Genomic DNA, 55,912 nt, shown 5'->3' with positions numbered 1-55,912 from the left:
TCGACCAGGGCGTTGACCAGCGTGGTCTTGCCGACGCCGCTGTGGCCGACGAAAGCGGTGATACGGCCCTTGAGGCGCTCGCGGATCTGGTCGACGCCGCCGGTGAGGAAGTCGTCCCGGTTGGTGACGACGTACGACAGGCCCAGCGGCCCGTACGTCTCCAGCAACGGCTCGGCCGGGGCCAGGTCGGACTTGGTCAGCACGAGGAGCGGGTCGAGCCCGGCGTCGTACGCGGCCACCAGGCAGCGGTCGATCATGCGCGGGCGGGGCTCGGGGTCGGCGAGGGCGGTGACGATGGCGAGCTGGTCGGCGTTGGCGACGACGACGCGCTCGTACGGGTCGTCGTCGTCGGCGGTGCGGCGCAGGACGGAGTCGCGCTTCTCGACCCGGACGATCCGCGCGAGGGTGTCCTTGTCCCCGGACAGGTCGCCCACGACGGCGACCCGGTCGCCGACCACCGCGCTCTTGCGGCCCAACTCGCGGGCCTTCATGGCGACGACCTGCCGGTCGTCGATGAGGACGTGGAGCCGGCCGCGGTCGACGGTGAGGACCATGCCCTCGGCGGCGTCCTCGTGCTTGGGGCGGATGTTGGTGCGCGGACGGTTGCCCTTGGGGTTCGGGCGGGACCGGATGTCGTCCTCGTCTGGGTTCTTGCCGTAGCGACGCATGACCGCAGGCCCTCAGGCCCGCGCGGGGGAGAGCGGGGAGAGCATGGCGCTCCACATCTCGGGGAAGTCGGGGAGGGTCTTCGCGGTGGTGGCGACGTTCTCCACCTCGATGCCGTCCACGGCCAGGCCGAGGACCGCGCCTGCGGTGGCGAGGCGGTGGTCGTCGTACGTATGGAAGACGCCGGAGCGCAGCGGGCGCGGGCGGATCCGCAGGCCGTCCTCGGTCTCGGTGACGTCGCCGCCGAGCTCGTTGATCTCCTTGGTGAGGGCGGCGAGCCGGTCGGTCTCGTGCAGGCGCAGATGTCCGACGCCGCGCAGGACGGACTCGGAGTCGGCCAGTGCGGCGACGGCTGCGATGCCGGGGGTGAGCTCGCCGACGTCGGACAGGTCGGCGTCGATACCGTGGATGCGGCCGGTGCCGGTGAAGGTGAGGCCCTTCTCGGTCAGCTCGCAGGAGCCGCCCATGCGGGTGAACAGCTCGCGCAGCGCGTCACCGGGTTGGGTGGTGCGCTCGGGCCAGTCGGGGATGGTGACCCGGCCGCCGGTGATCAGCGCGGCGGCCAGGAAGGGCTGGGCGTTGGACAGGTCGGGCTCGACGGTCAGGTCGCTGCCCAGCAGCGCGCTGGGGTCGACCCGCCAGACATTCGGCTCGCCGCCGTACTCCGGGGTGTCGACCTTGGCGCCGGAGGCCCGCAGCATCTCGACCGTCATCTTGATGTGGGGCAGGGAGGGCAGGCTGGGGCCCACGTGGCGGACCTCGGCGCCCTGGTTGAAGCGCGGCCCCGACAGCAGCAGCGCGCTCACGAACTGCGAGGACGACGACGCGTCGATCGACACCCGCCCGCCGTCCAGCGCCCCGCCGCCGTGCACGGTCAGCGGCAGCGCGCCGCGCCCCTCGTCGTCGATCCGGGCGCCCAGCACGCGCAGCGCGTCGATCACACCGTGCAGCGGCCGCTCGTACGAACGCGGGTCGCCGTCGAAGCGGATCGGGCCGTCGGCCAGCGCGGCCACCGGGGGCAGGAAGCGCATCACGGTGCCGGCGTTGCCGACGTCGACCGTGGCGGGGCCGTGCAGCCCGGCTGGGATGACCCGCCAGGCCTCGCCGCCGTACGGGTTCACGGTCTCGTCGATCTGGACACCCATGGCGCGTAGCGCCTCGGCCATCAGCACGGTGTCCCGGCTGCGCAGCGGACGGCGCAGCCAGCCGGGCTCGGAGGCGAGCGCGGCCAGTACGAGGGCGCGGTTGGTGACCGACTTCGACCCGGGCACGGTGACGGTCGCGTCGACGGGGCCGGACGCGATCGGGGCGGGCCACAAGGCGGTGTGCGCGGTGTTACCGGTCATGGGACCCAAGCCTAGTGGCTGCCGTCGAGGGAGATTCTTGATCGTATCGGGCGAAACCTGAGGGAAACAGACCTCTGTTAGGCCGCTCGCGTCGGCTTACAGGCCCAGCAACCAGCGGCCGCCGCCGAAGAGACCGATGAGCCCGATGGCGTAGAAGAGCAGCATCCACAGGGCTGCCGGAGTGTGCGTGAGCCGCGCGAGCTGGTCGGCGTCCGAATCCGGCGCTCCGCCGTGACGGCGCTTGCGCTGCAGCTCCAAGAGCGGGCGTACGCCGCCGAGCAGCAGGAACCAGACGACCAGATACGCGAAGGCCGCCTGCACGGCGGGGCCGGTCAGCCACGACACCAGCAGAAAGGCCGCGCCCGTGAGGATGACAGTCAGCGCGCCGTACGCGTTGCGGATCATCACCAGCATCGCGATCAGCAGCGCAGTGGCGCCCCACAGGAGCGCCGTGATGTGACCGGCGGCCAGGAGCACCGCGCCCAGGATGCCGAGCAGCGACGGCGCGCTGTAGCCGGCGGCGGCGGTCAGTACCATGCCGAGGCCGGTCGGCCTGCCGCGCGAGACGGTCAGGCCCGAGGTGTCCGAGTGCAGCCGGATGCCGTCGAGGCGGCGGCCGCTCAGCAGGGCGACCAGGCCGTGGCCGCCCTCGTGCGCGATGGTGATCGCGTTGCGGGTCAGCCGCCATATGCCGTGCGGCAATATGGCGGCGAGGGCGACGAGGGCGGTACCTGCGACCAGCCATGAGGAGGGGTCGGGCTGGGTGCCGACGAGTTCGTTCCAGACGTTGTTCACATCGGTGAGCTGCACGCAGGGCACCATACGACAGCGAGCTGTCAGCGTGCCGTGGCAATCTGGCACTTATGTGCGGTCGATATGCAGCGAGCCGGAGGCCGGAGGATCTCGTCGGCCTGTTCGAGGTACGGCAATGGGATCCGGAGGAGGCACTCGCCCCCAACTGGAACGTGGCGCCCACGGACACGACGTACGCGGTGCTTGAGCGCCCCGACAAGGAGACCGGCGAGGTCGTCCGGCAGCTCCGCGCGATGCGCTGGGGGCTGGTGCCGGGGTGGGCCAAGTCACCTGACGTCGGCGTGAAGATGATCAACGCCCGGGCCGAGACCGTGCACGAGAAGGCGTCCTTCCGGCGCCCCTTCGTCTCGCGGCGCTGCCTGCTTCCGGCGGACGGCTACTACGAGTGGGTCACGGCGCCGGAGGAACGGCAGCTCGAGGAGCAGGGCAAGAAGAAGCGCCCCAGGAAGCAGCCGTATTTCGTGACCCCCGTCGACGGCTCAGTCATGGCCATGGCGGGTCTGTACGAGTTCTGGCGCGACCGCACGCTCCCGGACGACCACGAGCGGGCCTGGTGGGTCACCTGCACCGTCATCACCACCGCCGCCGACACCGCGCCCTTCGCCGAGCCCGCCCCCGACGACCGCCCCCGCTCCCTCGCCGACATCCACCCCCGCATGCCGCTCATGCTGACGCCGGACCGCTGGGACGACTGGCTTTCGCCTTCCCGTACGGACGCCCTCCTCACCCCGCCCCCGGCGGGACTGCTTCGGGCCTACCCCGTCCGTACCGACGTCAGCAACGTCCGCAACGACGGCCCCGAGCTGGTGGAGCCGCTCCCGGCGCCGGAGGAGCAGACGCTGTTCTGAGCCCTCCCCCCGGGGGTTGTGCCAGCCCGTTCCTCCCCCAGGCTTCGTCCGGGGGACCCCAGCGGAACGTTGCCCCACAACCCAAGTGGGAGACTCGCACCGTGAGCGAGATCGAGATCGTCGGAACCGCGGCGGGCGACGCCCGCATCACCTGGCACCGGGCCGCAGGCAAGAGGGCGCCGCGCGCGGTGCTGGCGGTGAGCCATGGGGCGGGAGGCGGGATCGAGGCAAGGGACCTGCGGGCGCTGGCGGCGGAGCTGCCCCCGCTAGGGATCGCCGTGGCGTTGGTGGAGCAGCCGTGGCGGGTGGCGGGGAAGCGGTTGGCGCCGGCGCCGAAGGTGCTGGACGCGGGGTGGCGGGAGGTGTGGCCGGCGCTGGCGAAGCCGGGGGCGCCGGTGGTGGCCGGGGGCCGTAGCGCGGGGGCGCGGGTGGCGTGCCGGACGGCGGAGGAGCTGGGCGCTCACGCGGTGCTGGCGCTGGCCTTCCCGCTGCACCCCCCGGGCAAGCCGGAGAAGTCCCGGGCCGACGAACTGCTCGCGCCCGTCGCCGCCGGGGTGCCGACTCTGGTCGTACAGGGCGGCCGCGACCCCTTCGGGCGCCCGGCGGAGTTCCCTGCGGGGCCGGAGTTGCTGGAGGTGCCGTACGCGGACCACGGTTTCGCGGTGCCGAAGTCGGCGGACATCACGCAGGAGCAGGCCCTCACGCTGCTGACCGACACCGTGGCGGGGTGGCTGAGCCTGGGGGAATGAGCGGCGGGCCGGGCGTGTTGTCCGGGACGTCGATAGGTATACGTCTACGCATGAGTGAGGAAGGCAGAGCCGCATGGTTTCATCCGCATGCCAGCCCCGCGCCGAAGCGGCATATTTGTCATGGCCGCAGTGGCCGGTAGGGGGCGCTGCGGCGGACGCGCCCGGCACGCCGGTCTCAGGCGGGATATCCTCCGAAACGAGCGGGACCGGTTTTGGCCCCGTGACCGTTTTCGAGGAGGTGGGTCCGGTCACCGGCACCGAAGACAGCACGGCCGATGGTCCCCGGGAGTCGGAGGCCGAGCGCAGCGCGCGCTTCGAGCGTGACGCCCTGGAGTTCCTCGACCAGATGTTCTCGGCCGCGCTGCGCATGACCCGCAATCCGGCCGACGCCGAAGACCTCGTGCAGGAGACGTACGCGAAGGCGTACGCGTCCTTCCACCAGTTCCGTGAGGGTACGAACCTCAAGGCCTGGCTGTATCGCATCCTCACCAACAGCTTCATCAACACCTACCGCAAGAAGCAGCGCGAACCCCAGCGCAGCGGTACGGAGGAGATCGAGGACTGGCAGCTGGCGCGCGCCGAGTCGCACATGTCGACCGGCCTGCGCTCGGCGGAATCCCAGGCGCTCGACCACCTGCCGGACTCCGATGTGAAGACGGCGCTGCAGACGATCCCGGAGGAGTTCCGGATCGCCGTGTATCTCGCGGACGTCGAGGGGTTTGCCTACAAGGAGATCGCCGACATCATGGGAACCCCCATCGGAACGGTGATGTCCCGTCTGCACCGGGGGCGGCGACAGCTGCGCTCGCTGCTTGAGGATTATGCGCGGGAACGCGGGCTCGTCCCGGCGGGCGCGGGAGATGAGAAGGGCTCGGGCACATGAGCTGCGGAAACCCGCATGAGACGGACTGCTCCGAAGTACTCGACCATCTGTACGAGTATCTCGACGACGAGATGTCCGAGGACGCCTGCAAGAAGTTCAAGCAGCACTTCGACGAATGCCATCCCTGCCTGGAGAAGTACGGGCTGGAGGCAGCGGTGAAGAAGCTGGTCAAGCGGTGCTGCGGCCATGACGACGTGCCGTCTGACCTGCGTGCGAAGGTGCTCACCCGGATCGAGCTGATCCGGGCGGCCGGGATGGCCCCGGTGCCGGAGCCGGCCGTGGAAGCCGGCGAGGCTTCCGGAGCCACTACCGGAACGCACGCTCCGTAAGGCGCTGACCAGGCCCGTTGTTACCGTCCGGGCCGGAACCGGACGGTAAGGAGCGGAAGCCCCCGCAGGCATGGTTGGATGCCGCTGAGCGGCAGCATGTCGCTAAGCCGCCAAACCGACAAGCCCGGCAGTGTGTGGCAGCACACGGCCATGGCAAGAAGGATGGCAAAGGAAGCGCACCAACCGGACAGCGGCAGGCGGGACATTGAGGATCTTCAGCAAAGTGCGGCACCGGCCCTCCGCCACCTGGCGGCAGGCGACCGACCGTGCCTTCACGCTGATCGGCGACGGGCGGTACGAGGACGCCGGCGCGTTGCTCACCCGAGCCGCCGACCTGGAGCCCTGGCTCTCGGAGTCCTGGTACAACCTGGCCCTGCTGCACAAGTTCCGGCACGACTGGGAGCAGGCCCGTACCGCGGGCCTGCGCGCCGTCGCCCTCCTGGACCGCGCCCCCGGCGCCCCCGACTGGTGGAACGTCGGCATCGCCGCCACCGCCCTGCAGGACTGGCCGCTGGCCCGCCGCGCCTGGCAGGCGTACGGCCTCCGGACGCCCGACGCGGTCGGTGAGGGCGAGCTGGAGATGGAGTTGGGCAGCGCCGCCGTCCGGCTCTCCCCGGAGGGTGAGGCCGAGGTTGTCTGGGGCCGCCGGCTCGACCCGGCCCGGATCGAGGTGCTGAGCATCCCGCTGCCGTCCTCCGGCCGCCGCTGGGGTGAGGTCGTCCTGCACGACGGCGTCCCGCACGGCGAGCGCGCAACCGCCGACGGCGCCTCGTACCCCGTCTTCGACGAGATCGAGCTCTGGGCGCCCTCCCCGGTGCCCACCTGGCTCGTACTCCTGGAAGCCGCCACCGAGGCCGATCGCGACGCCCTGGAGCGGCTCGCCGCCGACGCCGGGTTCGCCGCCGAGGACTGGTCCTCCTCCGTACGGCTGCTGTGTCGTACGTGCTCCGAGGGCCGGATGCAGACCGATGACGGTTCCGGCTCCGACTCGGCCCGCGACCCCCACGACCACAGCGAGCCCGGCCACCCCGGCCACCTCAGCCACCGCAGCGCCGGCAGCCTCTGGGTCCCGGAGCGCGAATGCGGCATCGCCGCGCCGGACGGACTGGTGCGCGGGCTGCTGGACGGCTGGGTCGCCGACAGCCCCGACACGCGGGACTGGCGCGACCTCGAAGAGGTCTGCTGACCGGTCCGCCGGCCGTCCCGTCGCACGTACCCTTAATGGCTCAAGGACGAAGCCCCAGGAAGGCGTACGGCACACCATGTCGCAGCAGGACACCGAGCAGCAGTACGAGCAGCCGACTGAGGCGCCGGGATACATCGACGACGTCACGGACGCGGAGGCCCGCGAGGAGGCCCACCGCGCCCGGGGCACCGTCCGGCCCATCACCGTCGTCGGCAACCCCGTGCTGCACCACGCGTGCCGGACCGTCACCGAGTTCGACGCCGACCTCGCGCAGCTCATCGACGACATGTTCGCCAGCCAGCGCGCCGCCGAGGGTGTCGGCCTCGCCGCCAACCAGATCGGCGTCGACCTGCGCGTCCTCGTCTACGACTGCCCCGACGACAACGGCGTCCGCCACACCGGGCACATCGTCAACCCCGTCCTTGACGAACTTCCCCCCGAGCGGCGTGTGCTCGACGACAGCAACGAGGGCTGCCTGTCCGTTCCCGGCGCGTACGCGGAACTGCCGCGGCCCGACTACGCCAGCGTCCAGGGCCAGGACATGCACGGCAACCCGATCGCCGTCCAGGGCACCGGCTTCTTCGCCCGCTGCCTCCAGCACGAGACCGACCACCTCAACGGCTACCTCTACATCGACCGGCTCTCCAAGCGCGACCGTAAGGACGCGCTGCGGCAGATGGAGGAGCTGACCCCGGCCTACGAAACCGTCCCCAACGACTGAGCCCGCCGGGGCCCGTGATGGGGTGGGGTCCGTGATCGGACTCAGCCCCCCGGAGATATCCGCCCTGGTCGCCGCCGCCCTCCTGGTGGGCTTCTCCAAAACCGCCATCAGCGGCGTCAGCGCCATCAGCGTCGCCCTCTTCGCCTCCGTACTCCCCGCACGCGAGTCGACCGGCGCGCTGCTGCCGCTGCTGCTGGTCGGCGACGTGTTGGCCGTACGCGCCTACCGTCGGCACACCGACTGGCCCGTCCTGCTCCGGCTGCTGCCTTCGGTGGCGGTGGGCGTGCTGGTCGGGGTGGGATCCGGCGAGCCCGCCACGAGCCACTCGTAGCGCTTCCGTAGCGCCTGCGGGGCGGCCGGATCCCCGCCGATGAAGGCGTGCAGGGCCGGGTCGGACAGCACCGCGGCCATCTCCTCCGCGTGCGCCACGCGCAAGGGGAGGAGATCCAGCCGTCGACTGCGCAAGCTAGAGGTCGAACTCACCGTCGATGGCACCGAGTTGGAACGCCTTCCACTCAGCGGCCGTATACCGCAGCACCGGACCCTCCGGCTCCGCCGAATTCCGCATGGCGACGGCGCCGCCCTCCAGGAAGGCCAACTCCACCTGGCCCTCGGCGGGGTCACCGCCGGCGCTCACCCACGTGACGCCGGAGATGTCCCTCGCGTACAGCGCTTCCTTCTCCGCTTCCTTGCGCGCGGCGCGCTGCTCCTCTGTTTCCTGCGTCTGGTCCGTCACGCCGTGATCCTCCCCGTCCAGTGACACGTAACGCCAGCGTAGACGGATCAGAAGTCGTCGTCGAAGGAGACCGAGCCTTCGACGGCGACCTGGTATGCGGAGGGGCGGCGCTCGAAGAAGTTCGTCAGTTCCTGGACGTTCTGGAGCTCCATGAAGGAGAAGGGGTTCTCGGAGCCGTAACGGGCGGGGAGGCCGAGGCGGACGAGGCGCTGGTCGGCGACGCACTGCAGGTACTCGCGCATGGACTCGGTGTTCATGCCGGGGAGGCCCTTGCCGCAGAGGTCGTGGGCGAACTGGAGCTCGGCCTTGACGGCTTCCTCGAGCATGGCGGTGACCTCCTTGGCCATGTCGTCGTCGAAGAGGTCGGGCTCCTCTTGCCGGACGGTGTCGATCACCTGGAATGCGAAGGCCATGTGGGCACTTTCATCACGGAAGACCCAGTTGGTGCCGGTGGCGAGGCCGTGCAGCAGGCCGCGGGAGCGGAACCAGTAGACGTAGGCGAAGGCACCGTAGAAGAAGAGGCCCTCGATGCAGGCGGCGAAGCAGATGAGGTTGAGGAGGAAGCGGCGGCGGTCGGCCTTGGTCTGGAGGGAGTCCAGCTTTTCGACCTCGTTGATCCACTTGAAGCAGAACTGGGCCTTCTCGCGGATGGAGGGGATGTTCTCGACCGCGTCGAAGGCGCCGGCACGCTCGTCGGGGTCAGGGAGGTAGGTGTCCAGAAGCGTCAGGTAGAACTGGACGTGGACGGCTTCCTCGAAGAGCTGGCGGGAGAGGTAGAGCCGCGCCTCGGGGGAGTTGATGTGCTTGTAGAGGGTCAGGACCAGGTTATTGGCGACGATCGAGTCGCCGGTCGCGAAGAAGGCGACCAGGCGGCCGATCATGTGCTGCTCGCCGGCGGAGAGCTTGGCGAGGTCGGTGACGTCGGAGTGGAGGTCGACCTCCTCCACCGTCCAGGTGTTCTTGATGGCGTCGCGGTAGCGCTCGTAGAAGTCGGGGTAGCGCATCGGACGCAGGGTCAGCTCGAAGCCCGGGTCGAGCAGGTTCTTGGTCTGGGTGGACATTACTGACAGGCCTCGCAGGACTCGGGGTTTTCGAGGGAGCAGGCGATCGCGTCGTCGTCGGGCGTCGCCTGTACTGGGGGTCCCCCCGCCGAAGGTAGGGGGAGGATGGGTGCCGCCGCGCGGGCCGACTGCGCGATGCGGGTCGCCGGGCGGGAGCGCAGGTAGTACGTCGTCTTCAGGCCCCGCTTCCAGGCGTACGCGTACATCGAGCTGAGCTTGCCGATGGTCGGGGTTTCCAGGAAGAGGTTCAGGGACTGGCTCTGGTCGAGGTAGGGCGTACGGGCTGCCGCCATGTCGATGAGGGCGCGCTGAGGGAGCTCCCAGGCGGTGCGGTACAGCGCGCGGACGTCCGCCGGGATCCAGTTGAAGCCGTCCACCGAGCCGCTCGCCTCGCGCAGTGCTTCGCGCGACTGGGCGTCCCAGACGCCGAGTTTCTTCAGGTCCTCCACCAAGTAGGCGTTGACCTGGAGGAATTCGCCGGAGAGCGTCTCGCGCTTGAAGAGGTTGGAGACCTGGGGCTCGATGCACTCGTACACGCCCGCGATGGAGGCGATGGTCGCGGTCGGGGCGATGGCGAGGAGGAGAGAGTTGCGCATGCCGACCTTGGCGATACGGGCACGGAGCGCCTGCCAGCGCTCAGGCCAGGTGGGCGTCACGCCGTAGTGGTCGGGGTGCAGGACGCCGCGTGCCGCGCGGGTCTTCTCCCAGGCGGGGAAAGGGCCGATGGGGGTCCCCCCTGCACCGGAGCTTGTCGAAGGTGCTTGGGGGCGTTCGGCGAGGCCTGCGGAGGCCTCGTACGCGGCGAGCATGATGCGCTCGGAGATACGGGTCGAGAGGACCTTCGCCTCGGGCGAGTCGAAGGGCAGGCGCAGCTTGAAGAAGACGTCCTGGAGGCCCATCGCGCCCAGGCCAACCGGGCGCCACTTGGCGTTGGAGCGGCCTGCCTGGTCGGTTGGGTAGAAGTTGATGTCGACGACGCGGTCGAGGAAGGTGACGGCCGTGCGTACCGTCTCGTCAAGGCGCTCCCAGTCGATGGAGCCATCGGCGACGAAGGAGCCGAGGTTGACCGAGCCCAGGTTGCAGACGGCCGTCTCCCGGTCGTCCGTCACCTCCAGGATCTCGGTGCACAGGTTTGAGGAGTGGACAACCGAGCCCGGCTCGGCGGTCTGATTGGCGGTGCGGTTCGAGGCGTCCTTGAAGGTCATCCAGCCCTGGCCGGTCTGGGCCAGGGTGCGCATCATCCGGCCGTACAAGTCCCGTGCGGGGATGGTCTTCTGGGCCAGGCCGGCCGCCTCGGCCTTGCGGTAGGCGGCGTCGAAATCGTCGCCCCAGAGGTCCACCAGTTCCGGAACGTCGGCGGGAGAGAAGAGCGACCAGGTGCCGTCGGTGTCGACGCGGCGCATGAACTCGTCGGGGATCCAGTGCGCGAGGTTGAGGTTGTGCGTACGGCGCGCGTCCTCGCCCGTGTTGTCGCGCAGCTCCAGGAACTCCTCGATGTCGGAGTGCCAGGTCTCCAGGTAGACGGCAGCGGCGCCTTTGCGCCGGCCGCCCTGGTTCACCGCCGCGACCGAGGCGTCGAGGGTCTTGAGGAAGGGGACGATGCCGTTGGAGTGGCCGTTGGTGCCCCGGATGAGGGAGCCGCGGGCGCGGATGCGGCTGTACGAGAGGCCGATGCCGCCGGCGTGCTTCGAGAGGCGGGCGACCTGGTGGTAGCGGTCGTAGATGGAGTCCAGCTCGTCCAGCGGGGAGTCCAGCAGGTAGCAGGACGACATCTGGGGGTGCCGGGTGCCGGAGTTGAAGAGGGTGGGGGAGCTGGGGAGGTAGTCCAGGCGGCTCATCAGGCCGTAGAGGGCGGCGACCTCGTCCAGCGAGCGCGCGGTGTGGTCCTCGGCCAGTCCGGAGGCGACGCGCAGCAGGAAGTGCTGCGGGGTCTCGATGACCTGGCGGGTGATCGGGTGGCGCAGCAGGTAGCGGCTGTGCAGCGTGCGCAGCCCGAAGTAGCCGAAGCGGTCGTCGGCCGAGGTGTCGATGAGGGCGTCGAGGCGGGCGGCGTGGACGCGTACGAACTCGGCGGTGCCGTCGGCGATCAGGCCTTCGCGGTGTCCGACGGCGACGGAGCTGGTGAAGGAGGTGACGCCTTCGCCGGCCGCCTCGTCGGCGATGGCGCGGGTCAGCAGCCGGGCGGCGAGCCGCGAGTACTGCGGGTCGTCGGAGATCAGGCCGGCGGCGGCCTCGGTGGCCAGCGCCCGCAGCTCGGCCTCCTCCGCGTGGGCGCTGCGGCCGCGCAGCGCGGCGGCGGCCACTCGACCGGGGTCGGTGTCGGGGAGGTCGGCGGTCAACTCCGTCAGGGTGCGCAGCAGGGCGGTGCCGGCTGGTGCGTGGTCCGCGGATGTGACGGGCGCGATGGTCACGTGTGATCTCTCCCTCGTACGGCGGCCGCGCGAGGGAATGGCAGGGCGCACGCGGGCATGCCGCGGCCGCGTCCACCGGCCCAATCCGCGAGGCCCGGACATGACGGCACCCGGGATCGGTTCTCGGGTGCGCTGCCGGCAGGCGGCCGGACTGTGCGGGCACGCCGAAGAGGGCCCGTTCACCGTTGCGGGGCAGCTCCGGATTCACACCGGATTCCCCTGCGGTGGCAGCGGTGTTGAGCATACATGTAGTGGTGCCTGGAGTTGGCGCCACCAGATGTTGTGTCTCGTTACAGCTCTATGTAATACGCGTGCAGCTCGATGCTGGGAACCGGGGCCCAGTCGCGCTCGGGAAGACGCTCGAAGCCGAGCCGCCGGTAGAGCCGGTGGGCGGTGTCGCCGCGTACGTTCGCCCGGCGCTTCCAACAGGAGACCGGGACGACGCCGTACCGGTGGCTCCTGGGGCAGCGGGTGCTGCTCGCGCGGGAGTTGCTGGAGGGGACGGGGGACACGGTCGACGCGATCGCGACGCGGGCGGGCTTCGGGAACGCGGCGACGTTGCGGCACCACTTCGGCCGGTGGGTCGGTACGACTCCGCAGGCCTACCGGCGCACCTTCCAGGTGCCGGTCCGGTAGGTGCTCCGATAGGCCTGCGAGCGGTCTGCTAGGCGGTCGCGGTCACCGGCAGGTCCGGTTCCACGCCCGGCTCGCCGGAGTCCGCCGTGTAGTCGGAGGGCGCTGTCTCGTCGATGCCGTCGGGGGTCTTGAGGGCCCGGAAGGCGAAGGTCAGGACGATGGCGACGACGGCGTTCAGAACGAATGCCGTGAGGCCGATGTAGCCGATCTGGCCGATGACGGGGATGGTGTCGGAGGAGCCGCCGAAGTGCTTCTGGGTGAGGCTGGCGACGCCGTACGCCTTCCAGGTGCCGTAGATCATGCCGACGGCCCAGCCGGCCAGCAGGGCCCAGCGGTGGAACCAGCGGGTGAAGAGGCCGCCGACCAGGGCGGGGAAGGTCTGGAGGATCCAGATGCCGCCCAGGAGCTGGAAGTTGATGGCGACCGTCTTGTCCATGGTGAGGACGAAGACCAGGGCGCCGACCTTGACCAGCAGCGAGACGAGCTTGCTGACCTTGGTCTCCTGCGCGGGGGTGGCGTCGGGCTTCAGGAAGTCCTTGTAGATGTTCCGGGTGAAGAGGTTCGCCGCCGCGATCGACATAATGGCCGCCGGGACCAGCGCGCCGATCCCGATGGCCGCGAAGGCGACGCCCGCGAACCACGACGGGAACATGTTCTCGAAGAGCTGGGGGATGGCCAGCTGGCCGTTGTAGCCGACGACGCCCTTTCCGACGCCGCTTGCCAGCGCCATGAAGCCGAGCATGGCCAGCAGGCCGAGCATCAGCGAGTACAGCGGCAGCACCGTGGTGTTGCGGCGGATCACGTTGCGGCTCCGCCCGGACAGCACGGCCGTCACCGAGTGCGGGTACATGAACAGCGCCAGGGCCGAGCCGAGCGCCAGCGTGCCGTAGGCCCACTGCGCCGTCTCCGGCGGTGCCAGGGCGCCGCGCGCCTTGCCCGTCGCCGGGTTGACCTGGGAGTACGCGCTGCTTGCCTTGGCGAAGATGCTGTCGAAGCCGCCGAGCCGGTACGGGATGTAGATGATCGCCACCGCGATGACGATGTAGATCAGGGCGTCCTTGACGAAGGCGATCAGCGCGGGCGCTCGCAGCCCCGAGGAGTAGGTGTAAGCGGCCAGCACGCCGAAGGCGATGAGCAGCGGCAGGTCCTTGACGAACCAGTTGTCCGAGGAGCTGCCGCCGACGCCCATGACGTCAAGCACCGCCTGGATGCCGACCAGTTGGAGCGCGATGTACGGCATCGTGGCGAGGATGCCGGTGATCGCCACCGCCAGGGAGAGCCCCTTGGAGCCGAAGCGGCCACGGACGAAGTCCGAGGTCGTCACGTATCCGTGCTTGTGGGAGACCGACCACAGCCTCGGCAGGAAGGTGAAGATCAGCGGGTAGACCAGGATCGTGTAGGGCACCGCGAAGAAGCCGGCCGCGCCCGCCGCGTAGACCGCCGCCGGGACGGCGACGAAGGTGTACGCGGTGTACAGGTCGCCGCCGAGCAGGAACCAGGTGACCCAGGAGCCGAACGAGCGGCCGCCCAGGCCCCATTCGTCGAGGTGGAGGGCGTTCTCGGCCTTGCGCCAGCGCGCGGCGAGGAAGCCCATGACCGTGACGGCCAGGAAGAAGAAGATGAAGACGCCGAGCGCGACGCCGTTCACGCCGTCCTTCATGCCGAACCCCCCTTGCGTGCGCGCTCCTCGCGGCGGACGAGCACGTACGCCGTGTAGGTCAGCGCGGACGAGATGAACACCCAGAGCATCTGGTACCAGTAGAAGAACGGAATACCGATGAACTCCGGCGTCAGCCTGGCGTACGAGCCGACCCACAGCATCGCGACGAACGGTAGGACAAGGCACAAGCCGACGATCACGCGCGTCGGCGTGACGACCGGCAAGCGGTCGGAAGTTCCTGGTGAATCGGACATTGCGGGGGCTCCGTCCCTCTGCGCCGGCTCTCATTCTGTGTAACGCGCAGGAAATCTAGGGCAGAGATCAACGGTCCGTCTACGGGCGCCGCAGCCTCGCGACGAATTTGTACCGGTCGCCGCGGTAGACGGAGCGCACCCACTCCACCGGCTCGCCCGTCGTGTCGATGGAGTGCCGGGACAGCATCAGCATCGGCAGCCCGACATCCGTTCCCAGCAGCCCGGCCTCACGCGGGGTGGCCAGCGAGGTCTCGATGGTCTCCTCCGCTTCTGCGAGGCGTACGTCGTAAACCTCCGCCAGCGCGGTGTAGAGCGAGGAATACTTGGCGAGGCTGCGGCGCAGTGCCGGGAAGCGCTTGGCCGAGAGGTGGGTGGTCTCGATGGCCATCGGCTCGCTGTTGGCCAGCCGCAGCCGCTCGATGCGCAGCACGCGGCCGCCGGGCTTCATGTCGAGCAGTTCGGCGAGCCGGTCGTCTGCGGTGATGTAGCCGATGTCGAGCAGCTGGGAGGTCGGTTCCAGACCCTGGGCGCGCATGTCCTCGGTGTACGAGGTGAGTTGGAGCGCCTGGGAAACCTTGGGCTTGGCGACGAAGGTGCCCTTGCCCTGGATACGCTCGAGTCGGCCTTCGACGACCAATTCCTGCAGCGCCTGCCGTACGGTCGTACGGGAGGTGTCGAAGTCGGCGGCCAGGGTGCGTTCGGGCGGCACGGGTGAGCCGGGCGGCATGGTCTTGGTCAGGTCGAGCAGATGGCGCTTGAGCCGGTAGTACTTGGGCACGCGCGCGGTCCGCCCGGCGGTCGTCGCCGCGTTCTCCGGGCCGTCCAGGACCTGTGCGTCGGTCTCGCCGTCGCTCTGCATGCTTCCTCCGTTACGAGTCAAACCCACATCGTGGCACGGGCCGTGCCGAACGTGCGGCGTAGGCCCAGGTGTCGGTCCGGTAACGGACTCGCCAGGGGTTCTTATACACCCTTGACACCCCTAAAGGTCTAGGCCAAGCTCTCGACCACTGGTCTACACCACTTGGTACCACGGCCCTGGGGAGGGTGTTGTGAAGCGCAAGCTGATCGCGGCGATCGGTGTCGCGACAATGGTCGCCGGCGTTGCGGCCTGCGGTTCGGGCAAGGGATCCGACAAGGCCGCGTCGCCCACGTCGATCACGGTATGGCTGACGGTCGACGCCCAGAACAACTGGCCTGATCTGGTCAAGCAGGCCGACGCGGCGCTGAAGAAGGTGCACCCCGGCGTGACGGTCAAGCACGAGTACTACGCCTGGACGGACAAGAACACCAAGTTCGACGCGGTGCTGGCCTCGGACAAGGCCCCCGACGTGATCGAGATGGGCAACACCGAGATGCTCGGCTACGAGATCAAGGGTGCCTTCGCCGAGCTCGACCCGTCGAAGTTCGACAACTCGTCCGCCTGGCTCGACGGCCTCAAGGCCTCCGGCTCCTACAACGGCAAGACCTACGGCGTCCCGTACTACGCCGGCGCCCGCGTGGCCGCCTGGCGTACGGACATCGCCGCCGCGGCCGGGGTGAAGACCGTCCCGACCACGTACACCGAGCTGACCGCCGACCTGGACAAGATCCAGAAGAAGGAAGGCGCGAAGTTCAACGCCTGGTACCAGCCCTCCCGTGACTGGTACGCGGCCATGTCCTTCGTCTACGACGCCGGCGGCGCCATCGCCACCGACAGCGGCGGCGGCACCTTCAAGGCGAGTCTGTCCAGCGCTGAGTCCGTCAAGGGCCTGACCGCATGGAAGGACGCCCTCGGCAAGTACATGCACGGCGACCTCACCAAGGACGAGTCCGACCGCTACATCGTCTTCGGCCAGGGCAAGTCCGCGATGATCTACGGCGCGAGCTGGGAGGGCGGCGCGGCCGCCGACCCGAAGGTCGACAAGACCGGCGGCAAGCTCAAGACCAACCTGGCCCAGTTCGTCTTCCCGGGCCCGTCCGGCAAGAACATGCCGGTCTTCCTCGGCGGCTCGGACCTCGCCGTCCCGGTCAAGTCGAAGGCCCAGGACCTGGCCTCCGAGTGGATCAACGACTTCTCCGGCACCTCCGGCCAGAAGATCCTGATCAGCAAGGGCAACCTGCCCAACAACAAGACCCAGCTCGCCCCTCTCAAGTCCGCCGCGGCCACCAAGGCCACCGCGACCGCCGCCGAGAGCAGCTGGTTCATCCCCGCCGCCTCCGGCTGGAGCAAGGTCGAGAAGGCGCAGATCCTCCAGGACATGCTCCAGTCCATCGCGACCGGCAAGAAGACGGTCGAGCAGGCGACCAAGGACGCCGACACCGCCATCGACGCGGTCATCAACAGCACCAACTGAGGCCGGGGCTGACGGAACCGAAGACGGATCGCTGAGGAGCACGTGATGAGTGCCGCCGAGACCACCACGCCAAAGGTGCCGCCGACGCGGCACTCATCACCGCCCCCGGGCACCGGGCCCGGAGCCGGCGCCGAGCCGGCCCCCGCGTCAAGACCGGGCAAGGGCCGCGGGGGCCGCATGGGCGGCAGCGCCGTGCCCTGGGCCCTGCTCGCTCCCACGATGCTGGTGCTGGGCCTCGTCATGGGCTACCCCCTCGTACGACTGGTCACCCTGTCCCTCCAGGTTTTCGGGCAACCCCAGTTGTGGGGCTTCAAGCCCGCCGAATGGACCGGGCTCGACAACTACACCTCGATCCTCGGGGACGGCGAGTTCTGGCAGGTCGTCTGGCGGACCGTCTGGTTCGCGGGCGGGGCGGTAGTGCTCACCATCGCGCTGGGGATGCTGATCGCGCTGCTGCTGCAGCGGGTGTCCCCGTGGGTGAAGACCCTGGTGAACATCGCGCTGGTGGCCAGCTGGGCCATGCCGGTCATCGTCGCCGTCACCGTCTTCAAGTGGATGTTCGACAGTGACTACGGCGTCCTCAACTGGCTGATCAGCAAGCTGCCCGGGGTCGACTACGACGGCCACAACTGGTTCGCCACCGGCCCGCAGGGCCTCACCGTCATCATGCTGCTGGTCGTCTGGGGCGCGGTGCCGTTCGTCGCCATCACCCTCGGCGCGGGCCTCACCCAGGTCCCCAAGGAGCTGGAGGAGGCCGCACGCCTCGACGGCGCCGGGCCGCTGGGCATCTTCCGCTACGTCACGCTGCCGATCCTCAAGCCGATCATCGTGATGCTGACGACGCTCTCGGTGATCTGGGACATGGGCGTCTTCCCGCAGGTCTACCTGATGCGCGGCGGCCACCCCGAGCCCGAGTTCCAGCTGCTCACCACCTACTCGTACACCAAGGCCTTCGTGGTCAACGACTACGGCGGCGGCTCGGCCATCGCCCTGATCACCGTGGCCCTGCTGCTGGGTGTGGTGGCCGTCTACATGCGCCAGATGCTGAAGATCGGAGAGGTCGAGTGAAGACGAGCCGACTCGGCTACAACACTCTGGGACTGCTGGTCTTCGTGACCATCGGCTTCCCCGTCTACTGGATGCTCAACACGGCCTTCAAGCCGGCCAAGGACGCCATCGACCCCACCCCGCACTTCATCCCGTGGCCGGTGTCGCTGGACAACTTCCGGCGGGCGCTCAGCATTTCCGACTTCTGGGGCCCGGTCGGCCGCAGCCTGATCGTGTCGCTGAGCACGGTCGGAATCGGTCTGGTGGTCGGCCTGCTGGCGGCGCTGGCGATCTCCCGCTTCGCCTTCCGGGGGCGGAAGATCGTGATCGTCGGCATCCTCGCGGTGCAGATGGTGCCGCTGGTCGCCATGATCATTCCGGTGTTCCTGCTGCTCAACGACCTTGGCCAGTACGACAAGCTGCCGGGTCTGATCCTCACGTACCTGACCTTCATCCTGCCCTTCACGGTCTGGACGCTGCGCGGATTCATCGTCAACATCCCCAAGGAGCTGGAGGAGGCGGCCATGGTCGACGGCTGCAGCCGCACCGGCGCCTTCGTCCGCGTGGTCTTCCCGCTGCTCGCCCCCGGGCTGGTCGCCACCTCCATCTACGGCTTCATCCAGGCCTGGAACGAGTATCTGTACGCCCTGATGCTGCTGAGCCAGCAGCATCAGACCGCCACGGTCTGGCTGAGCAACTTCACCACCCAGCACGGCACCGAGTACGCGCCGATGATGGCGGGTTCCACGATGATGGCGATCCCCGTGGTCATCCTGTTCCTGCTGGTCCAGCGCAAGATGGCCGCCGGCCTCACCGCGGGGGCGGTGAAGGGATGACCGACCTCGTGACGACCGACAGCATCGCGCGGGACGCGCTCGCGGTCCTCCAGCCCGGCTTCGAAGGCACGACCGCCCCCGAGTGGCTGCTCCGGCGGCTCGATGAGGGCCTCGGCTCCGTGGCCCTGTTCTCCCGAAACATCGAGTCGCCGGAGCAGCTGGCCAAGCTCACCGCCCAGCTGCGCGAGGTACGCCCCGACGTGCTGGTCGCCGCCGACGAGGAGGGCGGCGACGTCACGCGCCTCGAGGCCCGGGGCGGCTCGTCCTTCCCCGGCAACCTTGCCCTCGGCGCGGTCGACGACGCCGAGCTGACCCGCTCAGTCGCAGCCGAACTCGGCCGCCGGCTCGCCGCCTGCGGGGTCAACTTCAACTGGGCGCCCTCCGCCGATGTCAACTCCGACCCGGACAACCCCGTCATCGGGGTGCGCTCCTTCGGCGCCGAGGCCTGGCGCGTCGCCCGGCACACGGCCGCCTATATCGAGGGCCTGCAGTCGGCCGGCGTCGCCGCCTGCACCAAGCACTTCCCCGGCCACGGCGACACCGCCGTCGACTCCCACCACGCCCTCCCGCGCGTCGACGTGCCGCTGGCCACCCTGCGCACGCGCGAGCTGATGCCCTTCCGGGCGGCCATAGCGGTCGGCACCAAGGCCGTCATGAGCGCCCACCTCCTCGTCCCGGCGATCGACCCGGACCTCCCCGGCACGCTCAGCCGGGCCGTTCTGACCGGGCTGCTGCGCGAAGAGCTCGGCTACGACGGCCTCATCGTCACCGACGGCATCGACATGGGGGCGATCGCCGACACGTACGGCATCGAGCGCGGCACCGTCCTCGCCCTGGCCGCCGGGGCCGACGCCATCTGCGTCGGCGGGGGACCGTCCGACGAGGGGACCGTGGTCGCCCTGCGCGACGCGATCGTACGGGCCGTACGCGTCGGCGACCTCCCTGAGCAGCGGCTGGCGGAGGCCGCCGCCCGGGTCCGCGAGGTGGCCGAGTGGACCGCCACCGCCGCCGGACCCCAGCGGGCCCCGGACTTCGAGGTCGGCCTCACCGCCGCCCGCCGGGCCCTCCGGGTGACCCGCAGCGAGGGGTACGTACCGCTCACGTCGCCGCCGTACGTCGCCGCCTTCACGCCGGTCGCCAACATCGCCGTCGGGGACGTGACGCCCTGGGGCGTCGCGGCCGAGCTGGAACGGCTGTTCCCCGGCACGGTGACGGGCGCTTTCCGGGAAGAGGACGCTTTGTCGGCAAATGTGCTGCGTCTGGCGGGTGACCGTAGGATCGTCGCTGTGGTTCGCGACGTCCACCGTCATCCCTGGATGGCCGCAGCCCTCGGCGCCCTGATCGCCGCCCGGCCCGACACGGTCGTGGTGGAGATGGGGGTGCCGCAGGCCCTGCCCTCCGGCGCGCTGCACATCGCGACCCATGGCGCGGCCCGCGTGTGCGGGCAGGCGGCCGCGGAGGTCATCGCCGGCCAGGAGTGATCGCACGACCCAGCTACGGAGGCAGCACGAATGTCCGACACGAATCCGACCCTGCCCGTCCATACGCCGGGTCGGATCATGTCCGGCGAGATGGCCGAGCAGCCTGCGGTACTCCGCCGCATACTCGAAGAGGGCGCGCCCCACATCCGCGAGGTTGCCGAGCGGATCGCCGCCCGCAACCCGCGCTTCGTCCTCCTCTCCGCGCGCGGCACCTCCGACAATGCGGCGCTCTACGCGAAGTACCTGATCGAGGTGCTGCTGGGTAAGCCGGCCGGCCTCTCCTCGATGTCCACGACGACGGCGTACGGGGCCAAGCCCGACCTGACGGATGTCCTGGTCATCACCGTCAGCCAGTCCGGCGGCTCACCGGATCTGGTCGCCTCCACCTGGGCCGCCCGGGAGGCCGGCGCGATCACGCTGGCGGTGACCAACAACCCGGACTCGCCGCTCGCTGAGGTCTCCGAGTTCCACATCGACGTCCTGGCCGGCCCCGAGAAGGCGCTCCCGGCGACCAAGACGTACACGGCCGAACTGCTGTCCCTCTACCTGTTCGTGGAGGGCCTGCGCGGCGGCGACGGCAACCACGCCAAGATCCTCCCCGAGCTGGCCGAGCAGATCCTTGCCCGCCAGTCCGAGGTCAAGGCTCTCGCCGCCCGCTACCGCTTCGCCGACCGGCTCGTCCTCACCTCGCGGGGCTACGGCTACCCGACGGCCAGGGAAGCCGCCCTGAAGCTGATGGAGACCAGCTACATCCCGGCACTGGCCTTCTCCGGCGCCGACCTCCTGCACGGCCCCCTCGCCATGGTCGACAACGTCTCCCCGGTCATCGCCATCGTCACGGAAGGCAAGGGCGGCCAGGCCCTCCAGCCCGTCCTGGACCGCCTCCGAGGCCGCGGCGCCGACCTCGTCGTCATCGGCAACCGCGAGTCCGTCGAGGCTGCCTCCGCCGGCTTCGCCCTCCCCACCGAAGGCGTCGCCGAGGAGGTGCAGCCCATCCTCGAGATCCTGCCCCTCCAGATGCTCGCGTACGAAGTCACCATCGCCCGCGGCCAGGACCCCGACGTCCCCCGCGCCCTCGCCAAGGTCACCGAGACCCACTGACGCGCCCTGTGACGCCGTTGTTCCCCCCACCCCGCCCCTTCCCGAAACCAGGGGCGCTGCCCCCAGACCCGGCACACCCGGGCGCTTCGCGCCGGGTGTCACCGGCCGGCGTAAACGGCCACTGAGTGCGGGGCGGACCGGAAACCGCAGCCACGCACTCGGTGGTGTGGGCCGGGACTGTGAGGCCCCGTAAACGCACTTCGGGCCGCGGCGCCGGGACGGGACCCTCAACCCATCCGGCACCGCAGCCCGGAGCTGCCGTCGGACCGTGGCGCGCGAGGTGTGCGGTTCCTCGCGGGCCCGTAGGGCCGACCGTGAGACCGGGGCGCAGTCAGGGCAGAGAGCGCCGGGGCCTCGCTCCGTCCTCCTGTGCGGGGAGGACGGAAGTCAATTGGAGTTTTCTGTTTCAATTCTGGACTAGACCACTCGCCGCTGTCCACAAAATCCAGGGAACAACGCAGTCAGATCATAAGCTGTTCAACCGCCGCGTGGGGACTGGATGTGAGCGCTTGCCATGAGCGCGGGTACGCTCACTTGTGTGCCCTCCATGAACGATCTCGTACGCCAGCACACCGCACTCGATGATTCCGATCTCGAATGGCTGCATCTGCTGGTCTCGGAGTGGCAGTTGCTCTCCGACCTCTCCTTCGCGGACCTGGTTCTCTGGGTCCCGACCCGCGACGGCACACGCTATGTCTCGGTGGCACAGATGCGCCCGAACACCGGGCCCACCTCCTACCAGGACGACATGGTCGGCCACCTGGTTCCGCGGGGCCGCCGGCCGATGCTGGACGCCGCGCTGGACGAGGGGCGGATCGTACGGGAGGGGGACCCGGAGTGGCGCGAGGAGGTGCCGGTACGGGTCGAGTCGATCCCCGTACGGCGTGAGGGGCGGGTCCTCGGGGTGATCGCCCGCAACACCAATCTGCTGACCGTGCGGACGCCGAGCCGGCTCGAACTGACCTATCTCCAGAGCGCGTCAGACCTGGCGCAGATGATCGCTGCCGGGTCCTTCCCCTTCCCGGCCGAGCAGCTCGACATGGACGCCTCGCCGCGCGCCGGTGACGGCCTGATCCGGCTGGACGCGGACGGCGTCGTCCAGTACGCCAGCCCCAACGCGCTCTCCGCGTATCACCGCCTGGGCCTGGCCACCGACCTCGTAGGGCATCACCTGGGCGAGACGACCGCCGACCTCGCCCCGGCGCGCGGCCCGGTCCACGAGGGGCTGGTGAAACTGGCGAGCGGCTGGGCACCGCGCGAGACGGAGGTCGAGGGCAACGACGGGGTGATCCAGATGCGGGCGATCCCGCTCAGCCCGAAGGGCAACCGGATCGGCTCGCTCGTCCTGCTCCGCGATGTGACCGAACTGCGCCGCCGTGAGCGGGAGTTGATAACCAAGGACGCGACCATCCGGGAGATCCACCACCGGGTGAAGAACAACCTCCAGACGGTCGCGGCCCTGTTGCGCCTCCAGGCCCGCCGCATCGACTCCGACAGGGGGCGTGAGGCGCTGGAGGAGGCGGTCCGCCGGGTCGGCTCGATCGCGATCGTGCACGAGACGCTGTCGCAGAACCTGGACGAGCGTGTCGAGTTCGACGAGATCGCCGACCGGGTGCTGGCCATGGTCGCCGAGATCTCGCCCGGCAAGGTTGTCACCCGCCGTTCCGGCCGCTTCGGCATCCTCACCGCCGAGGTCGCCACCCCGCTGTCCATGGTCCTGACCGAACTGCTTCAGAACGCCCTGGAGCACGGCTTCGGCCCCGGCGAGCAGGGCACTGTCGAGGTGACCGCCACTCGCGCGGCCGCCCCGGACGACCAGCTGACGATCACCGTACGGGACAACGGACGCGGCCTGCCCGACGGCTTCGAGCCGCAGACCGCGGGCAACCTGGGCCTGCAGATCGTACGGACCCTGGTGGTCGGCGAGTTGGGCGGCACCTTCGACATGGTGCCTGCCGAGGGGCGCGGCACTCAGGTCGTGCTCGAACTGCCGCTGGAGGCCTAGTAGACGGCAAGCCCGAACAGCAAGAAGCCCCGGCTGCTCGGGGGAGCAACCGGGGTTCTGCGTCATACGTTGAGCTTTTTAAAGCTGGGTGCTGCGCGTATTAGGAGGTGCTGCGCGCTGCGGCTCGGGGGTAAGCGGGCGCGTCAGGCGCTGGCGTTACGGGCGCGGTTGCGGGCGGCGCGGCGCTTCATCGCGCGACGCTCGTCCTCGCTGAGTCCGCCCCAGACGCCGGCGTCCTGGCCGGTCTCCAGCGCCCACTGCAGGCACTGCTCCATGACGGGGCAGCGACGGCAGACGGCCTTGGCTTCCTCGATCTGCAGCAGCGCAGGACCGGTGTTGCCGATGGGGAAGAAGAGCTCGGGGTCTTCCTCGCGGCAAACGGCGTTGTGACGCCAGTCCATGGCTGCTCCATCTCCTTGTGTTGCCTACAGGTTGCTTGTGAATGTGAACGCTTTCACGAATCCCCCCACACTGACACGGGACATCGCCCAGTCTCCTGGTGCGGTCCCGCTGGGGTGTTGGTGTGGATTCGGGCTCTCAAGGGGGCTCCGCTGAGGAACCGTCCCGATCGCCAAGAAGAGACTCGCAAACCTGGGCTGCGGATACAACCCCTTCCGGAAACTTTTTTTTGATTCCTCGGTGTCGACTAGGTCACAGCCGTACTTCCATGGGGTGTGGGGCAGTCTAAACGTTCGAGTAAAAGGAATGTAAGTCGTTCTGCTTACACAATCACACGCAGTGCACGGCGTACGCCTGTGAAGGTTGCGCTCGTACGCAGCCCCAGGTGGTCTCCGTCCACCTGGAACGGCAGTGGTGCCTGGGAATGCAAGGTGAAGTCGGTCAGGTCGTGAAGGGACGTGGCGTGCTTGCCGTGGGGCCCACGTTCCGGGGTCGAACGCAGGAGCTGGGTGGCGTAGCGGGCCACGGCGGGGGTGGAGAGCTTCGACAGGGCGAGCACGTCGAGCCCGGTGTCGAAGGAAGCCCGGGGCGATGCGTAGACCGGGCGGTTGCCCAGGTAAGTCCATGGCGAGGTGTTGCAGATGATCGCGAGGATCAGATCGGTGACCGGGTCCGCGTCCGGGCGCTCCAGGATGATCCCGCCGCCGGCGCGGCGGTTGGGCTCGGCCAGGAACTGCCGGAGGACCTGGCGTATATAGAGGGCGTGCGTGGACTTCCTGCCGTGCTCGCGCTGCTGTTCCACCCGGCCGACCACGCCCGCGTCGAAGCCGAAGCCCGCGCAGAAGGTGAACCAGCGCGACGGCACGCCCTCGTCCTCGCTGCCCGGGGTGCCACTGACCAGGCCGAGGCCGACGGTGCGTGAGGTGCGGTCGCGCAGCGCGTCGAGAACGGCACCGGTGGCCTCCACGGCGTCGTTCGGCAGGCCCAGGGCACGCGCGAAGACATTGGTCGAGCCGCCGGGCACCACCGCGAGCTTGGGCAGCCGCTCCGGGTCGGGGCCGTGGTACAGCAGCCCGTTGACCACCTCGTTGACCGTGCCGTCGCCGCCGAGCGCGACCACCAGCTCGATCTCGCCGCCCTCTGCCGCCTGCCGGGCCAGATCCCTGGCATGGCCGCGATACGCGGTGGCGACGACCTCCAGCTTCAGATCACTGGCCAGCGCGTGCGCAAGCACGTCACGCGTCCGCGCGCTGGTAGTGGTGGCAGCAGGGTTGACCACAAGGAGAGCGCGCATGCCCGCCAGGTTACCTACCGGGCGGTACCGCTTGCTGCCGGGTATCGGCCCCGGCTCCCGGCGGCCTGGCCCGGGCGGGCTACCCTGCTGGGGTGAGTGGTGAGCAGAGTTCAGCCGGGAAGCGCCGCACGCCGCGACTGACGGCAGCCGCCGCGGTCGCCGCCGCCGAGGGCGCCGCACTGGCCGCCTGGGGCGTCGCGCTGCTGGTGCTCGGCCTGGTCGGGGACCCGGACAGCCCGCAGCAGGCGGAGGCCGGCGGGCTGACCGTCCTGGCGCTGGCGGCGATGCCCTTGGCGGCCGCGTACGGGCTGTGGCACGCGCGGCGGTGGAGCCGCGGGCCGGCGCTGATCATCCAGCTGGTGGCGCTGCCGGTCGCCTGGACGATGAGCCAGAGCGGCGGCCCGATGATCGCGGCGGGCGCCGCGCTGGGCGCCGCCGCCGTGGCCGAGCTGGTGCTGCTCGTCCACCCGGCGGCGACGGACGCGCTGGGCATCGGGCGTACGGCCCAGTAGTCCTTCTCCTTACGCCGCTCGCTCTTCTTACGACCTGATCCACTCCCTATCGTGCACCAGGTCGTTACTCTTCGACCAGCAGTTTGTCGCGCAGCTGCGCGAGCGTACGGGCCAGCAGCCGGGAGACGTGCATCTGCGAGATGCCGACCTCCTCCGCGATCTGCGACTGCGTCATGTTGCCGAAGAACCGCAGCAGCAGGATCTTCTTCTCGCGCGGCGGCAGCTGCTCCAGCAGCGGCTTGAGCGACTCCCGGTACTCCACGCCCTCCAGCGCCTCGTCCATCGCGCCGAGGGTGTCGGCGACGGCCGGCGACTCGTCGTCCGTGTCCGGGACGTCGAGCGAGAGAGTGCTGTACGCGTTCGCGGATTCGAGGCCCTCCAGGACCTCCTCCTCCGTGATCTTGAGTTGCTCGGCCAGCTCATGGACCGTCGGCGCCCGGCCGTGCCGCTGCGACAGCTCGCCGGTGGCCGTGGTCAGCGACAGCCGCAGCTCCTGGAGCCGGCGCGGCACGCGCACCGCCCAGCCCTTGTCGCGGAAGTGCCGCTTGATCTCGCCGACGACGGTCGGGGTCGCGTACGTGGAGAACTCGACCCCGCGGTCGACGTCGAAGCGGTCGACGGACTTGATCAGCCCGATCGTGGCGACCTGGGTCAGGTCGTCCAGCGGCTCCCCGCGATTGCGGAAGCGGCGCGCGAGGTGCTCGACCAGCGGCAGGTGCATCCGCACCAGCTGGTTGCGCAGTTCGGCACGCTCGGGGGAGCCCGGCGGGAGCTTGTTCAGCTCCACGAACAGCGCCCGCGCGCCGGACCGGTCGTGCGGGTCGTGCTGCTCGTGCAGCTGTTCCTTGTCCATGGGTGCCTGCTCCGCCGCGTCCGTTCCGTCTCCGTCGTTGGGGGGCACGGGATGTTGCCGCGCCGCCTGCTGGGCAGGCACGACGTGGTCGCGCACATGGGATGCGCCGCTCTCAAGATCACTCATGGCGATCCCCCGTTCCGAGCACGGTTGTACCGTTACCGGTTCCGAAGGGAGCCGGGACACGCTGACCCCAGTGGGCGTGGGCTGCCTGCATCTGTGGACCTCACGCTTGTCCCGGGCCGGCACCGCGCTTCTTGTGCAGGCTGATGCTGACGGTTTTGTCCTCGGCCACCGTGGAGTCGACCTCTCCGGCCAGTGCGGACAGCACCGTCCAGGCGAAGGTGTCGCGCTCCGGCGCGCGGCCGTCGGTGGTGGGCGCCGAAACGGTCACCCACAGCGCGTCCCCGACGAGCCGGAAGACGCAGCTCAGCACACTGCCCGGGACGGCCTGTTGCAGCAGGATCGCGCACGCCTCGTCGACGGCGATGCGCAGGTCTTCGATCTCGTCGAGGGTGAAGTCCAAACGGGCCGCGAGTCCGGCGGTGGCCGTACGCAGCACCGACAGGTAGGCCCCCGCCGCGGGCAGCCGGACCTCGACGAAGTCCTTTGACCCGGGCTCGCCTGCGATCTGGGACACCCTCACCTCCACTGGATCTCTCGTTCTGTGGTTCTGGCGGTTCTGCGGTTCGCGAGCGACGCTATCGCGATCTGCGGTCGGATGTCGCCCGGACGGAGCACGCCCGGCCTGTCACCCATGGTAAGTGTACGAGTACGCACCGTGGCTAGAGGGTGGGCGGTCTCAATTCGAAAGTGATGCCGCTTTGTTGACATCTGCCTGGTGGGCAAGCGTACGCAGCGCTTCACCGGTGAGTCGCTGGACCGTCCATTCATCCTGGGGGCGGGCTCCGATCGACCGGTAGAAGCCGATCGACGGCTCGTTCCAGTCCAGTACTGCCCATTCAAAGCGCTCGTAGCCGCGTTCGACGCAGATTGCCGCGAGCGCGGCGAGCAACGCCTTGCCGTGACCGCCGCCGCGTGCCTCCGGGCGTACGAACAGATCCTCCAGATAGATCCCGTGCGTGCCCGTCCACGTCGAGAAGTTCCGGAACCACAGCGCGAAGCCCACCGGGGCGCCCGTGCCGTCGTCCTCGGCGATCAGCGCGAACACGGCCGGCTCCGCCCCGAAGAGCGCGTCGTGCAGCTGCTCCTGCGTGGCCCGCGCGCTCTCCAGTTCCCGCTCGTACTCGGCGAGTTCGCGGATCATCGCCCGGATCTCCGGTACGTCGGCAGGCAGTGCGGCTCGGATCATGCGCCCAAGGCTAACCCCTAGGGCCTGCCCGGTGGATCTCCGCGGTGTCACGGACTCCGGCACCAGCCCCTCGCGGCGTTGTCGTCAGTCAACGACTCCCCCAGTTCTGGCGGCTGGGGGAGACCCCACCGCGTTGCGATCGCACTCGCCGGAGCCCGCTCCTTCATCCACGGAGACCCACCGGGCAGGCCCTACCCGGTAATGACCGCTGCGACGGTCGTACCGGGGGCGAAGGCGCCCTCATCGGCGAGGGTGAAGACGCCGAGCAGCATCTTGGCGACGTAGACCCGGTCCAGGGGGAGCCCGTGGCGGGCGGTGAAGTCGTCGGCGAAGGCGTTGAGGCGTGGGGTGGTGCGGGCGTAGCCGCCGCAGTGGAAGCGGTCGTCCAGGGACCAGGTGCCTGTGGGGGAGCCGAAGGCGGCGGTCTGGAGCCGGAGGACGTCGTCGGCGAGGAAGGCGCCGCCGCGCAGGACGGGGAAGCCGATGGCGCGCTGGGCGGGGGAGAGGCCGGCGGCGAGTCCGGCGAGGGTGCCGCCGGTGCCGCAGGCGAGGGTGACGATGTCGACGGCGGTGTCTGCGCCGCGCAGTTCGTGGCCGAGGCCGGCGCAGCCGCGGGCGGCGAGGGCGTTGCTGCCGCCCTCGGGGATGACGTAGGCGGGGCCGAAACGGTCCAGGAGTGCGGCGAGCACATCGGGATCGGCCTTGCGCCGGTAGGTCGCGCGGTCGAGGAAGTGCAGGCGCATGCCGTCGGCGGCGGCGGTCGCCAGGGAGGGGTTCAGCGGGCGGTGGGCCAGTTCGTCGCCGCGTACGACTCCGATGGTGCGAAGGCCGAGAAGGCGGCCCGCCGCGGCTGTGGCCCGCAGGTGGTTGGAGTAGGCGCCGCCGAAGGTGAGAAGCGGGCCGTGCCCGGCTTCGGCGGCGGCGCGGAGGTTGAGGTGGAGCTTGCGGTACTTGTTGCCGGGCAGGTCGGGGTGGATGAGGTCGTCCCGCTTCAGCAGCAGCCGTATGCCGCGCCGGGTCAGCCGCTCGTCGTCGATCTCGGCGAGAGGCGAGGGCAGGGCCGCGTCCAGGGTCTCCGTCTCCACCCGGTCATTGTCACCGCGCCTGGGCGGAGGGGGAGACGTAGACCCGGTAGCCGTGGTGCGAGTGCAGGCCGGTCAGTGGGTGCGAGGCCCAGTGCTGGGCGTAGGACGGGACGTGGGTGTTCGGCGGGACGAACACAGCGACAGCTTCTGTGCGGGCGGTGGCCACGATGTCGGCGCGGGTCGTGTTCTGGTTGTGGCCGGAGACGTCGACGGAGCTGCAGCGGGCCTGGTAGGCGACCGGGATGGCCAGGTTGCCGGTGAGCAGGCAGGGCGGCCGCACGCCGTACGCGCGCAGGTCGGCGGCCATGCGGGCGTAGTCGCGGGTGCCGTTGGAGGCGACGCGGGCGGCGTGGTTGAGGATCAGGTTCTGGCTGACCAGCTGGGCCACGACCACGAGTGCGACCGCCGCCGTGGCGTAGGGCCGCAGGCGGGGCCGCGCGGGCCGTGCCACGGCGACCAGGAACTCCGCGACGGGGATGGAGAGCAGGGCGTAGGCGGGCAGCAGGAAGCGGGGGGCCGCGTAGCCGATGAGCAGGAGATACGGCACCGCCACCGAGAGCCCGCAGAGGGCGGGGAGCGCGGCACCGACGCGCCGCCGCAGCCGGGTGCTGACGTACACGCCGGCCGCCGCCGCGAGCGGCATGGCGAACCACCAGAGCGAGGCCTCGGGATGCCGCCAGGGCCCCGTGCAGGGGCGGCAGAGGGAAGGGCCGCCGGCGAGGGTGCGGAGCTGATCGTAGATGGCGACGTGCCAGCCGAGGCCGCCCTCGATCTGGCTGGAGCGGTTCAGGCGGGCGGCGACGCCGCCGTACGACACGTACGCCTCGACGATCCACTGTGCACCGCCCAGCGCAAGCCCCCCGACGACGGCCGCGAGCAGCACCGGGCGCCGCCACCGCCGTACGAACAGGGCGCCGAGGACCATGGGAAGGGCGAGCCAGGCCGCGTCGGAGGGCCGGAACAGCGCGGCGGCGGCCAGGGAGAGGACGAGCCCGACGACGGCGCGCCGGTCGTCCCGGTCCGTGGCGGCCCGCAGGAAACAACCGGCGGCCGCCAGCCCGCACAACGCGGTCCAGAAGTTCGGCATGGCCTGGAGACCGTAGAGCTGGGTGATCCACAGCCCCGCGAAGAGCACCCCGGCGAGGGCGAGCACGGGCACCGGGCGCAGCCGTCGCCAGACCCACAGGGCGAGGAAGAGGCCCGCGCCGGACAGCACGGCGAGGTAGACGCGGAGCGCGGCCTCGGAGGAGGTCAGGAGGGCCAGGGGGGCGACCAGAACCGGTACGCCACGGGCGCGCGGCGCGCTGAAGTAGGCGGCCGGGATGTGCGGCGCCACCTGGCTGGCGTACACCGACTCGTCCCAGCCCAGGCCGAGGCCGGGCCCGACGAAGATCAGCTGCGCGCCGGTGAAGGCGGCCGCCACGACGGCGAGCCACCACACCGACTGCCACTTCCCGGCGGTTGTCGCCCGGAGGCGGGGCAGCAGGTGAGGCGCCGCCACTTCCCCTGTCGTCGACATCGTTTCCCCATCCGGCATTGAGAGCACTACACGCTGTAGGGTAGCGGGTGCCCTACAGCACCTAGGGGTATGCACCGGGAAGGTGAACCCCACGGACTGTAAGGTGCGGTTATGGCAGCCACGGAGCCCCAGGACAAGTCGGCGCGCCGCAGCCCCGGCGAACTGGAGAGCGAAATCCTCGCCACGTTGTGGGCGACCGATCGCGCGCTCACCCCGGCGGACATCCAGAGCGAGCTCGGCAGTGGCCTCGCCTACAACACCGTCCACACGATCCTCAAGCGCCTGTACGACAAGGGCATGGTCCGCCGCGACGCGGACGGCCGGCGCGGTGCCTACCGGCCGACCAAGAACGCGGCCCAGCTCACCGCCGAGGTCATGCACCAGGCGCTCGACCGGGGACCGGACCCCATCGCCGCACTGCAGCAGTTCGTGACCGGCCTCAGCCCGGCCGAGGAACAGGCGCTGCGGCTCTTCCTCACGGCCGGGGACGAACGCCTCACGGCCGGGGACGAACGCGGCCGCGCCTCATGAGGATCGACGTCTACCTTCCGCTCGCCCTGTCCCTGCTGCTCGCCGCCGTCAGCCCGGCCGTCGGCCGGCGGCTCGCGCCGGCGCCCGCCGCACGCGCGCTCGCCGTCTCCGCCGCGCTCACGGCCGCAGCCTCCGTCTGGGGCCTGATCCTTCTCGCGGCCACCCTCCTCGGCGATTCCCCGCCGGTCGTCGCCGAGGCCAGGGAGCACCGCTTCCACATCCCTGAGCCGGTGCCTTTCGCCATCGCCATCGCCGCGCTGCCCGCCCTGACAGCCGTCGTCGTCCGGCTCTGGCGGACGCTGCGCGCCGTACGCGTCACCGGGCGGGCGCTCCGGCGGCTGTCCGCCTCCCACCCCGGCGGCACCGAGCTGATCGTCGCCGCCTCCGCGCAGCCGCAGGCCTTCGCCGTCCCGCTCCGCGGCCCCGACGCGCCTGGGCGCATCCTCGTCAGCACCGGGATGCTCGCCGTGCTCGACGCGCCCGAGCGGCAGGTCCTGCTCGCCCACGAGCGCGCCCACCTGGTCCACGGTCACTCCCGGCTCGCCCTCCTCGCGGAGGTCGCCGCCGCCGTCAATCCGCTGCTCATCCCGGTACGCGACACCATCGGCTTCCTCCTGGAGCGCTGGGCCGACGAGCGCGCCGCCGAAGCCGCCGGCGACCGCCGCGTCGCCGCCCGGGCCCTGGCACGGGCCGCGCTCGCCTCGCACGGCAGCCAGGCACCGCTCTGCGCGGCGCTCGGCTTCTCCGAGCACGGGATCACCCGCCGGGTCAGCGCGCTTCAGAGGGCGCCGCTCCCCACCGTCCGGGCTGCCGTCCTCGCCGTACTCCTGCTGGGCCTGGTCCCGGCGGTCGGGGCGGCCGACGCCACGCACGACTTCCTCCGCATGATGGGCCGGTACCTGGCTCTGTGGCTGTGAGGCGGGCGGCCTACGGCTTCCGGCCCAGCAGGCACAGCAGCTTCGTCTGGTCGTCGGCTTCCGGCGGCGGAGGGACGGGCGGCGCGAACAGCCCGCTCTTGTGCAGTTCGGAGGCGTACGGCTTCACCTCGCGCAGGGCGGCGGTGGCCAGCCCGTCCGGCATCCGCTCGTCCGTGCCGATCGCCCGTGCCAGGTCCCAGCCGTGCACGGCGGCGTCGGTCGTCATCTGCGCGCAGTAGGCGGCGCCCGGAGTATCCGCGTACGACAGGTGCACGATGCGGTCGAGCGCCCCGGCCTCCCGGAAGGCGGCGCGCGCCTCCTCGGAGGCGCGGTCCCAGGCGCCCACGGGGTCGTCGCCGAGCTGATCGCCCTCAAAGGCGTCGCCGACCTGCGCGATGGTCTTGCCGTCCCGCACCAGGGGCGGGACCCAGAGCTGCTCGACGACGAGGTGGTTCACCAGGTCGCGTACGGACCACGCCGTGTCGGGTGTGGGGGCGTCCCACTGGTCGTTGCGTACGGCGTGCACACCGGCCGAGAAGAAGTCGAGGGCCAGGCCGTGCATCCGCAGGATCTCGGTCTTGTTGTTGGCGGCCATGTCTCCATACTCGCCCCGGACACGGGCCGCACGCACGAGGATGATGACCATGAGACCCCCGAATGCCGCCTCCGCCGCCCGCTCCGCCCGGCCGAGCAGCAGCGCCCGTTCGCGCTCATTTCGGGTGAGGGCGGCGGCGCGCTCGAACTCGGCCTGTGCCTCGGTGTGCCGGCCGAGGCGTTCGAGGAGGTCGCCGCGGACGCTGGGCAGGAGGTGGTAGCCGCGCAGGGCGGGTTCGCCGGCCAGCTCGTCGACGAGCTTGAGGCCTTCGTCGGGGCCGTACGCCATCGCGACGGCGACGGCGCGGTTGAGCTCCACGACCGGGGAGGCGACCTGCCGGGACAGGGCCTCGTAGAGCTGGGCGATGCGCGGCCAGTCCGTCTCGTCGGCGCCGAAGGCCCGCGCGTGGCAGGCGGCGACCGCGGCCTGGAGGACGTACGGCCCGGGCGGGCCGCCGAGCGCGTCGGCGCGGGCGAGGGCGGCGAAGCCGCGGCGGATGAGCAGCCGGTCCCAGTGGCGGCGGTCCTGGTCGACCAGCAGCACCGGCTCCCCGGAGGGCCCGGTGCGGGCGGCCAAGCGGGACGCCTGGAGCTCCAGCAGGGCGACCAGCCCGTGCACCTCCGGCTCCTGCGGCATCAGCCCGGCGAGGACCCGGCCGAGCCGCAGCGCGTCCTCGCAGAGCGCCGGCCGCATCATGTCGTCGCCTGCGGTGGCCGAATAGCCCTCGTTGAAAATCAGGTAGATGACCTCCAGTACCGACGCCAGCCGCTCACCGCGCTGCGGCCCCTGCGGCACCTCGAAGGGCACGCCCGCGTTCGCCAGGGTCTTCTTGGCCCGTACGATCCGCTGGGCGACCGTCGCCTCCGCGACCAGGAAGGCCCGCGCGATCTCGGCAGTCGTCAGACCGCCCAGCAGTCGCAGGGCCAGCGCCACCCGCGCCTCGGTCGCCAGCACCGGATGGCAGGCGGTGAACACCAGCCGCAGCAGATCGTCCTCGATGTCGCCGTCCGCCGCTGCCTCGGCCGCCGCGAAGTCCTGCTCCGACGGGTCCTCGACCTCCAGCCGGTGGCCCAGCTCCTCGAGCTTGCGCGCGTAGCGCTCCTTGCGGCGTACGAGATCGATCGCGCGGTGCTTCGCCGTGGCCATGAGCCAGGCGCCCGGATTATCCGGGACACCTGACTCCGGCCACTGTTCGAGGGCGGCGACCAGAGCGTCCTGCGCCAGCTCCTCGGCGATGCCGAGGTCTCGTACGATCCGCGCCACACCGGCGATCACTCGGGCGGACTCGATCTGCCACACCGCCTCGATCGCCCGGCGGGCGTCGTCGTCAGAGCTCACAGCCACCCATCAGAGCAGCCGCTCCGGGTGGCGGCAAGCAGGGAGCCCGTAGGGGCCGTCGGGGCCGTCGGGCTAGAGCTCGGCCTCCTCGACCTGACGGAGCTCACAGGTGAGGTCCCACTCGTCGCCGTGGACCTTCAGGAAGCGCTTGGTCCACTCGATCGCCTCCTCCTTCGACTTCGCCTGGACGATCGCGTAGCCGCCGATGAACTCCTTCGTCTCGGTGAACGGCCCGTCGGTCACGGTCAGCTCTCCGTGGTTCCAGCGCAGGCGCGTGCCCTCCGAGGTGGGCCGCAGGCCGCCGGTGTCGAGCATCACCCCGGCCTTGGTCATCTCCTCGATGAGCTTGCCCATCTCCTCCATGAGCTCCGGGCTGGGGCCGCCCTCAGGGACGTTGTCCTCGTTGATCCTGATCAGTGACATGAAGCGCATGGCCCTGTCTCCTTCTTCGCTCTGTGCCTGTCGGCGGGGGCGTTCCCCGCTTCTGGATACGCGTCGAACGGGAGCGGCGCGGATCGACACGAGGGCCGAAATTCTTTTCCCGGAGTCTGCGGATAGCATGCGAACGGCGCCGCGAACGATCAAAGCGAGACGATCAACCCAAGCAAAGGACCGTTCCGTGCGAGAGCGAGACATCGCCGTCTTCAGCGGCAGTGCCCACCCCGAGCTGGCCGCCGCCATCTGCGCTCACCTCGGCGTGCCCCTCCACCCGGTGCGCGTCGACCGCTTCGCCAACGACTGCCTCGAAGTGCAGCTCCAGGCCAACTGCCGCGAGCGCGACGTCTTCATCGTCCAGCCGCTCGTCCGCCCCGTGCAGGAGCACCTCGTCGAGCTGCTGCTGATGCTGGACGCCGCGCGCGGCGCCTCCGCCGCCCGTACGACCGTCGTCATGCCGCACTACTCCTACGCGCGCTCCGACAAGAAGGACGCCCCCCGCATCTCCATCGGAGGGCGTCTGGTCGCCGACCTCATGGCGACCGCCGGCGCGAACCGCGTGCTGGCCATGACGCTGCACTCGCCGCAGGTCCACGGCTTCTTCAGCGTCCCCGTCGACCACCTGCACGCCCTGCGGGAGCTGGCCGCGCACTTCGCACAGTACGACCTCAGCAACGCCGTCGTCGTCTCTCCCGACCTGGGCAATGCCAAGGAGGCCGCCGCCTTCGCCCGGCTCCTCGGCGTGCCGGTCGCCGCCGGGGCGAAGCAGCGGTTCGCCGACGACCGGGTCAGCATCTCCGCGGTGATCGGTGAGGTCGCCGGGCGCGATGTGATCGTGCTGGACGACGAGATCGCCAAGGGCAGCACCGTGCTGGAACTGCTGGACCGGCTCCGGGAGACCGGCGTCGCCTCCGTCCGCGTGGCCTGCACGCACGGCCTGTTCGCCGACGGCGCCCTCAAGCGGATCGGCTCCCAGCCGGACGTCCTGGAGATCGTCTGCACGGACACGGTGCCCGTGCCTGACGGCGAGCGGACGGACAAGCTGCGGGTGCTGTCGATCGCGCCCGCCCTCGCCGAGGCCATGCGGCGGATCCACAACGGAGAATCGGTGAGCGCTCTTTTCGACGCGTAGTGTCGAAAGCGAGCCGACGGCTCCGACGTCTCCCGCGAGAGGCACCCCACCCGGGGCGCCCCGAGCGCACGAGAGGTGCACACGCCATGAAGTACATGCTCCTGATCTTCGGCAACGAGAAGGCCTACGGCGAGATGGACACCTGGCCCGAGACGGACCTCGCCGCGATGCGGGACTTCATGGGCGAGTTGAACGACGACCTCATCGCCTCCGGCGAGTTCGTCCAGGGCGTGGGCCTGGCCCACCCCGGGCTCGGCCGGACGGTGCGGGCGACGGCCTCCTACCTCCTCGCCGCCCGCCGCACCTCCAGCCTCCCCGAGCGCGCCCACCTCCAGGGCCAGGCCGCTCAACTGCCGGGCTGAGCCACGAGTTCGACCTCGAAGCCGTCGCCGTTCTCCAGACACACGGCGTTATGGCCCCGCCCGGACGCCCGAGCAGAGCGCCGGCCGACGCGAGCGTCATCCGCCGCCCTGCTGAAGTAGTGACGTCTGCCGCACGCACCACAGGACGGGCCCCTCCACCGGTGCCACCGTCCCCCCCGCCGACCCCTTCATCGGCCCTGACCAGCACGCCCTGGAAGAACTCCTCGCCGGCTTCGAGCCCGAGCACGTCCGACCCTTCGGAGCCGGCGTCACCCCGTCGCCGCCCGCGTCAGGCCACTACGCGCCCTCGGAGAATGACTCGGCTGGGGCGGGTCAGCGCCTCCGGGGTCAGGGTCGGGTCCACGTCGAACGCCACCAGATCTGCCGGTGCTCCCTCAACCAGCCCTGGCAACCCGAGCCATGACCGCGCGGACCACGACGCCGCCCCGACCGCCGCTTCCGCCGGAAGGCCGGCCCGGGCCAGCCAGGCGGCCTCGCCCGCGACTGTGCCGCACGGGAGACTGTCGGTCCCGGCGAGGACGCGCTCCACCCGCTCCGGCAGAACAACGCCCCGCACATGCAGCACCAACGCTGTCCCCTCCATCCGCAGCGTGTCGGCCGCCCGGGTAGTGCAGCTCCCGCGCCACGGCCCGTACCTAGGCGGGCTGCCGCGAACTGATCAGTCCAGCAGCCCCAGATCGCCCAGCTCCTTGTGCAGGTCGGAGCGCGGATTGCCCGGACCCCCGACCGGCGCGGCCCGCGCCGGCTCTATGGCTCGCCCGCCCCGCCGGTCCCGGAACACCCACGCCCCGACCACGCCGCCGACCAGGCCGCCGAGGTGCCCGAGCCAGCTCACCCCGGGGGTGCCGGGCACGGCCACCGTGAGCATGTACGCGAAGGAGCCGGCCATGACGACGCCGATGAGCGTGTCGATGAGATGCCGGTCGAAGAGCCCGCGCACGACCACGTATCCGAAGTACCCGAAGATCAGCCCGCTGGCGCCGACCGTCTCGACACTCCCGCGCTCGAAGAGCCACACCGTCAGCCCGCTCGTCATGGCGACCAGCAGTGTCAGACCCAGAAAGCGGGCCACGCCCCGGTACGCGGCGAGGAAGCCGAAGATGAACAGCGGCCCGGAGTTGCTCTCGATGTGCGCCCAACTCCAGTGCAGCAGGGGCGCGGTGAGGAGGTCGGGCAGCGTCCCGAGGTTGCCGGAGACCAGACCGTAGTCCCGGGAAAGGCCGTACTGCTGCGCCCAGTTGGCGAGCTGTACCGCCCACACGACCGCCAGGAAGCCGAACATCACGAAGAACGCCTTCCGCGCCTCCGCGATCATCTGCTCCGCGCCTTCCGGCCCACCGCCCGCCGGTCTCCGACCCGCTTCACTCATCACGCGCGCACTCTAGACGCAGCCACCGGCGCCCCGGATTGCGGGAGTTCTAGCCACCGAGTGTATAGACTCAGAGTATACGCTGAGAGTACGTTGACGCCATGAGTGTTCCCCTGACCCTGCTGGGCCTGCTCGAGCGAGAGCCGAGCCATGGCTACGACCTCAAACGCGACTACGACGCCGTCTTCGGGCGCGGCAAACCACTCCCGTCCGGGCAGGTCTACGCCACCCTCGGCCGACTGGCCCGGGACGGAAAGGTGGTGGTGGGCGAGGCGGAGGCGGGAGCCGGCCCCGACCGCAAGCGGTACGTCATCACCGAGCAAGGAGCGACCGAGTTCGAGGCCTGGCTGACCGAACCGGTCGAGGCCGAACCGCACCTGCAGACCGTGCTGTTCGCCAAGGTCGTGCTGGCGCTGATGCTGGGGCGCGACGCGGCGCGCTACCTCGACACCCAACGGGCCGCCCATCTGCGGCGGATGCGCGAGCTGATGGAGATCAAGCGGGCCGGCGGCATGGTCGACGCGCTTCTTGCCGACCACGGCCTGTTCCACCTCGAATCGGATCTGCGGTGGATCGACCTGACCGCCGCCCGTCTCGACGCCCTCGCGGAGGCGGTGCGGTCATGAACGCCGACAACCTTCCGGCGAAGCCCAGTTCCCCGAGCCGTATCTTCGAGGCGCGTGACGTCGTCCTGTCGTTCGGCCAGACCCCCGCCCTCCAGGGCGCCGGCCTGACGGTGGAAGACGGAGAGATCCTGGCCATCATGGGTCCGAGCGGCTCGGGCAAGACGACGCTGCTGCACTGCCTGGCAGGGATCCTCACCCCCGACTCCGGTGAGATCCACTTCGCCGGCCGCCGGCTCGACACCATGAGCGAGACCGAACGCAGCGTCCTGCGCCGGGACCGCTTCGGGTTCGTCTTCCAGTTCGGTCAGCTCGTGCCCGAGCTGACCGCCGAGGAGAACATAGCCCTGCCACTGCTGCTGGGCGGCACCCGCCGGACGGCCGCGTTGAAAGCCGCCGGAGAGTGGTTCGAGCGGCTCGGCCTGGACGGCCTGCAACAGCGCCGGTCCGGGGAGCTGTCCGGAGGACAGGCCCAGCGCGTCGCGCTCGCCCGCGGCCTGGTCGCACGCCCGGAGGTGCTGTTCGCGGACGAGCCGACCGGCTCCCTCGACTCCCTCACCGGCGAGCACGTCATGGATCTGCTGGTCGCCGCCGCCCGCGAGCAGGGCACCACCGTCATCGTGGTCACCCACGAGCCCAGGGTGGCCGCGTACACCGACCGCGAGGTCATCGTCCGCGACGGAAAAGTGAGTTCGTACTCGGTCGACCGGGTGGGCTCGTGATCTCCTTCGGCCTACGCCTCACCCTGCGCGGCGGCAGAGAGGCCGTCGCCCGCCTCATCGTCACCGCCGCCGCCGTGGCCCTCGGAGTCGGCCTGTTACTGGTCACCCTGGCGGCCGTCAACGGCGTCAACACGCAGAACGCCCGCTACGCCTGGCTCAACTCCGGCACTCCCGGGGCCACGGCCGCCGGCGTCAAGCCGTCGCCGGACCCGCTGTGGGGCACGCTCGCCACCGACCGCTACGACGGCAAGAGCATCATCCGGGTCGACGTCGCCGCCACCGGCCCCACGTCACCCGTCCCGCCGGGCATCCCGCGACTGCCCGGACCAGGGCAGTACTACGCCTCACCGGCTCTCAGCACGCTGCTCCGTTCCGCGCCGGCCGCCGAACTCGGCGACCGCTACCCCGGGAGCCAGGTCGGCACGATCGGCGCGGCGGCGCTCCCGGGCCCGGACTCCCTGATCGTCATCGTCGGCCACACCGCCGACGAACTGTCGCACGCACCCGACGCGGCTCGGGTCACCAGCATCGCCACCAAATCGCCCAGCAGTTGCTCGAACTGCCAGAACGGCACCCCGGCATCCGGCATCGACCTGATCCTGTCGGTCACCTCGGCGGCGCTGCTCTTCCCCGTCCTCATCTTCATCGGCACGGCCACCCGGCTCGCCGCCGCCCGCCGCGAGCAGCGCTTCGCCGCGATGCGCCTCGTCGGTGCGACGCCCCGGCAGGTCTCGGTGGTCTCGGCCGTCGAGTCGACGGTCGCCGCCGTTGCCGGTACGGCCATCGGCTTCTGCCTGTTCCTCCTCTTCCGGGGGCCGCTGGCGGCGGCTCCCTTCACCGGCGTGCGGTTCTACCCGAGTGACCTGTCGCTGAGCGCTGCCGACATTCTGCTGGTTGCTGTCGGCGTCCCGGCGGCGGCGGCGGCCGCCGCGCGGCTGGCGCTGCGACGCGTACGGATCTCCCCGCTGGGCGTGAGCCGGCGCGTCACTCCGCGCGCGCCCCGGGCGTACCGGCTGATCCCGCTGGCCGCCGGGATCGGCGAACTCAGCTTCTTCGTCGGCAGGCATCCCGCCACCACCGACGGCCAGATCCGGGCGTATCTCAGTGGAATCTTCCTGATGATGGCCGGCCTGGTCATCGCCGGGCCGTGGCTGACCATGGTCGGCGCCCGGGTCATGGCCCGGCGCACCAACCGGCCCGCGACGCTCATCGCCGGGCGGCGGCTCTCGGACAACCCGCAGGCCGGCTTCCGCGCCATCAGCGGGCTCGTCCTCGCCCTCTTCGTCACCAGCACAGCCGTCGGGGTGATCACCACAGAGGTCGCAGAACGCGGCGTCCCGCACGGCAGCGCGGCCGCCAGGAGCACCGTGATGGCCGACTTCTCCGGTGGCTGGACCACCGTCCCGGGCGTGCCGAGGTCGTCCATCCCACCGGTCACGGACTCGGTCCTGGCCGATCTGCGCTCGATCCCCGGCGTCCAGGGCCTGCTGCTGATCCACACCAATCCCCTCGGCACCAAGATCGACCTCGGCGGCCACCAGCCCACCGTGGCCGGACTCATCTCGTGCCGTCAGCTCACCGGCGTGTCGGACTTCGGCCACTGCGCTGCCGGGACGGACGTGGCGTCGGTCCCACCGAACTTCGTCTTCGACTCGGACTCCGCGCCTGCCCAGTACCCCACGGGCTGGCCCGCCGCCCACCTCTCCTCCGCGGCACTCGACAAGGTCCCGGTCCAGACGGTCGTCGTCGGAACCAACGGGTCGCAATCGGTGATCGAGCAGGTGAGAACCGCACTCACCGTCGCCTTCCCCCACCAGCAATGGGCACCCGCCACCACCGCGGAGCGCCGGGCATCCACAAACGACGCGCAGTTGCTCAACGGCTACAAGCAACTGGCCGGTGTCGTCATCATCGCTGCAGCCTCGCCGTGAGCGTCGTCGCCGGCCTCAACGACCGCAAGCGCCCATTCAGCCTGCTCCGTCTGACCGGCGTCCAGCTCGGCACGCTCCGCCGCATCATCGCCCTGGAGACCGCCGTCCCGCTCCTCGTCAGCGCCGTGGTCGCGACCACCAGCGGCTTCCTGGCCGCCAAGCTCTTCCTCAAGTCCCAGCAGAACTACTCCCTCCAACCACCAGGAGTCGAGTACTACGTCACGGTCCTCGCCGGCCTCGCCGTCTCCCTCGGCGTCATCGCCCTGACCCTCCCCCTGCTCAAGCGGATCACCGGCCCCGAAACCGCCAGGAACGAATAACAACAGGAACGAATAAACAAACAGCCCGCGCCCGGGCCGTCAGGACTCCGTGGTCGGTGTCCTTGCGGGCCGGGCGCGGGCCGGCGGTTCTCTGCCGGGATCAGGCCTTCTTGGTCTCCCAGAAGATCTTGTCGATCTCGGCGATCAGGTCGAGGGCCTTCTGGCCGGTCGCCGGGTCGGTCGACGCCTTGGCGGCGCTGAGCGCCTTCAGGGTGTCGTTGACCAGCGTGCTGAGCTGGGGGTACTTCTCGAAGTGCGGGGCCTTGAAGTAGTCGCTCCAGAGCACCGAGACGTGGTGCTTGGCCAGCTCCGCGCGCTGCTCCTTGATGACGATGGCGCGGGCGCGGAAGTGCGGGTCCTCGTTGGCCTGGTACTTCTCCTGGACCGCCTTGACGGACTCGGCCTCGATACGGGCCTGGGCCGGGTCGTAGACGCCGCAGGGCAGGTCGCAGTGGGCGCTGACCTTAACCTTGGGCGCGAACAGGCGAGTGAACATGGCTGTCCTTCCTCGTGATCGTCTTTCCAGATGGGAGATTACCCCCTGCCGGGGTCGTTTTCTCGAGTGCCCCTGGGTGCTTAGTACAAAAGTCTGGTGTCACTCTGGGTCTGGTGGAGGAAGGGACGAGGCAGGCGTGAGGAGGCGCGGCATGCGGGAGGGCAGGGCCAGGCAGCCGTTCCAGCTGGTCGAGGTGACGGGTCCATCGATGCTGCCGACGCTGAAGAACGGCGACTGGCTGCTGATCCAGTACGTGAAGAGTCCGGATGTAGTCCGTGAGGGTGATGTCGTGGTGCTCCGGCACCCGCTCCAGCAGGATCTGCTGATCGTCAAGCGTGCCGTGGAGCGGCGCGACGGCGGCTGGTGGGTGCTGGGGGACAACACGTTCGCGGAGAGCGACAGCCGTCAGTTCGGGACGGTGCCGGACGAGTTGGTGCTGGCCCGGGGGCTGGGGCGGTTCAGGCCGCCGCTGGAGGTTCAGCGGTCGGTGGCCGGGGTGGCTTCGTGGGCGGTGTCGTGTGTGAGACCGCTGAGGGCGGACCGGTCGTTCTCGAGGCGTTTGCGGGCGCGGTAGGCGGCGACGTTTGCGCGGGTCGCGCAGCGGTCGGAGCAGTAGCGGCGCGAGCGGTTTGTCGATGTGTCGATGTACGCGTTCCGGCAGGGTGCGGCCTGGCAGATGCCGAGGCGGTCCACGCCGAGGTCGGTGAGCTGGAAGGCCAGGCCCATGCAGGCGGTCGCGGCGTAGGCGGCGGTGGCGGTGGCGGCGTGGTCTGCGAGGTGCATGTGCCAGTCGGGGCGGCCGCTCTCGTCCAGGTGCTGGTGGCCGGAGATCTGCGGGCTGACCGGGAACTCCAGGAGCAGGGCGTTGAGGAGATCGACGGCCCGTACCTCGTCGCCCTCGGCGGCTGCCTCGAAGACGCCGCGCAGGCGGGTCCGTACGGCGCGCAGGCGGTTGACGTCGGAGTCGACGGCGCGAGCGGCGGCCTGGGTGGACGGCCCGAAGAGGGCGCGTACGGCGTCGACGCTGGTGAGGGCGTCGGTGCCGCGATCCGGCTCTTCGCTGTTCACCAGGCGCACAGCGTAGTCCGAGTAATAGGCCAGTTCCACTTGTAGTCCTTACGGGCGCGCTCTAGGGTGAGTAATGGCTGCCGTGGCTGTAAGGGTATTACGGCTGGAGGGGATCGTCATGCACGTCGCCGACTGGAAGACCTGGCAGGACAGCTGGGACCGGCAGCAGGAGTGGTACCTGCCCGACCGGGAGGAACGCTTCCGGGTGATGCTCGACATGGTGGAGGCCCTCGCCGGCCCCGAGCCCAGGGTGCTGGACCTGGCATGCGGCACCGGCAGTATCTCCGACCGGCTGCTGAAGCGCTTCCAGGGTGCGGTGTCGACCGGCCTCGACCTCGACCCGGCCCTGCTCACCATCGCGAGCGGCTACTTCGCGGGGGACCGGCGGGTCACCTTCGTCACGGCCGACCTGCACGACCCGCAGTGGCCGTCCAAGCTCCCGTACGGGACGTACGACGCCGTGCTGACCGCCACCGCCCTGCACTGGCTCAAGCCGGAGCCCCTCAAGGCGCTGTACGGGCAGGTCGCCGGCGTCCTGCGGGACGGCGGGGTCTTCATGAACGCCGACCACATGCCCGACCCGTCCACGCCCCGCCTGAACTCCGCAGCCCAAGCGCAGGACCGGGCCCGCCAGGAGCGCGAGAAGGCCGCTGGGGTGCTGACCTGGGAGGAGTGGTGGGCGACCGCCAAGGCCGACCCCGTGCTGGCCGAGCCCACGGCTCGGCGGTACGAGATCTACGGCGACCACGCACTCGGCGAGACGCACTCGGCGGAGTGGCACTCGGCGGCGCTGCGCGAGGCGGGCTTCGCTGAGGCGCGGCCGGTGTGGCGCTCGGTGACCGACGCGGTGGTACTCGGACTGAAGTGACGTAGCGCGTAAGGGGCGGCCCCCGATGGGTACCGCCCCTTAGCTTGAGATTAAACCTGTGAAGATCATTTAGCCGATGTGGTGCTCTCGACCTCTGGTGTTGGTTGGCGCTGGTTGTTTTTGCTGGTGGGGGTGGTCTTCCTTTTCCCGACTGGGTAGCGGGTACGGGGTGGTCGGGTGGTGCCTTTCGGGCGGCCAGGGCCTGCGGTTGCGGGTTTCGGTCTTCTGGCGGGAGTGCCGATCGTGCGCCGTAGGTGACGAAAACCTCGGCGGACACGGCCGGGTGTCATCGGCTGGTCGGCGGGGATGGATCGTTCCCACGGGCGTCGCAGGTCACGCGTGAGGGAGCGGGCGAGGCGGAGTTGGGCGTGTGCTGCCAGGATCAGCCAGGTCCAGCGCTCGCCCTGCTCGGGAGTGCGGATCTGCGGACAGGTCCAGCCCAGCACTGCTTTGATCAGCCGAAAGGTGTGCTCGATGTCGAACCTGCGCAGGTAGGTCTTCCACAGCAGGTCCAGGTCGAAGGCCGTGTGAGCGGGCGCGGTGTGCCACAGCCACAGATCCTGTGGCGCCCGGTTGCCGGGCAGGTGCTCGACTTTGATGCGGATCACGGTGCCCGGTATGACCGGCATGGTCCTGGTGAAGCCGGTCCAGCCGGCCTGCCGGGTCAGTTTCTGGTGCAAGCCGTGCCAGGCGGTGACCTTCACCGTGCCGTAGCGGGGACTTTCCGCGACAAGCTGCTCGTCGGGAGTCGGCCAGGTGGCCGGGTTGCTCAGCTCGAACCGCTCGCCGTGTTTCCTGGGCCGTCCGGGCTGCCCCTCGGGCCTGCGCCCGGAAGGATCGGAGTAATAGACCCGGTCCGAGCGCACCCGCCCCAGGATCTGAACTTCCAAGCCATCCTGGCTGGTCAGATAGCTGGTTCGGGTCAGGTCGTAGCCGGAGTCGAAGACGAACACCGGGGCTGGGCGTCCGGCGAGCAGACCGGCAGCGTCAAGACGCCCGACCACCCGCCGTACCTGCCGGGCCGTCACGATGGTGGCGTCGTCATCAGGCCCGATCCGGGCCACGTCCAGCAGCGTCGTCCACGACGTGGCGCCCCACTCCAGGCCGGCGGCGAAGGAGTACGGCCAGCCCGGGATGGTCTTGCGCGCTCCGTCGCAGCGGCAGGACGCGTAGCAGTGGCACAGTCCGTCGGAGGTAACGGCGTCCGGCCGCGCCCACGGCGAGACGTCCACCGCCACCTTGACCGGGCCGTCATCAACGACCTGCCACGAGTTCGCCAACAGCTCCGCCAGAGCTTGGACGTCGATGTCTCCGCAGGCCAGAGCGTCGTACAAGGCTCCGTGGCCGCGGCGGAACGCTTTCTCCTCGGACAGCTCCACCAGCGAGCCGACCGGCCCGTGCGCCGTCAAAACTGCCTCTACCAGCTCGAACAGCGCGTCACCGCGACGTCGTAAGCAGGCATACAGTCCGGCACGGAACGTGATCAGGCGTCGCCGTGCTTCGGCTTCTCCCTCGACCACAGCGCGCAGCCCTGGCATAGTCGGCCCCACGGCCACCCTCCCACCTTCGTAGCTTCAGCACTCCGAAGGGTCGCGGGTGGCCGTGCCTGTTGGCAGGAGAACGACGAACCCCGATAAGAAACGATCTTGTCGGGGTTTAATCTCAAGCTTAGAGGACACGCGCTACAGGACCTTCGACAGGAAGGACCGGGTGCGGTCGTGCTGCGGGTTGGTCAGCACGTCACGCGGATTGCCCGCCTCGACCACGACGCCGTCGTCCATGAAGACCAGGGCGTCGCCCACCTCCCGTGCGAAGCCCATCTCGTGGGTGACGACGACCATGGTCATGCCGTCCTCGGCCAGGCCGCGCATGACGTCCAGGACGTCACCGACCAGCTCCGGGTCGAGGGCCGAGGTCGGCTCGTCGAAGAGCATCAGCTTCGGCTCCATCGCGAGCGCACGGGCGATCGCGACCCGCTGCTGCTGGCCGCCCGACAGCTGCGAGGGGTAGTTCTGCGCCTTGTCGGCCAGGCCCACGCGGTCCAGCAGCCGCTGGGCCCGCTCGCGGGCGACGGCCTTCGACTCGCGCTTGACCATGACCGGGGCTTCCATGACGTTCTCAAGCGCCGTCATGTGCGGGAAGAGGTTGAAGCGCTGGAAGACCATGCCGATGTCCCGCCGCTTCGCGGCCACCTCGCGGTCCTTGAGCTCGTAGAGCTTGTCGCCCTTCTGCCGGTAGCCGACCAGCTCGCCGTCGACCGACAGCCGCCCGGAGTTGATCTTCTCCAGGTGGTTGATGCACCGCAGGAAGGTGGACTTGCCCGACCCCGAGGGGCCGATCAGGCAGAACACCTCCCGGGGCGCGACCTCCAGGTCGATGCCCTTGAGGATGTGCGCCAGGCCGAAGGACTTGTGCACGCCCTCCGCCTTGACCATGGGCTGGCTGCCCGCACCCTTGCTGAAGTCGGTCATCGGGCCACCTCCGGGCGACGCAGGGTTCCGAGATTGGCCTTGATGCGCTGCCACGGAGTCGGCGGCAGACTGCGCAGCGAGCCGCGCGCGAACCGGCGCTCCAGGTAGTACTGGCCGACGCTGAAGATGCTGGTCAGGATCAGGTACCAGGCCGACGCCACGAAGAGCATCTCCATCACCGCGCCCGAGTTCGCGCCGATGTTGGAGGTGGCGCGCAGCAGGTCCACGTACTGCACTACCGACACCAGGGACGAGGTCTTCAGCATGTTGATGAACTCGTTGCCGGTCGGCGGGATGATCACCCGCATCGCCTGCGGCAGCACCACCCGGCGCATGGTCTGGCCGGCGGTCATGCCCAGGGCGTGCGAGGCCTCCGTCTGGCCCTCGTCGACGGACTGGATGCCCGCCCGGACGATCTCCGCCATGTACGCGCCCTCGTTCAGACCGAGGCCCAGCAGGGCCACGACGAACGGGGTCATGACGTCGACCATCTCGTTCTTGTAGATGGGCCCGAGATTCAGGTACTGGAAGATCAGCGCCAGGTTGAACCACATCAGCAGCTGTACGTAGACCGGGGTGCCGCGGAAGAACCAGATGTATAGCCACGCCACGGCGCCCGTCACCGGGTTCTTCGACAGCCGCATCACGGCGAAGAGCACGCCCAGCACCAGGCCGAGCAGCATGGCGGTGACGCTGATCAGGACGGTGTGCCAGAGGCCGGTCAGCACGGAGCTGTCGAAGAGCTTGTCCCCGACGGTTCCCCACATCACGTTGCCCTGCGAGAAGGCGTAGACGAGCCAGCCGAGGAGGACCACTACGACGACGCCGCTGACCCAGCGGCCGTAGCGGCGTACCGGAATCGCACGGATGTCCTCGTAAGGCGTCTGGGCGGCAGCGGGCCCAGGCGCCTTGTCGATCTTGTCAGTCACAGTGACTGCCCTTCTGCGGAACGCGGATCAGGAGCCGCCGTTGATGGCTGCCTTGGTGACGGCGCTGTTGGCCACGTCCCACTTCGCGAGAACCGTCTTGTAGGTGCCGTCGGCGATGATCGCGTCAACGGCGTCCTTGAGGGCGTCGCGCAGCTGGGTGTTGCTCTTGCTGGTCGCGATACCGAAGGGGCCTGCGCCGATCTGGTCGCCGACGACGTCGAAGTCCTTGCCGCCGCCGGAGGTCTTGGCGAGGTAGGCGGCCACCGGGTAGTCGTTGAGGTCAGCGACCGCGCCGCCGGCCTTGACCCGGGTCTGCGCCTCGGCGTCGGTGTCGAACGACTCGATCGTGAGCTTCTTCGAGCCGCACTTCTTGGCCTGGTCCTTGAAGGTGGTCTCGTAGATCGTGCCGCGCTGGACCGCGACGGTGTGGCCGCAGACGTCGGCGAGGGTGTTGATGCCCGACGGGTTGCCCTTCTTGACCAGCAGCGAGACGCCGGACTCGAAGTAGTCGACGAAGTCGACGCCCGTGCCGATCTTCTTGCCGCTGTCGTCCAGGCCCTGCTGGCGTGCCTTGGTGTCGCTCATCGCGGACATGACGACGTCCTGGCGGCCGGTGTTCAGCGAGGTGATCAGGCCGTCGAAGGTGCCGCTGACGAACTCGAACTTCACGCCGAGCTGCTTGCCGAGCGCGGCGGCGATGTCGGGGTCGATACCCACGATCTTGCCGCCCTCGGTGTATTCCATGGGGGCGTAGGTGGCGTCGGTGCCGACCTTGATCACGCCGGACTTCTGGTACGTCGCGGGGAGCTTGCTGAACAGCGGAGCATTCGAGGAGGAGGCGCTGGAAGTCGAGCTGCCCTTGTTGGTCTGGTCACCGCAGCCGGTGAGCAGCAGGGCACCTGCGACCGCGATGGCTCCGACCGCGGCGAAGCGGGGTGTGGCGGTCGAGCGACGGGTGGTGCTGGCGGTCATTGCTGGTTCCTCCTGCGGAGTGGGGTAGCTCCCTTTTGGCTGACACACGCGTTCGGGGTTCGCGACACCGTGTGATCTCAGGCATCTTGCCATCCGGACATGGGCGTTTAGGCGACCGGTTGTGTCAAAATCAGATAACGGGCGATCCCCGAACTCCCACCTGGCCGGTACACCAGGGCCGGACCGCGGTGGGGCTGCGCTGACAAGTTACGCGTATCACGTGCCGTATCCCGCTGTTCGGACTCTTGGTCGCTCTAAGCGGCTATCTCCCGAACTGCTCCTGCCGTCATCGCGCAATTACGACTCGTCAGCGGAAACGGTCTTCCGGTAGAACAGACCCTTACCCCTCATCCGGGGCCCAGGGCGTGCGTGCGGCACGCCTGGCAGCGCGCGTCGCGGGACCCACTCGAATTCCTGTGGCTGTGCTTGCCGAGCCCACCTATCCCCTGTCGTAGGGGGTAGTACCCTCGTAGACAATTTAGACAAAGGGGTCAAAAAAGTGGCAGCGGAGATTGTCAACCCTCGCACTGACAGTGACGGTCCTGAGAGCCCCGTCGATCCGGCGTTCGCCCTTCATCGCGGCGGCAAGTTGGAGGTGTCCTCCACCGTGCCCGTGCGCGACGCGGACGATCTGTCTCTCGCCTACACACCCGGTGTGGCCAAGGTGTGCAGCGCCATCGCCGAGCAGCCGGAGCTGGTCCACGAGTACACGTGGAAGTCGAACGTCGTGGCGGTCGTCACCGACGGCACCGCGGTGCTGGGACTCGGCGACATCGGTCCCGAGGCCTCGCTTCCGGTGATGGAGGGCAAGGCGATCCTCTTCAAGCAGTTCGGCGGCGTCGACGCGGTGCCGATCGCGCTGGCGACGACCGACGTGGACGAGATCGTGGAGACCGTGGTGCGGCTCGCCCCGTCCTTCGGTGGAGTGAATCTCGAGGACATCTCGGCGCCACGCTGCTTCGAGATCGAGCGCAAACTGATCGACCGCCTGGACATCCCGGTCTTCCACGACGACCAGCACGGGACGGCCGTCGTGACGCTGGCCGCCCTGCGGAACTCCGTGCGGCTGACCGGGCGGGCGCTGGGCGAGCTGCGCGCGGTGATCTCGGGGGCCGGAGCGGCCGGTGTCGCGATCGCCAAGATCCTCATCGAGGCCGGCATCGGTGACGTCGCCGTCACCGACCGCAAGGGAGTCGTCCACGCGGGCCGCGGCGACCTCAACTCCGCGAAGCGTGAGCTGGCTTCGTATACGAACCGGGCCGGCCTGACCGGCTCGCTCGAGGCCGCGCTGGAGGGCGCCGACGTCTTCATCGGCGTCTCGGGCGGCACCGTGGCCGAGGAAGCGGTGGCCCGGATGGCCAAGGGCGCGTTCATCTTCGCGATGGCCAACCCGACGCCGGAGATCCACCCCGACGTCGCGCACAAGTACGCCGCCGTCGTGGCAACCGGACGCAGCGACTACCCGAACCAGATCAACAATGTGCTGGCCTTCCCCGGCATCTTCGCCGGCGCGCTCCAGGTGCGGGCGTCCCGGATCACGGAGGGCATGAAGATCGCGGCCGCGGAGGCGCTGGCCGCGGTGGTGGACGGCGAACTGTCGGCGGACCGGGTCATCCCCTCCCCCTTCGACGAGCGGGTCGCCCCGGCGGTCACGGCGGCGGTCGCCGCCGCGGCCCGGGCCGAGGGTGTCGCGCGGCGCTAGGTACGTCCGACAAGAGCCTGGCCGGGTGACGTACGTCGCTTCGCGGGGCGGGGCCTTCACGGGCGCCGCCCCGCGCGGCTACGTTCAAGGTCATGTTCGCTGCCTACGCTGCCCGCATCGACCGTGACCAGCCGCTGAACGGCCTTGAGCTCGGGGAGCGGCCCGAACCCGAACCCCGGCCCGGCTGGACGACCGTGAACGTCAAGGCGGCCTCGCTCAACCACCACGACCTGTGGTCCCTGCGCGGGGTCGGGCTGGGCGAGGAGAGCCTGCCGATGATCCTCGGCTGCGACGCCGCCGGCATCGACGAGGACGGCAACGAGGTCGTCCTGCACTCCGTCATCGGCCAGTCCGGCTACGGGGTGGGGCTGGACGAGCCCCGGTCGATCCTCACCGAGCGCTACCAGGGGACCTTCGCCGAGAAGGTGTCCGTGCCGAGCTGGAACGTCCTGCGCAAGCCCAAGGAGCTGTCCTTCGAGCAGGCCGCGTGCCTGCCGACGGCCTGGCTGACCGCGTATCGCATGCTCTTCACCAATGCCGGGGTACGGCCCGGGGACTCGGTCCTCGTGCAGGGCGCCGGCGGCGGCGTCGCGAGCGCCGCGATCGTGCTGGGGAAGGCCGCCGGGCTCCGGGTCTTCGCGACCAGCCGCGACGAGGCGAAGCGCGCCCGGGCCGTCGAACTCGGTGCGGAGGCCGCCTTCGAGGCAAGCGCGCGGCTGCCGCACCGGGTCGACGCCGTCATCGAGACCGTCGGCGCGGCCACCTGGTCCCACTCGGTCAAGTCGCTGCGGCCGGGCGGCACGCTGGTCATCTCCGGCGCGACGTCCGGGCCGAGCCCGAAGTCCGCCGAGCTGAACCGGATCTTCTTCCTCGAGCTGAAGGTCGTCGGCTCCACGATGGGTACGAAGGACGAGCTCGAGGACCTGCTCAGCTTCTGCGCGGCGACCGGCGTCCGGCCGGTCATCGACTCCGTCTTCCCGCTCGATCGCGCCCGCGAGGGCTTCGAGAAGATGGCGGGCGGCGAGCTGTTCGGGAAGATCGTGCTGACGGTGTGAACTCCGTGGACCCTGTCACGGGGCCGCCGATTCCTCCCGCAGAGCGGCCCGCGTGCGGCGGCTCGCGCGCTGACCGGCCCAGCTGAAGCCGAAGCCGATCACCATGGCTACGACCCCGATGCCCGTCACCGTCGCTCGCGTGCCGGGGGCGATGTGGACCACCTGGGCGACGGCCTGGAAGAGGAAAAAGAGTCCCATCGGCAGCTGACCGATGCCCCACAGTCGGGGGCGAGGGGTCTGGCCGACGAGCCAGGGCAGCATACGGCCGGTGGTCGCCGCCACGATCGCGAGGCCGAGGCTGAGCAGCGCGCAGGCGCCCAGCAGTGCGTTCAGGATGTCCACGGGCTGATCATCGCATCGGGCGCCGGGCGCCGGGGGTCGGACCCCGGCGCCCGGTCAAGGATCCGTCAGGATTTGCGCGTACGCAGGACGACGCCGATGTGCGCCGCTGCCGTCGACAGATGGCGGCGGGCCTCGCGCAACTGCTCGGCGGTGACGCCGTGGTCGCGGGCTGCGTCGCGTACGTCGTCGCGGAAGCGGTCGAGCAGCCGCTCCAGGTCGCGGGCCGGGTCATCGCTCACGGGGGCGTCCTCCGATGCCCAGTCGGGGGCTTCGGCGCCGGCGGGGTCGGGCTTCGCGTACCCCGGCCAGGGCGTCGAGCGGCCGAACTGGCCCAGCTCTCGGCTGAGTTCGGCCAGTCCCTCCTTGAGGCCGCCCTGCCAGTCGCCGCGCTGGACGTGCTCCTGCATCTCGTCCTGCACCCGGCGGGCGATCCGCTGCACCTCGTCGCGGGCGAAGTCCTGCGCCTCCTTGGCCTGGCGCCGGGCGCTGCGGGCCTCCTCCTTGGCGCGGCGGGCCTGTTCCTTCCACTCCTGGTGGTCGGGCGCCGGGCCGGGCTTCGTACGGGCCTGCTGGGCGGCGGCGCGGATCTCGCGGCGCAGGTCGCCGGCGGCGCCGCGGACGTCCTCGCGGATCTCGGCGGCGAGGAGGGAGACGGACTCGCGGATCTCGTTCTCCAGGTCGTCGATCTCACCGGCGCGGGAGGCGAGTTCGGCGCGGCCGGCGTCGGTGATCGCGTAGACCTTGCGGCCGCCCTCGGTGGAGTGGGTGACCAGGCCCTCCTGCTCCAGCTTGGCCAGCCGCGGGTAGACGGTGCCGGCGGAGGGCGCGTACAGGCCCTGGAAGCGCTCCTCCAGGAGCCGGATGACCTCGTAGCCGTGGCGCGGGCGCTCGTCCAGCAGCTTCAGCAGGTACAGGCGCAGGCGGCCGTGGGCGAAAACGGGGGGCATGTCAGGCGTCCTTCCGGAACGGGTCCGTATCGGCGGCGTCTTCGATCGGTGGCCGGCGCAGCAGCGCGATCGCCCCGGACACGGTCGTGGCCTTCAGCCGCGCCCCGCCCGACCCGATCCGCCCGGTGATCCGCTTCGCCCCCCACTGCCCGGTCACCCGCAGTTCGTCGAACGCGCAGCTCACCGCTCCGCTGGTGGTGTTGGCGTCCACCTCCGCGTCCCCCGGCTCCGGGATCCGGATCGCGATCTCCCCGGACACCGTCGTCAGCCGTACGTCGGCGGCACCGCGCGGGTCGAGGTCCAGCACCATGTTGCCGCTCACCGAGTCCGCCTTGACGGCCGCCCCGCTGCCCTCCACCACGGTCAGGTCGCCGGACACGGTGTTGACCTTCAGGTCCCCGGACACGGCCTGCGCCTCAACGCCCCCGTTCACCGTCTCCGCGCTCGCCGGCCCGGTCAGCCCGACCAGCGCGATGTCCCCGTTCACCCCGCGAACCTGTGTACGTTCGGCGATCCCGGAGATCACCGCGCTCGCCCCGACGACCCCCACCGACACATGCGTCCGCTGCGGCACCGCCAGCGACACCACGGCATGCCGGCGCCATCCCTTGCGGTCCAGCCACTTGAAGAGGCCCTTCCACGGCAGGTCCTCGTACGTCACCGTCAGCGTGCCGCCCGCGTGGCTCACGATCAGCGGCGGCCCCTCCAGCTCACTGACCTCCAGTCGCGCGGGGCCCTCGTCGACACCGACCACGTTCACCGCGCCGTTGACGATGCGGACGTGCAGGGTATCGACCCCGCCCTCGAAGACCAGCTTGTCCGGCTCGGTGACGGACCATTCCGACGTGCCGCTCATTTCGCCCCTCCACGGGATGCGCCGACAACGCAACATATCGCGTCTCTGAGAGACACGATATATCGCGTGCAGGGGAAGTCAAGCGGCTACTCGTCGTCGTCCTCGTCGTCGAGCCGGGCCAGCCAGGTTGCCAGCCGCTCCACCGGGATCTCGAACTCGGGGTTCAGGTCCACGAATTCCTGCAGTCGGGCGGCCAGCCACTCGAAGGTGACCTCCTCCTCGCCACGACGGCTCTCCAGCTCCTCGATGCCGCGGTCGGTGAAGTACAAGGGGTGCTCCTGCTCGGGGACGTTCCGGATGGAAGGGGGGCCCCGCACTCGGTGAGTGCGGGGCCCCCCTTCGCGTACTGCTCAGACTACGCAGACCACTCAGATCTCGAAGACCTCGGTGAGCAGCTCCTCCTGCTGCTGCAGGTGCCGCTTCGCCGAGCCGACGGCCGGCGAGGAGGACGACGGACGCGAGACGCGACGCAGCCGGTCCGCGTTGTCGGGGGCGGCGCCCAGAACCAGGTCGAGGTGGTCGATCAGGTTGAGGGCGATGAACGGCCAGGCACCCTGGTTGGCGGGCTCGTCCTGGGCCCAGACGTACTTCTGGGCCTTGGTGAACGGGGCCAGGGCGGCCTGGATCTCCTGACCGGGCAGCGGGTAGAGCCGCTCGATGCGGATGATGGCGGTGTCGGTGTTGCCGCGCTTCGTACGTTCCGCGATCAGGTCGTAGTAGACCTTGCCGGAGCAGAAGACGACCTTGCGGACCGCCTCGGGCTCGACCGTGGAGTCACCGATGACCGGCTGGAAGGAGCCGGAGGTGAATTCCTCGGTCTTCGAGGCCGCGGCCTTCAGACGCAGCATCGACTTCGGGGTGAAGACGATGAGCGGCTTGTGGTGCGGGTTGTGGACCTGCCAGCGCAGCAGGTGGAAGTAGTTCGACGGGGTGGTCGGGACCGCGACCGTCATGTTGTTCTGCGCGCACAGCTGCAGGAAGCGCTCGATGCGGGCCGAGGAGTGGTCCGGGCCCTGGCCCTCGTAGCCGTGCGGGAGCAGGAGGGTGACGCCGGAGGTCTGGCCCCACTTCTGCTCGGCGGAGGAGATGAACTCGTCGACGACGGTCTGGGCGCCGTTGACGAAGTCACCGAACTGGGCCTCCCACATCACCAGCGCTTCCGGGCGGGCCAGCGAGTAGCCGTACTCGAAGCCCATGGCCGCGTACTCGCTGAGCAGCGAGTCGTAGATGTTGTAGCGGGCCTGGTCCTCGGCGAGGTAGAGCAGCGGGGTGTAGTCCTCGCCGGTCTCGCGGTCGATGAGGACGGCGTGGCGCTGGCCGAAGGTGCCGCGGCGCGAGTCCTGGCCCGCCAGGCGGACCGGGACGCCCTCCAGGAGGAGGGAGCCGATGGCGAGGGTCTCGCCCATGCCCCAGTCGATGGTGCCGTCCTCGACGCTCGCCGCCCGGCGCTGCAGCTGGGGCAGCAGGCGCGGGTGGACGGTGACGCGGTCGGGGATGTTGACCTGGGACTCGGCGATCCGCTTGACGACCTCTTGGGAGACCGCGGTGTCCACCTCGACCGGGAACTCCGGGCCCGAGGGCTCGGAGGTGTCGATCTGCGGGGCTGCCGGGGCGGTCGCCTCGCGAACCTCGGTGAAGACCTTCTCCAGCTGGCCCTGGTAGTCCTGGAGGGCCTGCTCGGCCTCTTCCAGGGTGATGTCGCCACGACCGATGAGGGACTCGGTGTAGAGCTTGCGCACCGAGCGCTTCTTGTCGATCAGGTCGTACATCAGCGGCTGGGTGAAGGCCGGGTTGTCGGACTCGTTGTGACCACGGCGGCGGTAGCAGACCAGGTCGATGACGACGTCCTTGTTGAACGCCTGGCGGAACTCGAAGGCGAGCCGCGCGACGCGGACCACGGCCTCCGGGTCGTCGCCGTTGACGTGGAAGATCGGCGCCTCGATCATGCGGGCCACGTCGGTGCAGTACATCGAGGAGCGGGACTCGGCCGGGGCGGCGGTGAAGCCGACCTGGTTGTTGATCACGATGTGCACGGTGCCGCCGGTGCGGTAGCCGCGCAGCTGCGACATGTTGAGGGTCTCCGCGACGACACCCTGGCCCGCGAAGGCCGCGTCGCCGTGCAGCTGGATCGGCATGACGGTGAAGTCGGTGCCGGCCTTGCCGATGATGTCCTGCTTCGCGCGGGCGACACCTTCGACGACCGGGTCCACGGCCTCCAGGTGCGAGGGGTTGGCGGTGAGCGAGACCTTGATCTGCTCGCCGTCCAGGCCCGTGAAGGTGCCCTCGGAGCCCAGGTGGTACTTCACGTCGCCGGAGCCGTGCATCGACTTCGGGTCGAGGTTGCCCTCGAACTCGCGGAAGATCTGGGCGTACGACTTGCCGACGATGTTCGCCAGCACGTTGAGGCGGCCGCGGTGGGCCATGCCGATGACGACCTCGTCGAGCCGCGACTCGGCGGCCGCGTCGATGACGGCGTCCAACAACGGGATGACGGACTCGCCGCCCTCGAGGGAGAAGCGCTTCTGGCCGACGTACTTCGTCTGCAGGAAGGTCTCGAAGGCCTCCGCCGCGTTGAGGCGGCGCAGGATCCGCAGCTGCTCGTCGCGCTCCGGCTTGGAGTGCTGGCGCTCGATGCGGTCCTGGATCCACCGGCGCTGCTTCGGGTCCTGGATGTGCATGAACTCGACACCCACGGTGCGGCAGTACGAGTCGCGCAGCACGCCCAGGATGTCGCGCAGCTTCATCATCGTCCTGCCGGCGAAGCCGCCGACCGCGAACTCGCGCTCCAGGTCCCACAGGGTGAGGCCGTGCTCGATGACGTCGAGGTCGGGGTGCTTGCGCTGGCGGTACTCCAGCGGGTCGGTGTCGGCCATGACGTGGCCGCGGACCCGGTAGGAGTGGATCAACTCGAAGACGCGGGCGGCCTTGGTGACGTCGTCGTCGTGCGAGACGTCGATGTCCTTGAGCCAGCGGACCGGCTCGTACGGGATGCGCAGCGCCTCGAAGATGTCGTCGAAGAAGCCGTTCTCACCCAGCAGCAGCTGGTTCATGATCCGCAGGAACTCGCCGGACGCGGCGCCCTGGATGACCCGGTGATCGTAGGTGGAGGTGAGGGTCATCACCTTGGAGATGCCCAGCTTGTTCAGGGTGTCCTGGGAGGTGCCCTGGAACTCCGCCGGGTAGTCCATCGAGCCGACGCCGAGGATCAGGCCCTGCCCGGGCATCAGGCGCGGCACGGAGTGCACGGTGCCGATGCCGCCGGGGTTGGTGAGCGAGGCGGTGACGCCGGAGAAGTCGTCCATCGTCAGCTTGCCGACGCGGGCGCGGCGGACGATGTCCTCGTAGGCCTGCCAGAACTCGAAGAAGTTCATGGTCTCGGCCTTCTTGATCGCCGCGACGACCAGCTGCCGGTCGCCGTTCGGCTTGACCAGGTCGATGGCGAGACCGAGGTTGACGTGGTCGGGCTTGACCAGCGTCGGCTTGCCGTCGCGCTCCGCGAAGGAGTAGTTCATCGACGGCATGATCTTCAGCGCCTGCACCATGGCGTAGCCGATGATGTGCGTGAAGGAGACCTTGCCACCCCGGGCGCGCTTGAGGTGGTTGTTGATGACGATCCGGTTGTCGAACAGCAGCTTCACCGGGATCGCACGGACGGACGTGGCCGTCGGCAGCTCCAGCGAGGCGTTCATGTTCTTCGCCACAGCGGCCGACGGGCCGCGTAGCACGACGTACTCCGGACCGCCCTCGGCCGTCACGGCGGCCTCCGCGGCCGGCACGGCCTTGGCCACGGGCGCCGCCTTGGGGGCGGGCGCCGGGGCCGGGGCCGGCTGCGGC

54 protein-coding genes, 5 pseudogenes and 1 riboswitch (1 of these 60 cut by a window edge) are annotated in these 55,912 nt (G+C 70.0%); of the genes and pseudogenes, 27 read left to right on the top strand and 32 right to left on the bottom strand.

The window, feature by feature from the left end:
• The 3 genes from rsgA to EFK10_RS31130 all read right to left on the bottom strand — a co-directional run.
• Positions 1–668, bottom strand: partial view of a ribosome small subunit-dependent GTPase A gene (gene rsgA / locus EFK10_RS31140; RefSeq protein ID WP_127358993.1) — the 5' portion only. 364 nt of this gene lie to the left of the window's left edge; the window shows 668 of its 1,032 coding nt (coding positions 1–668); the start codon lies at positions 666–668; its stop codon lies beyond the left edge, outside the window.
• Between the two features lie 12 nt (positions 669–680).
• Positions 681–2,012, bottom strand: a complete 1,332-nt coding sequence (gene aroA, locus EFK10_RS31135) for a 3-phosphoshikimate 1-carboxyvinyltransferase (protein ID WP_127358992.1) — start codon at positions 2,010–2,012, stop codon at positions 681–683.
• 96 nt (positions 2,013–2,108) lie between these two features.
• Complete coding sequence (locus tag EFK10_RS31130) at positions 2,109–2,822, bottom strand: M50 family metallopeptidase (protein WP_127358991.1); 714 nt, start codon at positions 2,820–2,822, stop codon at positions 2,109–2,111.
• A gap of 53 nt (positions 2,823–2,875) precedes the next feature.
• On the opposite strand from EFK10_RS31130, the gene EFK10_RS31125 reads away from it, so the two are divergent.
• The 7 genes and pseudogenes from EFK10_RS31125 to EFK10_RS31095 form a co-directional block, all read left to right on the top strand.
• Complete coding sequence (locus tag EFK10_RS31125) at positions 2,876–3,673, top strand: SOS response-associated peptidase (protein ID WP_127358990.1); 798 nt, start codon at positions 2,876–2,878, stop codon at positions 3,671–3,673.
• 101 nt (positions 3,674–3,774) lie between these two features.
• Positions 3,775–4,422: an alpha/beta hydrolase family protein gene (locus tag EFK10_RS31120; RefSeq protein WP_164836216.1), complete on the top strand. Its 648-nt coding sequence runs from the start codon at positions 3,775–3,777 to the stop codon at positions 4,420–4,422.
• A 238-nt stretch (positions 4,423–4,660) separates the two neighbouring features.
• The gene (locus EFK10_RS31115; RefSeq protein WP_206305650.1) at positions 4,661–5,305 is read left to right on the top strand and encodes a sigma-70 family RNA polymerase sigma factor; all 645 of its coding nucleotides are present in this window, start codon (positions 4,661–4,663) and stop codon (positions 5,303–5,305) included.
• Positions 5,302–5,634, top strand: a complete 333-nt coding sequence (gene rsrA / locus EFK10_RS31110; RefSeq protein ID WP_127358988.1) for a mycothiol system anti-sigma-R factor — start codon at positions 5,302–5,304, stop codon at positions 5,632–5,634. Before EFK10_RS31115 ends, rsrA begins: the two co-directional genes overlap by 4 nt.
• Positions 5,635–5,839: 205 nt before the next feature.
• Positions 5,840–6,820 carry a tetratricopeptide repeat protein gene (locus tag EFK10_RS31105; RefSeq protein ID WP_127358987.1) on the top strand — a complete coding sequence of 327 codons (981 nt, stop codon included), beginning with the start codon at positions 5,840–5,842 and terminating at the stop codon, positions 6,818–6,820.
• A gap of 76 nt (positions 6,821–6,896) precedes the next feature.
• Positions 6,897–7,541, top strand: a complete 645-nt coding sequence (gene def, locus EFK10_RS31100) for a peptide deformylase (protein ID WP_127358986.1) — start codon at positions 6,897–6,899, stop codon at positions 7,539–7,541.
• Between the two features lie 22 nt (positions 7,542–7,563).
• A pseudogene (locus EFK10_RS31095) lies at positions 7,564–7,836 on the top strand (TSUP family transporter); the annotation flags it as partial.
• On the opposite strand, the pseudogene EFK10_RS51100 reads toward EFK10_RS31095, so the two are convergent.
• The 4 genes and pseudogenes from EFK10_RS51100 to EFK10_RS31075 all read right to left on the bottom strand — a co-directional run.
• Positions 7,836–8,024: pseudogene (locus EFK10_RS51100) on the bottom strand (GNAT family N-acetyltransferase); the annotation flags it as partial. The pseudogenes EFK10_RS31095 and EFK10_RS51100 overlap by 1 nt on opposite strands.
• Positions 8,008–8,277, bottom strand: a complete 270-nt coding sequence (locus EFK10_RS31085) for a DUF397 domain-containing protein (RefSeq protein ID WP_127358984.1) — start codon at positions 8,275–8,277, stop codon at positions 8,008–8,010. The gene EFK10_RS31085 and the pseudogene EFK10_RS51100, both read right to left, overlap by 17 nt.
• A 47-nt stretch (positions 8,278–8,324) precedes the next feature.
• On the bottom strand, positions 8,325–9,338 hold the full coding sequence (locus EFK10_RS31080) for a ribonucleotide-diphosphate reductase subunit beta (protein ID WP_127358983.1): 1,014 nt from the start codon (positions 9,336–9,338) through the stop codon (positions 8,325–8,327).
• A complete protein-coding gene (locus tag EFK10_RS31075) occupies positions 9,338–11,749 on the bottom strand; it encodes a ribonucleoside-diphosphate reductase subunit alpha (protein WP_240677583.1) in 2,412 nt (803 codons plus the stop codon). The genes EFK10_RS31080 and EFK10_RS31075 overlap by 1 nt, the downstream gene beginning before the upstream one ends.
• 144 nt (positions 11,750–11,893) lie before the next feature.
• Positions 11,894–11,968: riboswitch (cobalamin riboswitch) on the bottom strand.
• A gap of 162 nt (positions 11,969–12,130) precedes the next feature.
• Between EFK10_RS31075 and EFK10_RS31065 the strand changes: the two are divergent.
• Positions 12,131–12,385, top strand: a pseudogene (locus EFK10_RS31065) (helix-turn-helix domain-containing protein); the annotation flags it as partial.
• Between the two features lie 28 nt (positions 12,386–12,413).
• Here the strand turns inward: EFK10_RS31065 and mctP are convergent.
• The 3 genes from mctP to EFK10_RS31050 all read right to left on the bottom strand — a co-directional run bounded on the left by mctP (position 12,414) and on the right by EFK10_RS31050 (position 15,158).
• Positions 12,414–14,045, bottom strand: coding sequence for a monocarboxylate uptake permease MctP (gene mctP / locus EFK10_RS31060; protein WP_127358981.1), 1,632 nt, complete (start codon positions 14,043–14,045; stop codon positions 12,414–12,416).
• Positions 14,042–14,299, bottom strand: a complete 258-nt coding sequence (locus tag EFK10_RS31055) for a DUF3311 domain-containing protein (RefSeq protein ID WP_127358980.1) — start codon at positions 14,297–14,299, stop codon at positions 14,042–14,044. Before EFK10_RS31055 ends, mctP begins: the two co-directional genes overlap by 4 nt.
• Positions 14,300–14,378: 79 nt before the next feature.
• Entirely contained in the window at positions 14,379–15,158 is a 780-nt protein-coding gene (locus tag EFK10_RS31050) for a GntR family transcriptional regulator (RefSeq protein ID WP_240677582.1), read from the bottom strand.
• Positions 15,159–15,348: 190 nt separating this feature from the next.
• Here EFK10_RS31050 and EFK10_RS31045 point away from each other — a divergent pair, with 190 nt between their 5' ends.
• From EFK10_RS31045 to EFK10_RS31020, 6 genes are all read left to right on the top strand, one after another.
• Complete coding sequence (locus EFK10_RS31045) at positions 15,349–16,632, top strand: extracellular solute-binding protein (protein WP_127358979.1); 1,284 nt, start codon at positions 15,349–15,351, stop codon at positions 16,630–16,632.
• A gap of 45 nt (positions 16,633–16,677) precedes the next feature.
• Positions 16,678–17,700, top strand: a complete 1,023-nt coding sequence (locus tag EFK10_RS31040) for a carbohydrate ABC transporter permease (RefSeq protein WP_127358978.1) — start codon at positions 16,678–16,680, stop codon at positions 17,698–17,700.
• The gene (locus EFK10_RS31035) at positions 17,697–18,515 is read left to right on the top strand and encodes a carbohydrate ABC transporter permease (protein ID WP_127358977.1); all 819 of its coding nucleotides are present in this window, start codon (positions 17,697–17,699) and stop codon (positions 18,513–18,515) included. Before EFK10_RS31040 ends, EFK10_RS31035 begins: the two co-directional genes overlap by 4 nt.
• Complete coding sequence (locus tag EFK10_RS31030; RefSeq protein WP_127358976.1) at positions 18,512–19,996, top strand: glycoside hydrolase family 3 protein; 1,485 nt, start codon at positions 18,512–18,514, stop codon at positions 19,994–19,996. The genes EFK10_RS31035 and EFK10_RS31030 overlap by 4 nt, the downstream gene beginning before the upstream one ends.
• 30 nt (positions 19,997–20,026) lie before the next feature.
• Entirely contained in the window at positions 20,027–21,097 is a 1,071-nt protein-coding gene (locus EFK10_RS31025; protein WP_127358975.1) for an SIS domain-containing protein, read from the top strand.
• A gap of 547 nt (positions 21,098–21,644) precedes the next feature.
• The gene (locus tag EFK10_RS31020; RefSeq protein WP_127359003.1) at positions 21,645–23,102 is read left to right on the top strand and encodes a sensor histidine kinase; all 1,458 of its coding nucleotides are present in this window, start codon (positions 21,645–21,647) and stop codon (positions 23,100–23,102) included.
• A gap of 143 nt (positions 23,103–23,245) precedes the next feature.
• Here EFK10_RS31020 and EFK10_RS31015 read toward each other — a convergent pair whose 3' ends face one another.
• Entirely contained in the window at positions 23,246–23,503 is a 258-nt protein-coding gene (locus tag EFK10_RS31015; RefSeq protein ID WP_018563321.1) for a WhiB family transcriptional regulator, read from the bottom strand.
• Positions 23,504–23,823: 320 nt separating this feature from the next.
• Positions 23,824–24,795, bottom strand: coding sequence for a diacylglycerol/lipid kinase family protein (locus EFK10_RS31010; RefSeq protein ID WP_127358974.1), 972 nt, complete (start codon positions 24,793–24,795; stop codon positions 23,824–23,826).
• A 92-nt stretch (positions 24,796–24,887) separates the two neighbouring features.
• Between EFK10_RS31010 and EFK10_RS31005 the strand changes: the two genes are divergently transcribed.
• Positions 24,888–25,307 carry a hypothetical protein gene (locus EFK10_RS31005; protein ID WP_127358973.1) on the top strand — a complete coding sequence of 140 codons (420 nt, stop codon included), beginning with the start codon at positions 24,888–24,890 and terminating at the stop codon, positions 25,305–25,307.
• 64 nt (positions 25,308–25,371) lie between these two features.
• Here EFK10_RS31005 and EFK10_RS31000 read toward each other — a convergent pair whose 3' ends face one another.
• The 5 genes from EFK10_RS31000 to EFK10_RS30980 form a co-directional block, all read right to left on the bottom strand.
• Positions 25,372–26,286 (bottom strand): RNA polymerase sigma factor SigF, encoded by a 915-nt coding sequence (locus EFK10_RS31000; RefSeq protein WP_127358972.1) that lies wholly within the window; start codon positions 26,284–26,286, stop codon positions 25,372–25,374.
• A 100-nt stretch (positions 26,287–26,386) separates the two neighbouring features.
• Entirely contained in the window at positions 26,387–26,800 is a 414-nt protein-coding gene (locus tag EFK10_RS30995) for an ATP-binding protein (protein ID WP_127358971.1), read from the bottom strand.
• A 162-nt stretch (positions 26,801–26,962) separates the two neighbouring features.
• Positions 26,963–27,472, bottom strand: coding sequence for a GNAT family N-acetyltransferase (locus EFK10_RS30990; protein WP_127358970.1), 510 nt, complete (start codon positions 27,470–27,472; stop codon positions 26,963–26,965).
• A 191-nt stretch (positions 27,473–27,663) separates the two neighbouring features.
• Complete coding sequence (locus EFK10_RS30985; protein ID WP_127358969.1) at positions 27,664–28,557, bottom strand: 1-aminocyclopropane-1-carboxylate deaminase/D-cysteine desulfhydrase; 894 nt, start codon at positions 28,555–28,557, stop codon at positions 27,664–27,666.
• Between the two features lie 10 nt (positions 28,558–28,567).
• Entirely contained in the window at positions 28,568–30,058 is a 1,491-nt protein-coding gene (locus EFK10_RS30980) for a hypothetical protein (protein WP_240677581.1), read from the bottom strand.
• Positions 30,059–30,187: 129 nt separating this feature from the next.
• Here EFK10_RS30980 and EFK10_RS30975 point away from each other — a divergent pair, with 129 nt between their 5' ends.
• Together EFK10_RS30975 and EFK10_RS30970 are read left to right on the top strand one after the other, a co-directional pair.
• Positions 30,188–30,607, top strand: coding sequence for a BlaI/MecI/CopY family transcriptional regulator (locus EFK10_RS30975; RefSeq protein WP_127358967.1), 420 nt, complete (start codon positions 30,188–30,190; stop codon positions 30,605–30,607).
• Positions 30,604–31,524: a M48 family metalloprotease gene (locus tag EFK10_RS30970; RefSeq protein WP_127358966.1), complete on the top strand. Its 921-nt coding sequence runs from the start codon at positions 30,604–30,606 to the stop codon at positions 31,522–31,524. The genes EFK10_RS30975 and EFK10_RS30970 overlap by 4 nt, the downstream gene beginning before the upstream one ends.
• Before the next feature lie 10 nt (positions 31,525–31,534).
• Here the strand turns inward: EFK10_RS30970 and EFK10_RS51095 are convergent.
• The 3 genes and pseudogenes from EFK10_RS51095 to EFK10_RS30960 form a co-directional block, all read right to left on the bottom strand.
• Positions 31,535–32,062 (bottom strand): annotated as a pseudogene (locus EFK10_RS51095) (TIGR03086 family metal-binding protein); the annotation flags it as partial.
• Positions 32,063–32,191: 129 nt separating this feature from the next.
• A pseudogene (locus tag EFK10_RS30965) lies at positions 32,192–33,463 on the bottom strand (RNA polymerase sigma factor); the annotation flags it as partial.
• Between the two features lie 66 nt (positions 33,464–33,529).
• Complete coding sequence (locus tag EFK10_RS30960) at positions 33,530–33,889, bottom strand: YciI family protein (RefSeq protein ID WP_127358964.1); 360 nt, start codon at positions 33,887–33,889, stop codon at positions 33,530–33,532.
• A 187-nt stretch (positions 33,890–34,076) separates the two neighbouring features.
• Between EFK10_RS30960 and EFK10_RS30955 the strand changes: the two genes are divergently transcribed.
• Positions 34,077–35,024 carry a ribose-phosphate diphosphokinase gene (locus EFK10_RS30955; protein WP_240677580.1) on the top strand — a complete coding sequence of 316 codons (948 nt, stop codon included), beginning with the start codon at positions 34,077–34,079 and terminating at the stop codon, positions 35,022–35,024.
• 86 nt (positions 35,025–35,110) lie between these two features.
• Positions 35,111–35,386: a YciI family protein gene (locus tag EFK10_RS30950; RefSeq protein WP_127358962.1), complete on the top strand. Its 276-nt coding sequence runs from the start codon at positions 35,111–35,113 to the stop codon at positions 35,384–35,386.
• Between the two features lie 679 nt (positions 35,387–36,065).
• Here the strand turns inward: EFK10_RS30950 and EFK10_RS30940 are convergent.
• A complete protein-coding gene (locus EFK10_RS30940) occupies positions 36,066–36,722 on the bottom strand; it encodes a rhomboid family intramembrane serine protease (RefSeq protein ID WP_240677579.1) in 657 nt (218 codons plus the stop codon).
• 155 nt (positions 36,723–36,877) lie between these two features.
• Between EFK10_RS30940 and EFK10_RS30935 the strand changes: the two genes are divergently transcribed.
• The 4 genes from EFK10_RS30935 to EFK10_RS48910 are packed head-to-tail and all read left to right on the top strand — an operon-like array spanning position 36,878 to position 40,372.
• Positions 36,878–37,402 (top strand): PadR family transcriptional regulator, encoded by a 525-nt coding sequence (locus tag EFK10_RS30935; protein ID WP_127358961.1) that lies wholly within the window; start codon positions 36,878–36,880, stop codon positions 37,400–37,402.
• On the top strand, positions 37,399–38,121 hold the full coding sequence (locus EFK10_RS30930; RefSeq protein WP_127358960.1) for an ABC transporter ATP-binding protein: 723 nt from the start codon (positions 37,399–37,401) through the stop codon (positions 38,119–38,121). The genes EFK10_RS30935 and EFK10_RS30930 overlap by 4 nt, the downstream gene beginning before the upstream one ends.
• Positions 38,118–40,052, top strand: a complete 1,935-nt coding sequence (locus EFK10_RS30925) for an FtsX-like permease family protein (RefSeq protein ID WP_206305649.1) — start codon at positions 38,118–38,120, stop codon at positions 40,050–40,052. Before EFK10_RS30930 ends, EFK10_RS30925 begins: the two co-directional genes overlap by 4 nt.
• Positions 40,049–40,372 (top strand): ABC transporter permease, encoded by a 324-nt coding sequence (locus EFK10_RS48910; RefSeq protein WP_206305648.1) that lies wholly within the window; start codon positions 40,049–40,051, stop codon positions 40,370–40,372. Before EFK10_RS30925 ends, EFK10_RS48910 begins: the two co-directional genes overlap by 4 nt.
• Before the next feature lie 100 nt (positions 40,373–40,472).
• Here the strand turns inward: EFK10_RS48910 and sodN are convergent, their stop codons facing one another.
• Positions 40,473–40,868: a superoxide dismutase, Ni gene (gene sodN / locus EFK10_RS30920; RefSeq protein WP_127358959.1), complete on the bottom strand. Its 396-nt coding sequence runs from the start codon at positions 40,866–40,868 to the stop codon at positions 40,473–40,475.
• Between the two features lie 151 nt (positions 40,869–41,019).
• On the opposite strand from sodN, the gene sodX reads away from it, so the two are divergent.
• Positions 41,020–41,442: a nickel-type superoxide dismutase maturation protease gene (gene sodX, locus EFK10_RS30915; RefSeq protein ID WP_127358958.1), complete on the top strand. Its 423-nt coding sequence runs from the start codon at positions 41,020–41,022 to the stop codon at positions 41,440–41,442.
• On the opposite strand, the gene EFK10_RS30910 is transcribed toward sodX, so the two are convergent.
• Positions 41,346–41,975, bottom strand: a complete 630-nt coding sequence (locus tag EFK10_RS30910; protein ID WP_127358957.1) for a CGNR zinc finger domain-containing protein — start codon at positions 41,973–41,975, stop codon at positions 41,346–41,348. The genes sodX and EFK10_RS30910 overlap by 97 nt on opposite strands.
• Before the next feature lie 34 nt (positions 41,976–42,009).
• On the opposite strand from EFK10_RS30910, the gene EFK10_RS30905 reads away from it, so the two are divergent.
• Complete coding sequence (locus EFK10_RS30905) at positions 42,010–42,804, top strand: class I SAM-dependent methyltransferase (protein ID WP_240677578.1); 795 nt, start codon at positions 42,010–42,012, stop codon at positions 42,802–42,804.
• 65 nt (positions 42,805–42,869) lie between these two features.
• Here EFK10_RS30905 and EFK10_RS30900 read toward each other — a convergent pair whose 3' ends face one another.
• The 4 genes from EFK10_RS30900 to EFK10_RS30885 all read right to left on the bottom strand — a co-directional run bounded on the left by EFK10_RS30900 (position 42,870) and on the right by EFK10_RS30885 (position 47,176).
• Positions 42,870–44,342 carry an NF041680 family putative transposase gene (locus EFK10_RS30900; RefSeq protein ID WP_265737575.1) on the bottom strand — a complete coding sequence of 491 codons (1,473 nt, stop codon included), beginning with the start codon at positions 44,340–44,342 and terminating at the stop codon, positions 42,870–42,872.
• Between the two features lie 144 nt (positions 44,343–44,486).
• A complete protein-coding gene (locus tag EFK10_RS30895) occupies positions 44,487–45,275 on the bottom strand; it encodes an amino acid ABC transporter ATP-binding protein (RefSeq protein WP_127358956.1) in 789 nt (262 codons plus the stop codon).
• The gene (locus EFK10_RS30890) at positions 45,272–46,204 is read right to left on the bottom strand and encodes an amino acid ABC transporter permease (protein ID WP_127358955.1); all 933 of its coding nucleotides are present in this window, start codon (positions 46,202–46,204) and stop codon (positions 45,272–45,274) included. Before EFK10_RS30890 ends, EFK10_RS30895 begins: the two co-directional genes overlap by 4 nt.
• Positions 46,205–46,231: 27 nt before the next feature.
• The gene (locus tag EFK10_RS30885) at positions 46,232–47,176 is read right to left on the bottom strand and encodes an ABC transporter substrate-binding protein (protein WP_127358954.1); all 945 of its coding nucleotides are present in this window, start codon (positions 47,174–47,176) and stop codon (positions 46,232–46,234) included.
• 499 nt (positions 47,177–47,675) lie between these two features.
• Between EFK10_RS30885 and EFK10_RS30880 the strand changes: the two genes are divergently transcribed.
• Together EFK10_RS30880 and EFK10_RS30875 are read left to right on the top strand one after the other, a co-directional pair.
• Complete coding sequence (locus EFK10_RS30880) at positions 47,676–48,878, top strand: NAD(P)-dependent malic enzyme (protein ID WP_127358953.1); 1,203 nt, start codon at positions 47,676–47,678, stop codon at positions 48,876–48,878.
• A gap of 92 nt (positions 48,879–48,970) precedes the next feature.
• A complete protein-coding gene (locus EFK10_RS30875; protein WP_127358952.1) occupies positions 48,971–49,933 on the top strand; it encodes a zinc-binding dehydrogenase in 963 nt (320 codons plus the stop codon).
• 15 nt (positions 49,934–49,948) lie between these two features.
• Here the strand turns inward: EFK10_RS30875 and EFK10_RS30870 are convergent, their stop codons facing one another.
• The 5 genes from EFK10_RS30870 to EFK10_RS30850 all read right to left on the bottom strand — a co-directional run.
• On the bottom strand, positions 49,949–50,275 hold the full coding sequence (locus EFK10_RS30870) for a hypothetical protein (RefSeq protein WP_127358951.1): 327 nt from the start codon (positions 50,273–50,275) through the stop codon (positions 49,949–49,951).
• Between the two features lie 65 nt (positions 50,276–50,340).
• Positions 50,341–51,222 (bottom strand): PadR family transcriptional regulator, encoded by an 882-nt coding sequence (locus EFK10_RS30865; RefSeq protein WP_127358950.1) that lies wholly within the window; start codon positions 51,220–51,222, stop codon positions 50,341–50,343.
• A 1-nt stretch (position 51,223) separates the two neighbouring features.
• Positions 51,224–52,078: a DUF4097 family beta strand repeat-containing protein gene (locus tag EFK10_RS30860; RefSeq protein ID WP_127358949.1), complete on the bottom strand. Its 855-nt coding sequence runs from the start codon at positions 52,076–52,078 to the stop codon at positions 51,224–51,226.
• A gap of 86 nt (positions 52,079–52,164) precedes the next feature.
• Positions 52,165–52,347: a DUF6104 family protein gene (locus EFK10_RS30855; protein WP_127358948.1), complete on the bottom strand. Its 183-nt coding sequence runs from the start codon at positions 52,345–52,347 to the stop codon at positions 52,165–52,167.
• Between the two features lie 99 nt (positions 52,348–52,446).
• Positions 52,447–55,912: multifunctional oxoglutarate decarboxylase/oxoglutarate dehydrogenase thiamine pyrophosphate-binding subunit/dihydrolipoyllysine-residue succinyltransferase subunit (locus EFK10_RS30850; protein WP_127358947.1), on the bottom strand; the 3,466-nt coding region annotated here is incomplete at its 5' end.

It is taken from the genome of Streptomyces soli (assembly GCF_003999195.1).
Classification (GTDB): Bacteria; Actinomycetota; Actinomycetes; order Streptomycetales; family Streptomycetaceae; genus Actinacidiphila; species Actinacidiphila soli.
Note: the sequence above shows the minus strand (reverse complement) of the source record. Positions and strands in the feature narration are given on the sequence as shown.

Bases quoted from the DNA above. Each gene is read 5' to 3' on its own strand.
- aroA (WP_127358992.1), bottom strand. From the start codon at position 2,012: ATGACCGGTAACACCGCGCACACCGCCTTGTGGCCCGCCCCGATCGCG.
- EFK10_RS31125 (WP_127358990.1), top strand. From the start codon at position 2,876: ATGTGCGGTCGATATGCAGCGAGCCGGAGGCCGGAGGATCTCGTCGGC.
- rsrA (WP_127358988.1), top strand. From the start codon at position 5,302: ATGAGCTGCGGAAACCCGCATGAGACGGACTGCTCCGAAGTACTCGAC.
- def (WP_127358986.1), top strand. From the start codon at position 6,897: ATGTCGCAGCAGGACACCGAGCAGCAGTACGAGCAGCCGACTGAGGCG.
- EFK10_RS31080 (WP_127358983.1), bottom strand. From the start codon at position 9,338: ATGTCCACCCAGACCAAGAACCTGCTCGACCCGGGCTTCGAGCTGACC.
- mctP (WP_127358981.1), bottom strand. From the start codon at position 14,045: ATGAAGGACGGCGTGAACGGCGTCGCGCTCGGCGTCTTCATCTTCTTC.
- EFK10_RS31055 (WP_127358980.1), bottom strand. From the start codon at position 14,299: ATGTCCGATTCACCAGGAACTTCCGACCGCTTGCCGGTCGTCACGCCG.
- EFK10_RS31050 (WP_240677582.1), bottom strand. From the start codon at position 15,158: ATGCAGAGCGACGGCGAGACCGACGCACAGGTCCTGGACGGCCCGGAG.
- EFK10_RS31040 (WP_127358978.1), top strand. From the start codon at position 16,678: ATGAGTGCCGCCGAGACCACCACGCCAAAGGTGCCGCCGACGCGGCAC.
- EFK10_RS31030 (WP_127358976.1), top strand. From the start codon at position 18,512: ATGACCGACCTCGTGACGACCGACAGCATCGCGCGGGACGCGCTCGCG.
- EFK10_RS31025 (WP_127358975.1), top strand. From the start codon at position 20,027: ATGTCCGACACGAATCCGACCCTGCCCGTCCATACGCCGGGTCGGATC.
- EFK10_RS31020 (WP_127359003.1), top strand. From the start codon at position 21,645: ATGAACGATCTCGTACGCCAGCACACCGCACTCGATGATTCCGATCTC.
- EFK10_RS31015 (WP_018563321.1), bottom strand. From the start codon at position 23,503: ATGGACTGGCGTCACAACGCCGTTTGCCGCGAGGAAGACCCCGAGCTC.
- EFK10_RS31010 (WP_127358974.1), bottom strand. From the start codon at position 24,795: ATGCGCGCTCTCCTTGTGGTCAACCCTGCTGCCACCACTACCAGCGCG.
- EFK10_RS31000 (WP_127358972.1), bottom strand. From the start codon at position 26,286: ATGAGTGATCTTGAGAGCGGCGCATCCCATGTGCGCGACCACGTCGTG.
- EFK10_RS30990 (WP_127358970.1), bottom strand. From the start codon at position 27,472: ATGATCCGAGCCGCACTGCCTGCCGACGTACCGGAGATCCGGGCGATG.
- EFK10_RS30975 (WP_127358967.1), top strand. From the start codon at position 30,188: ATGGCAGCCACGGAGCCCCAGGACAAGTCGGCGCGCCGCAGCCCCGGC.
- EFK10_RS30970 (WP_127358966.1), top strand. From the start codon at position 30,604: ATGAGGATCGACGTCTACCTTCCGCTCGCCCTGTCCCTGCTGCTCGCC.
- EFK10_RS30960 (WP_127358964.1), bottom strand. From the start codon at position 33,889: ATGCGCTTCATGTCACTGATCAGGATCAACGAGGACAACGTCCCTGAG.
- EFK10_RS30950 (WP_127358962.1), top strand. From the start codon at position 35,111: ATGAAGTACATGCTCCTGATCTTCGGCAACGAGAAGGCCTACGGCGAG.
- EFK10_RS30940 (WP_240677579.1), bottom strand. From the start codon at position 36,722: ATGATCGCGGAGGCGCGGAAGGCGTTCTTCGTGATGTTCGGCTTCCTG.
- EFK10_RS30935 (WP_127358961.1), top strand. From the start codon at position 36,878: ATGAGTGTTCCCCTGACCCTGCTGGGCCTGCTCGAGCGAGAGCCGAGC.
- EFK10_RS30930 (WP_127358960.1), top strand. From the start codon at position 37,399: ATGAACGCCGACAACCTTCCGGCGAAGCCCAGTTCCCCGAGCCGTATC.
- sodN (WP_127358959.1), bottom strand. From the start codon at position 40,868: ATGTTCACTCGCCTGTTCGCGCCCAAGGTTAAGGTCAGCGCCCACTGC.
- sodX (WP_127358958.1), top strand. From the start codon at position 41,020: ATGCGGGAGGGCAGGGCCAGGCAGCCGTTCCAGCTGGTCGAGGTGACG.
- EFK10_RS30905 (WP_240677578.1), top strand. From the start codon at position 42,010: ATGGCTGCCGTGGCTGTAAGGGTATTACGGCTGGAGGGGATCGTCATG.
- EFK10_RS30900 (WP_265737575.1), bottom strand. From the start codon at position 44,342: ATGCCAGGGCTGCGCGCTGTGGTCGAGGGAGAAGCCGAAGCACGGCGA.
- EFK10_RS30895 (WP_127358956.1), bottom strand. From the start codon at position 45,275: ATGACCGACTTCAGCAAGGGTGCGGGCAGCCAGCCCATGGTCAAGGCG.
- EFK10_RS30885 (WP_127358954.1), bottom strand. From the start codon at position 47,176: ATGACCGCCAGCACCACCCGTCGCTCGACCGCCACACCCCGCTTCGCC.
- EFK10_RS30875 (WP_127358952.1), top strand. From the start codon at position 48,971: ATGTTCGCTGCCTACGCTGCCCGCATCGACCGTGACCAGCCGCTGAAC.
- EFK10_RS30865 (WP_127358950.1), bottom strand. From the start codon at position 51,222: ATGCCCCCCGTTTTCGCCCACGGCCGCCTGCGCCTGTACCTGCTGAAG.
- EFK10_RS30860 (WP_127358949.1), bottom strand. From the start codon at position 52,078: ATGAGCGGCACGTCGGAATGGTCCGTCACCGAGCCGGACAAGCTGGTC.